Annotated in this window: 51 protein-coding genes (1 of these 51 cut by a window edge); 18 read left to right on the top strand and 33 right to left on the bottom strand. The window is 64.9% G+C overall.

Annotated features, from left to right (window positions below; translation table 11 throughout):
- The 5 genes from ribA to ppk2 form a co-directional block, all read right to left on the bottom strand.
- Positions 1-446, bottom strand: the start of a protein-coding gene (gene ribA / locus NSE01_RS16720) for a GTP cyclohydrolase II (RefSeq protein WP_147160786.1). It extends 622 nt beyond the left edge of the window; the window shows 446 of its 1,068 coding nt (coding positions 1-446); the start codon lies at positions 444-446; its stop codon lies off the left edge, out of view.
- Positions 443-1,246, bottom strand: a complete 804-nt coding sequence (locus tag NSE01_RS16715; protein WP_147160785.1) for an exodeoxyribonuclease III — start codon at positions 1,244-1,246, stop codon at positions 443-445. The genes ribA and NSE01_RS16715 overlap by 4 nt, the downstream gene beginning before the upstream one ends.
- A 360-nt stretch (positions 1,247-1,606) precedes the next feature.
- Positions 1,607-2,275 carry a LolA family protein gene (locus NSE01_RS16710; protein ID WP_503826175.1) on the bottom strand — a complete coding sequence of 223 codons (669 nt, stop codon included), beginning with the start codon at positions 2,273-2,275 and terminating at the stop codon, positions 1,607-1,609.
- Positions 2,276-2,345: 70 nt separating this feature from the next.
- Positions 2,346-2,513, bottom strand: coding sequence for a 50S ribosomal protein L33 (gene rpmG / locus NSE01_RS16705; RefSeq protein WP_054121888.1), 168 nt, complete (start codon positions 2,511-2,513; stop codon positions 2,346-2,348).
- Positions 2,514-2,613: 100 nt separating this feature from the next.
- On the bottom strand, positions 2,614-3,348 hold the full coding sequence (gene ppk2, locus NSE01_RS16700; RefSeq protein WP_246135259.1) for a polyphosphate kinase 2: 735 nt from the start codon (positions 3,346-3,348) through the stop codon (positions 2,614-2,616).
- 171 nt (positions 3,349-3,519) lie between these two features.
- On the opposite strand from ppk2, the gene phhA reads away from it, so the two are divergent.
- Entirely contained in the window at positions 3,520-4,458 is a 939-nt protein-coding gene (gene phhA, locus NSE01_RS16695; RefSeq protein WP_147160782.1) for a phenylalanine 4-monooxygenase, read from the top strand.
- 43 nt (positions 4,459-4,501) lie between these two features.
- Here phhA and NSE01_RS16690 read toward each other — a convergent pair whose 3' ends face one another.
- From NSE01_RS16690 to NSE01_RS16680, 3 genes are all read right to left on the bottom strand, one after another.
- Positions 4,502-5,314 carry an undecaprenyl-diphosphate phosphatase gene (locus NSE01_RS16690; protein ID WP_147160781.1) on the bottom strand — a complete coding sequence of 271 codons (813 nt, stop codon included), beginning with the start codon at positions 5,312-5,314 and terminating at the stop codon, positions 4,502-4,504.
- A gap of 180 nt (positions 5,315-5,494) precedes the next feature.
- The gene (locus tag NSE01_RS16685; protein ID WP_147160780.1) at positions 5,495-7,627 is read right to left on the bottom strand and encodes a M13 family metallopeptidase; all 2,133 of its coding nucleotides are present in this window, start codon (positions 7,625-7,627) and stop codon (positions 5,495-5,497) included.
- A gap of 102 nt (positions 7,628-7,729) precedes the next feature.
- Positions 7,730-9,544, bottom strand: coding sequence for an ABC transporter transmembrane domain-containing protein (locus tag NSE01_RS16680; RefSeq protein WP_371863225.1), 1,815 nt, complete (start codon positions 9,542-9,544; stop codon positions 7,730-7,732).
- Between the two features lie 159 nt (positions 9,545-9,703).
- Between NSE01_RS16680 and NSE01_RS16675 the strand changes: the two genes are divergently transcribed.
- Positions 9,704-10,951 (top strand): polyhydroxyalkanoate depolymerase, encoded by a 1,248-nt coding sequence (locus NSE01_RS16675; RefSeq protein WP_147160826.1) that lies wholly within the window; start codon positions 9,704-9,706, stop codon positions 10,949-10,951.
- A gap of 269 nt (positions 10,952-11,220) precedes the next feature.
- Positions 11,221-12,153: a glycosyltransferase family 2 protein gene (locus NSE01_RS16670; protein WP_170233879.1), complete on the top strand. Its 933-nt coding sequence runs from the start codon at positions 11,221-11,223 to the stop codon at positions 12,151-12,153.
- Here NSE01_RS16670 and NSE01_RS16665 read toward each other — a convergent pair.
- The 4 genes from NSE01_RS16665 to NSE01_RS21355 form a co-directional block, all read right to left on the bottom strand.
- Complete coding sequence (locus tag NSE01_RS16665) at positions 12,122-12,571, bottom strand: MaoC family dehydratase (protein ID WP_147160825.1); 450 nt, start codon at positions 12,569-12,571, stop codon at positions 12,122-12,124. The two genes, NSE01_RS16670 and NSE01_RS16665, sit on opposite strands and share 32 nt — an antisense overlap.
- 82 nt (positions 12,572-12,653) lie before the next feature.
- Positions 12,654-13,748, bottom strand: coding sequence for an acyltransferase family protein (locus NSE01_RS16660; RefSeq protein WP_147160778.1), 1,095 nt, complete (start codon positions 13,746-13,748; stop codon positions 12,654-12,656).
- Positions 13,745-15,151, bottom strand: a complete 1,407-nt coding sequence (locus tag NSE01_RS16655; protein ID WP_147160777.1) for a putative O-glycosylation ligase, exosortase A system-associated — start codon at positions 15,149-15,151, stop codon at positions 13,745-13,747. Before NSE01_RS16655 ends, NSE01_RS16660 begins: the two co-directional genes overlap by 4 nt.
- Positions 15,144-15,317 (bottom strand): hypothetical protein, encoded by a 174-nt coding sequence (locus tag NSE01_RS21355; protein WP_170233875.1) that lies wholly within the window; start codon positions 15,315-15,317, stop codon positions 15,144-15,146. The genes NSE01_RS16655 and NSE01_RS21355 overlap by 8 nt, the downstream gene beginning before the upstream one ends.
- A gap of 110 nt (positions 15,318-15,427) precedes the next feature.
- Between NSE01_RS21355 and NSE01_RS16650 the strand changes: the two genes are divergently transcribed.
- The 4 genes from NSE01_RS16650 (at position 15,428) to NSE01_RS16635 (ending at position 24,474) form a co-directional block, all read left to right on the top strand.
- Complete coding sequence (locus tag NSE01_RS16650) at positions 15,428-16,660, top strand: TIGR04063 family PEP-CTERM/XrtA system glycosyltransferase (protein ID WP_147160776.1); 1,233 nt, start codon at positions 15,428-15,430, stop codon at positions 16,658-16,660.
- A 52-nt stretch (positions 16,661-16,712) separates the two neighbouring features.
- On the top strand, positions 16,713-18,134 hold the full coding sequence (locus NSE01_RS16645; protein ID WP_147160775.1) for a hypothetical protein: 1,422 nt from the start codon (positions 16,713-16,715) through the stop codon (positions 18,132-18,134).
- A 248-nt stretch (positions 18,135-18,382) separates the two neighbouring features.
- Positions 18,383-23,023, top strand: a complete 4,641-nt coding sequence (gene gltB, locus NSE01_RS16640) for a glutamate synthase large subunit (protein ID WP_147160774.1) — start codon at positions 18,383-18,385, stop codon at positions 23,021-23,023.
- 17 nt (positions 23,024-23,040) lie between these two features.
- Positions 23,041-24,474: a glutamate synthase subunit beta gene (locus tag NSE01_RS16635; protein WP_147160773.1), complete on the top strand. Its 1,434-nt coding sequence runs from the start codon at positions 23,041-23,043 to the stop codon at positions 24,472-24,474.
- Positions 24,475-24,725: 251 nt separating this feature from the next.
- Here NSE01_RS16635 and NSE01_RS16630 read toward each other — a convergent pair whose 3' ends face one another.
- Together NSE01_RS16630 and rimO are read right to left on the bottom strand one after the other, a co-directional pair.
- Complete coding sequence (locus NSE01_RS16630) at positions 24,726-25,952, bottom strand: STAS-like domain-containing protein (RefSeq protein ID WP_147160772.1); 1,227 nt, start codon at positions 25,950-25,952, stop codon at positions 24,726-24,728.
- A gap of 421 nt (positions 25,953-26,373) precedes the next feature.
- Positions 26,374-27,765 carry a 30S ribosomal protein S12 methylthiotransferase RimO gene (rimO, locus tag NSE01_RS16625; RefSeq protein ID WP_147160771.1) on the bottom strand — a complete coding sequence of 464 codons (1,392 nt, stop codon included), beginning with the start codon at positions 27,763-27,765 and terminating at the stop codon, positions 26,374-26,376.
- A 164-nt stretch (positions 27,766-27,929) separates the two neighbouring features.
- Between rimO and NSE01_RS16620 the strand changes: the two genes are divergently transcribed.
- Positions 27,930-28,292 carry a DUF1761 domain-containing protein gene (locus NSE01_RS16620; protein WP_147160770.1) on the top strand — a complete coding sequence of 121 codons (363 nt, stop codon included), beginning with the start codon at positions 27,930-27,932 and terminating at the stop codon, positions 28,290-28,292.
- Here the strand turns inward: NSE01_RS16620 and NSE01_RS16615 are convergent.
- From NSE01_RS16615 to NSE01_RS16590, 6 genes are all read right to left on the bottom strand, one after another.
- Positions 28,282-28,830 (bottom strand): murein hydrolase activator EnvC family protein, encoded by a 549-nt coding sequence (locus NSE01_RS16615; protein WP_147160769.1) that lies wholly within the window; start codon positions 28,828-28,830, stop codon positions 28,282-28,284. The two genes, NSE01_RS16620 and NSE01_RS16615, sit on opposite strands and share 11 nt — an antisense overlap.
- Positions 28,830-30,110, bottom strand: coding sequence for a serine--tRNA ligase (gene serS, locus NSE01_RS16610; RefSeq protein WP_147160768.1), 1,281 nt, complete (start codon positions 30,108-30,110; stop codon positions 28,830-28,832). Before serS ends, NSE01_RS16615 begins: the two co-directional genes overlap by 1 nt.
- A gap of 49 nt (positions 30,111-30,159) precedes the next feature.
- Entirely contained in the window at positions 30,160-30,339 is a 180-nt protein-coding gene (locus NSE01_RS16605) for a YgaP family membrane protein (RefSeq protein WP_170233878.1), read from the bottom strand.
- A gap of 100 nt (positions 30,340-30,439) precedes the next feature.
- Positions 30,440-30,958, bottom strand: coding sequence for a nuclear transport factor 2 family protein (locus NSE01_RS16600; RefSeq protein WP_170233877.1), 519 nt, complete (start codon positions 30,956-30,958; stop codon positions 30,440-30,442).
- Positions 30,955-31,356 (bottom strand): putative quinol monooxygenase, encoded by a 402-nt coding sequence (locus NSE01_RS16595; protein WP_147160765.1) that lies wholly within the window; start codon positions 31,354-31,356, stop codon positions 30,955-30,957. Before NSE01_RS16595 ends, NSE01_RS16600 begins: the two co-directional genes overlap by 4 nt.
- Positions 31,353-32,675 (bottom strand): cytochrome P450, encoded by a 1,323-nt coding sequence (locus tag NSE01_RS16590; RefSeq protein WP_170233876.1) that lies wholly within the window; start codon positions 32,673-32,675, stop codon positions 31,353-31,355. The genes NSE01_RS16595 and NSE01_RS16590 overlap by 4 nt, the downstream gene beginning before the upstream one ends.
- A 131-nt stretch (positions 32,676-32,806) precedes the next feature.
- On the opposite strand from NSE01_RS16590, the gene NSE01_RS16585 reads away from it, so the two are divergent.
- Positions 32,807-33,394, top strand: coding sequence for a carboxymuconolactone decarboxylase family protein (locus NSE01_RS16585; protein WP_147160764.1), 588 nt, complete (start codon positions 32,807-32,809; stop codon positions 33,392-33,394).
- A complete protein-coding gene (locus NSE01_RS16580; protein WP_147160763.1) occupies positions 33,391-34,665 on the top strand; it encodes a cytochrome P450 in 1,275 nt (424 codons plus the stop codon). The genes NSE01_RS16585 and NSE01_RS16580 overlap by 4 nt, the downstream gene beginning before the upstream one ends.
- Before the next feature lie 150 nt (positions 34,666-34,815).
- On the opposite strand, the gene NSE01_RS16575 is transcribed toward NSE01_RS16580, so the two are convergent.
- Genes NSE01_RS16575 through NSE01_RS16560 form a run of 4 tightly spaced genes read right to left on the bottom strand, consistent with a single transcriptional unit; the run spans position 34,816 to position 37,889 of the window.
- Positions 34,816-36,702 (bottom strand): outer membrane protein assembly factor BamB family protein, encoded by a 1,887-nt coding sequence (locus NSE01_RS16575; protein WP_147160762.1) that lies wholly within the window; start codon positions 36,700-36,702, stop codon positions 34,816-34,818.
- 14 nt (positions 36,703-36,716) lie between these two features.
- Positions 36,717-37,013, bottom strand: a complete 297-nt coding sequence (locus NSE01_RS16570; protein WP_147160761.1) for a putative quinol monooxygenase — start codon at positions 37,011-37,013, stop codon at positions 36,717-36,719.
- A 4-nt stretch (positions 37,014-37,017) separates the two neighbouring features.
- On the bottom strand, positions 37,018-37,314 hold the full coding sequence (locus tag NSE01_RS16565) for a putative quinol monooxygenase (RefSeq protein WP_147160760.1): 297 nt from the start codon (positions 37,312-37,314) through the stop codon (positions 37,018-37,020).
- A gap of 17 nt (positions 37,315-37,331) precedes the next feature.
- Complete coding sequence (locus NSE01_RS16560) at positions 37,332-37,889, bottom strand: nuclear transport factor 2 family protein (protein ID WP_147160759.1); 558 nt, start codon at positions 37,887-37,889, stop codon at positions 37,332-37,334.
- A 337-nt stretch (positions 37,890-38,226) separates the two neighbouring features.
- On the opposite strand from NSE01_RS16560, the gene NSE01_RS16555 reads away from it, so the two are divergent.
- Together NSE01_RS16555 and NSE01_RS16550 are read left to right on the top strand one after the other, a co-directional pair.
- Complete coding sequence (locus NSE01_RS16555) at positions 38,227-40,728, top strand: TonB-dependent receptor (protein WP_147160758.1); 2,502 nt, start codon at positions 38,227-38,229, stop codon at positions 40,726-40,728.
- Positions 40,729-40,813: 85 nt separating this feature from the next.
- A complete protein-coding gene (locus NSE01_RS16550; RefSeq protein WP_147160757.1) occupies positions 40,814-42,157 on the top strand; it encodes an aromatic ring-hydroxylating oxygenase subunit alpha in 1,344 nt (447 codons plus the stop codon).
- Positions 42,158-42,220: 63 nt separating this feature from the next.
- Here the strand turns inward: NSE01_RS16550 and NSE01_RS16545 are convergent, their stop codons facing one another.
- From NSE01_RS16545 to NSE01_RS16535, 3 genes are all read right to left on the bottom strand, one after another.
- Entirely contained in the window at positions 42,221-42,979 is a 759-nt protein-coding gene (locus NSE01_RS16545; protein ID WP_147160756.1) for an SDR family oxidoreductase, read from the bottom strand.
- A 31-nt stretch (positions 42,980-43,010) separates the two neighbouring features.
- Positions 43,011-43,931, bottom strand: coding sequence for an SDR family oxidoreductase (locus tag NSE01_RS16540; RefSeq protein WP_246135257.1), 921 nt, complete (start codon positions 43,929-43,931; stop codon positions 43,011-43,013).
- 155 nt (positions 43,932-44,086) lie between these two features.
- Positions 44,087-44,746, bottom strand: coding sequence for a TetR/AcrR family transcriptional regulator (locus tag NSE01_RS16535; protein WP_147160754.1), 660 nt, complete (start codon positions 44,744-44,746; stop codon positions 44,087-44,089).
- A 305-nt stretch (positions 44,747-45,051) separates the two neighbouring features.
- Between NSE01_RS16535 and NSE01_RS16530 the strand changes: the two genes are divergently transcribed.
- Positions 45,052-46,704 (top strand): AMP-binding protein, encoded by a 1,653-nt coding sequence (locus NSE01_RS16530; RefSeq protein WP_246135256.1) that lies wholly within the window; start codon positions 45,052-45,054, stop codon positions 46,702-46,704.
- Positions 46,705-46,934: 230 nt separating this feature from the next.
- Here NSE01_RS16530 and NSE01_RS16525 read toward each other — a convergent pair whose 3' ends face one another.
- The 3 genes from NSE01_RS16525 to NSE01_RS16515 are packed head-to-tail and all read right to left on the bottom strand — an operon-like array spanning position 46,935 to position 49,646.
- Positions 46,935-48,086 carry an acetyl-CoA acetyltransferase gene (locus tag NSE01_RS16525; RefSeq protein ID WP_147160753.1) on the bottom strand — a complete coding sequence of 384 codons (1,152 nt, stop codon included), beginning with the start codon at positions 48,084-48,086 and terminating at the stop codon, positions 46,935-46,937.
- On the bottom strand, positions 48,079-48,447 hold the full coding sequence (locus NSE01_RS16520) for a Zn-ribbon domain-containing OB-fold protein (RefSeq protein ID WP_147160752.1): 369 nt from the start codon (positions 48,445-48,447) through the stop codon (positions 48,079-48,081). The genes NSE01_RS16525 and NSE01_RS16520 overlap by 8 nt, the downstream gene beginning before the upstream one ends.
- Positions 48,444-49,646 carry a CaiB/BaiF CoA transferase family protein gene (locus NSE01_RS16515; RefSeq protein ID WP_147160751.1) on the bottom strand — a complete coding sequence of 401 codons (1,203 nt, stop codon included), beginning with the start codon at positions 49,644-49,646 and terminating at the stop codon, positions 48,444-48,446. Before NSE01_RS16515 ends, NSE01_RS16520 begins: the two co-directional genes overlap by 4 nt.
- A gap of 234 nt (positions 49,647-49,880) precedes the next feature.
- On the opposite strand from NSE01_RS16515, the gene NSE01_RS16510 reads away from it, so the two are divergent.
- From NSE01_RS16510 to NSE01_RS16500, 3 genes are read left to right on the top strand one after another with little or no spacing between them, the layout of a single operon-like run.
- Positions 49,881-50,642 carry an SDR family NAD(P)-dependent oxidoreductase gene (locus tag NSE01_RS16510; protein ID WP_147160750.1) on the top strand — a complete coding sequence of 254 codons (762 nt, stop codon included), beginning with the start codon at positions 49,881-49,883 and terminating at the stop codon, positions 50,640-50,642.
- 1 nt (position 50,643) lies between these two features.
- Complete coding sequence (locus NSE01_RS16505; RefSeq protein ID WP_246135255.1) at positions 50,644-52,023, top strand: aromatic ring-hydroxylating oxygenase subunit alpha; 1,380 nt, start codon at positions 50,644-50,646, stop codon at positions 52,021-52,023.
- Entirely contained in the window at positions 52,020-52,667 is a 648-nt protein-coding gene (locus NSE01_RS16500; protein WP_147160749.1) for an FMN-dependent NADH-azoreductase, read from the top strand. Before NSE01_RS16505 ends, NSE01_RS16500 begins: the two co-directional genes overlap by 4 nt.
- Here the strand turns inward: NSE01_RS16500 and NSE01_RS16495 are convergent.
- Both NSE01_RS16495 and NSE01_RS16490 read right to left on the bottom strand, forming a co-directional pair.
- Positions 52,613-53,122, bottom strand: a complete 510-nt coding sequence (locus NSE01_RS16495) for a MaoC/PaaZ C-terminal domain-containing protein (RefSeq protein ID WP_147160748.1) — start codon at positions 53,120-53,122, stop codon at positions 52,613-52,615. The genes NSE01_RS16500 and NSE01_RS16495 overlap by 55 nt on opposite strands.
- Positions 53,119-54,348 carry an aromatic ring-hydroxylating oxygenase subunit alpha gene (locus NSE01_RS16490; protein ID WP_147160747.1) on the bottom strand — a complete coding sequence of 410 codons (1,230 nt, stop codon included), beginning with the start codon at positions 54,346-54,348 and terminating at the stop codon, positions 53,119-53,121. Before NSE01_RS16490 ends, NSE01_RS16495 begins: the two co-directional genes overlap by 4 nt.
- Positions 54,349-54,504: 156 nt before the next feature.
- Here NSE01_RS16490 and NSE01_RS16485 point away from each other — a divergent pair, with 156 nt between their 5' ends.
- Together NSE01_RS16485 and NSE01_RS16480 are read left to right on the top strand one after the other, a co-directional pair.
- Positions 54,505-54,969, top strand: coding sequence for a VOC family protein (locus NSE01_RS16485; RefSeq protein ID WP_147160746.1), 465 nt, complete (start codon positions 54,505-54,507; stop codon positions 54,967-54,969).
- On the top strand, positions 54,966-55,319 hold the full coding sequence (locus tag NSE01_RS16480) for a Rieske (2Fe-2S) protein (protein WP_147160745.1): 354 nt from the start codon (positions 54,966-54,968) through the stop codon (positions 55,317-55,319). The genes NSE01_RS16485 and NSE01_RS16480 overlap by 4 nt, the downstream gene beginning before the upstream one ends.
- Positions 55,320-55,404: 85 nt before the next feature.
- Here the strand turns inward: NSE01_RS16480 and NSE01_RS16475 are convergent.
- Positions 55,405-55,954: M10 family metallopeptidase C-terminal domain-containing protein (locus NSE01_RS16475; protein ID WP_218033291.1), on the bottom strand; the 550-nt coding region annotated here is incomplete at its 5' end.

Here is a 55,954-nt window from a genome sequence, read left to right as displayed (position 1 = left end):
AGGTCATCCACCGAGACCGTCGCCGCCGCTTCCACCCCAGTCGCCACCATGAACGCGGGCAGGATGCCGGCAAGCCGCGCCAGCTCCATTGCAGCGACAGCGGCGGCTTGTGCCGGGCAGGGATCGGCGCGGAATGGCCCGCGCATCGGTTCGGCCAGATCGAGCGCCGGATCGGCCAATGTGCGCGCGGCGTGGAGCGAGAAGGGCTCGGCGCCGTGGATCATCACCGGCATGTGCGGTTCGGCGGCATCGCGCTGGTTGGCCAGCTTGAGCGTTGCAGCGCGCGCGTGGGAGATCAGCAGGCGCGCGGCATAAAGCCCCGGCTGCACGAAGGCCGTCTCCGCCGGCAGCAGATCAAGCGCGCCGTCCGGTGCTTCGACCCGAATCGCCCAGCCATGGCGCAGCGCATCGAGCGCCAGCGCCGCCGCTCGCGGGCTTCCGCTCAAAGCGCGAACTCCGTGACCAGCGGCACGTGGTCCGAAGGCTGGTCCCACTTGCGGGTTTCCTCGACGATGCGGTGCGCAGAGGATTTGTCCGCCAGCGCGGGCGAGGCCCACATGTGGTCGAGCCGGCGGCCCTGGTCCTTGTCGCGCCAGTACGAGCGGTAGGACCACCACGAATAGTTCCGCTCGGGCGCCGGAATATGCTTGCGGCCTAGATCGACCCAGCCATGCGCCGCGCCGAATGCGCCGAGCGCGGCCACTTCCTGCGGGGTGTGGCTGACGACCTTGATCAGCGCCTTGTGGTCGTAGACGTCGCAGTCCAGCGGCGCGATGTTGAAGTCGCCCACGATCAGCGTAGGCCGCTCGACTGTTCCGGCCCACTGCGTCATGCGATCAAGGAACGCCAGCTTCTGGCCGAACTTCGGGTTCGCCTCCGGATCGGGAATGTCGCCGCCCGCCGGGATATAGACGTTCTCGAGGATCAGCCCGCCTTCCGGCGTCATCACTTCCACGCCGACATGCCGCGCCTCGCCATTAGCCTGCCAGTCGTGCCGGTTCATCTCGCGGATCGGCACGCGGCTGATCGTGGCAACGCCGTGGTAGCCCTTCTGCCCGTGCACCGCGCGGTGGGTATAGCCCAGCTGCTCGAACACCTCGTGCGGGAACAGCGCTTCCGCCGTCTTGATCTCCTGCAGGCAGAGCACATCGGGCTGTTGCTCGGTGAGGAAGCGCGCCACTTGTTCGATGCGCAGCCGCACCGAATTGATGTTCCAGGTGGCGACAGAGAGCGTTTGGGAGGCCATCCGCGCGCTTTAGGAGCCTCCGGCGAAGGCGGCAAGCGCATGGTCGTGCAACTGGTGGCTCCCCTCCCGCTTGCGGGAGGGGCTGGGGGTGGGCCTTCGCAGCATCTCAAGGCAAACAAAAACCCTCGGACCGGGGGCATGGTCCGAGGGTTCCTTGTGCGTTCGTCACGCTGTCAGACGGAAGGGGATTGTGGACCGGGTAACAGGGGGGGCGAACCCGGTCAGATCCGTCTTGACCCACCCTCTCTAGGGCCGCGCCGCTTGCTGGCGGATGAACGACCCTGTCAGGGTAGTCCCAAACTCGTCGCAAATTGTCGCAGGATCATGACGGTGGTTTGCCGCGTTGCGACGAGCCGGTGATTACTTGCGCCCAGTGCCGCGCGGATCGTTCCAGCGGAAAATGTTGGACGGCAGCGCCACACCGTAGCGCTGATTCGCGAGGCGCACGGTCGTCCGGCGGTTCTGCGAATCGAGCGCGACCCAGCTGTTGAGCTCCCACCCGCCCGGCGCGCTCGGCTTCTTGAGCATGATCATTGTGATCGAGCCGTATTCCGGATGGCGCGGATCGCGCACGTCGAGGCTGATCACTTCGGAATGGCCGGTGGGATTGAGCGTGGCGAAGCGCGCGACATCCTTGTTGGGATCGAGCAGCGCGCCGAGCGGGCTGTTGCGGATCGGCCAGCGCTGCACCTGGCGCACTTCGTAGTCGATCAGCGTCAGCGCCGCACCGTCGGAGACGATCAGCAGCGGAATGCCGGGCTGGTACTGGAAGCGGATCTTGCCCGGCCGCTGCATGCTGAGCACCCCGGTCAGGCGCTGGCCATTGCGATCGGTCTGGACGAAATCGGCCTGCAGCGTGGTGATCGCGCGCAGCGCCGCGACGGCCTGCTCGACCTGCGGATTGACCGCAGCGGCAGGGGAAGCTGGCGGCGATGCCGCAGCTGAAACGACAGGCGCTGCCAACGCAAGGAGCGCGGCGGCGACAAACGGACGGGAGGCGGTAAGCCGGCGGGCAAGGGAGAGCGTCATCGTCATCCCTATACCACTGCCGAAGGAGCATTGAACCCGGCGTGAACTGTCTCGCCGGGCCACCAGCCGCTTACTTGATCTTGGCTTCCTTGAACTCGACGTGCTTGCGCGCCACCGGGTCATACTTGCGGAACACCATCTTCTCGGTGGTGTTGCGCGGGTTCTTCTTCGTCACGTAGAAGAAGCCGGTGTCGGCGGTCGAGACCAGGCGGATCTTGACGGTAGTGGGCTTGGCCATGGCTTTATCCTGAAAACTTGGGCGCGCTGAAAACAAAATCGGCGGCGCGTTGCCACGCCGCCAGACAGGCGCCGGTCGTTGTGAGCGAATCGAGCAAAAGTCAAGGGGCGGCAAACTGCTTCAGCGGTTTGATGACCCCGAAGCGCTCCTTGGCCAGCGGTTCGTCGAGCGGTGGCAGGGGCGGGACCTTCTGCTCCACCGGCCCCACCGGCAGCCGGTCGAGCAGATCGCGCACCAGCGTCAGCCGGCCCCGGCGCTGGTCGTTGAAATCGACCAGCGTCCACGGCGCATGCTTGGTATGCGTCGCCTCCAGCATGGCCTCGCGCGCCTTGGTATAGTCGCGGTACTTGCCCCGCGCGGCCACATCGATCGGGGAAATCTTCCACTGCTTGCTGGGATCTTCGTGCCGTTCGGCAAGCCGTTCCTCCTGCTCTTCCTGATCGCAGGTGAGCCAGTATTTGAACAGCAGCAGCCCGTCATCGACCAGCATCCGCTCGAACTTGGGCGCTGCCTCCAGAAAGGCCTCGACCTGCTCGTCGGTCGCAAAGCCCATCACGCGTTCCACGCCCGCGCGGTTGTACCAGCTGCGGTCGAACAGCACGATTTCGCCCGCGGCGGGGAGGTGGGGTACATAGCGCTGGAAGTACCACTGTGTCTTCTCGCGGTCGGTCGGGGCGGGCAGGGCGACCGTGCGCACCTGCCGCGGATTGAGCTTCTGCGAGATGGCGTGGATCGCTCCCGTCTTGCCCGCCGTATCGCGCCCTTCAAGGATCACGAGGATCCGCGCGCCGCACTGGCTGGCCCAGCCGGCCATCGCGGTAAGCTCGCCCTGCATCGCATCGAGCGCATCCTCGTAGTCTTTCCGACCCAGCTCGTCCTTGCGCTCAGCCTTGCTCACGCGGCCTCCTCTCGTTCTGCCGGGGCAGACTGTCGCACGCATGCCGCTTTGGCAATCGCCGCCCGTTGCAAGCGGTCACAGCAATCGCTAGAAGTTGCAATTGAAACCATGTCAGGCCTCATCGACCTTGCTGCCGATTTCACGCGGCTCCCCGATCTGCCTTCCGGCGTCTTCACCGCGCCGCTGCAGCGCCCGCCCCATGTGGGCGAGGATTGGCTCGAGCCGCGCCAGACCGAATACACCGCGGATGACCACCGCGTGTGGGACGATTTGTTCGCGCGCCAGATGCAAGTGCTCCCCGGCCGCGCCGCCAGCGCCTTCCTCAAGGGGCTCGACCGGCTTGATCTTGGGCGCGGCGGTGTGCCCGATTTCGCGCGCCTCTCATCCGAACTCGGCGCGCTGACGGGGTGGAGCGTCGTGCCGGTGCCGATGCTGATCCCCGATCACGTATTCTTCTGGCACCTCGCCAACCGCCGCTTTCCCGCCGGCAATTTCATCCGCCCGCGCGAACGCTTCGATTATATCGAGGAGCCGGATGTCTTCCACGATGTGTTCGGCCACGTGCCCATGCTCACCGATCCGGTCTTCGCCGATTACATGCAGGAATATGGCCGCGCCGGGTGGAAGGCCATGCGCTACAACCGGCTCAAGGCCTTGGGCTCGCTCTACTGGTATACGGTGGAATTCGGCCTAATCATGGAAGCGGACGGCCTCCGGGCCTATGGCGCCGGCATCCTCTCCGGCCCGGCCGAGGCGGTGTTTGCTCTCGAAGCGCAATCGCCCAACCGGATCTTCCTCCACGTCGACCGCGTGATGCGCACCGACTACGCGATCGACGATCTACAGCCGACCTACTTCGTGATCGAGAGCTTTGCCGATCTCTACCGGCAGACCGTGGAGCGCGATTTCGACCGGCTCTATCGCGGCTTGGGGGCCGGCTTCACCTATGCCGGCAGCGCGGTGATCGATGTCGACGATGTGCTCCACCGCGGCACGCTGGAATACCACTTGCGCGGCGGCCGCGGTTCAGGCGCGGCTCCGGTCTAGTATTTGTTTCGGACTAGCCGCACTCCGCGTCAGCGGAGCAAATCTACGTCCCAAGCAGCCACGCTAGCCCCGCCGCGCCAAGCACGATGCGGTAGGCGGCAAAGGGCGTGAAGCCGCGCTTGCTGACGTAGCCGATGAAGAACTTCACCACGATCAGCGAAACCACGAACGAAACCACCGATCCGATCGCGATTTCCTTCATGCCCACGGGGCCGCTGCTCGCCGCCAGCTCATGCCGGTGGTCCCACAGTTGCTTGGCGGTGGCGCCAAACATGGTCGGCACCGCAAGGAAAAAGCTGAATTCCGCCGCCGTCTTGCGGTTTTCGCCCATCACCAGCGCGCCCATGATCGTGGCGCCCGAGCGCGAGACGCCGGGGATCACTGCGATGCACTGCATCATGCCGATCTTGATGGCCTGCCCCAGCGGCATCTGCCCCACCGGCCGGTAGGTCTGGTGCGAAACCAGCCGCTCCACCGCGATGATCGCAAACCCGCCAAGGACGAGCGCGATGCAGACGACGACCGGGTTTTCGAGCAGCAGATCGATCCGCGACTTGAACAGCACGCCGACGATGGCCGCCGGGATGAACGCCGCAAGCACGTTGCGCACGAAGGCAATCGATTCGCGCGATCCGCGCAGCGCGCCGACCGCAACGTCCATGAAGGTGCGCCAGTAGAGCACCACCACTGCCATCACCGCCGGCAGCTGGATCACGACGTTGAACACTTCCCATGTCTTCGCGTCATAGCCGAACAGCTCTGAGGCGAGGATCAGGTGGCCGGTCGAGGAGACCGGGATGAACTCGGTAAGCCCTTCGACGATGCCGAGGAGGATGGCGGTGATGGTCGTATCCATGGCGCGCAGGGGTCGCCGCAGCGCAGCATTCTGTCAAGCGCGGACGCGGCTTAAACTTTTGTCATGTCGGGAAAGCCCACCCCCAGCCCCTCCCGCAAGCGGGAGGGGAGCCCGTAGCGCCGTCTTCTCCCCTCCCGCATGCGGGAGGGGTCGGGGGTGGGCAAGCGCCCAAACGCCACCTCACCAGATCCGCACGCGATCCTTCGGCGCGAGGTACAGCTTATCGCCCGGCTTCACGCTGAACGCCGCGTACCAGGGATCGAAATTGCGCACGACCGCGTTGACCCGCGCCACTGCCAGCGAGTGCGGATCTGTCTTGAGCAATTGCCGCGCCAGCTGCTCGCGGATCTTCTCGCGCCACGATTGTGCGTAGGAGAGGAAGAAGCGCTGGTCGCCGGTCAGGCCGTCGATCACCGCCGCAGGCTTGCCCTTCAAGGAGAGCTTGTACGCGGAATAAGCCATCGAAAGACCGGCAAGGTCGCCGATGTTCTCGCCCAGCGTCAGCTTGCCGTTGTGGCAGGTCTTGCCTTCGTCATAAGGGCAGACCTTGTCGTACTGCGCGGCAAGCTTGGCGCCCAGCGCGTCGAAGGTCTTGCGGTCTGCCTTGGTCCACCAGTCCTTGAGCGCGCCGGTCCCGTCATAGCGTGAGCCTTCGTCGTCGAAGCCGTGGCCGATCTCGTGGCCGATGGTCGCACCCACCGCGCCATAGTTCACCGCCGGATCGGCACCCGCGTTGAAATAGGGCGGCTGGAGGAAGGCGGCCGGGAACACGATCTCGTTCGCGGTTGGCTGATAATAGGCGTTCACCGTCTGCGGGGTCATCAGCCACTTGGTCTTGTCGACCGGCTTGCCCAGCTCATCCAGCATGTCCTGCCAGGCCCAGCGCGACGCTTCGATGGCATTGGCGAGCGGCTGGCCCGGCTTGATGTCCATCCCGGCATAGCTCTTGAACTTGTCCGGGTAGCCGATCTTCACGGTGAAGGCGTCAAGCTTGGCCAGCGCAGCCTTGCGCGTCGCGGGGCTCATCCACGCCAGCGTCTTCAGCTTGCCCCCCAGCGCGGCGCGCAGATTGCTGACCAGCGTGACCATCGCCGCCTTGCTCGAAGGCGGGAAGTGCTGCTCGACATAGGCCTTGCCGATCGCCTCGCCCATCTGGCCCTGCACGCTGGAAAGCGCGCGTTGCCAGCGCTGGCGGTCGCGCTCGCGGCCCTGCAGCGTCTTGCCATAGAACGCGAAGCGCGCGTCATCGATGTCGCTCGGCAGCACGGCGGCGTGGTCCATCAGGAAGTGCGCCGTGGTCCATGCCTGCAAGGTCGCGATGTCTTCCTCGCCCAGCAGCTTGATCAGCGCGGGCATGCCGCCGCCCAGCTTGGCGAGGTCGTCCTTGGTCAGCCCCAGCTTGGCAACCTTGTCCGGGCTGGGCGGGATCTCGCCCACGAACACCGATTGGGCCTTGTCCAGCCCCGAGCCATCGAGCAGCGCCGCCACCGGGAATGCGCCGCCCATCGCAACGAGGTCTGCGCGGCTGATGCGGTTGGTGGTGAGCAGCGGGTTGCGCTGCAGGGCCTTGTCCCAATCGAGCACCGCGATCTTGTGCTCGAACTCGTAGACCTTGGCCGCCATGCCCGCCGCATCGGCATAGCCGGCCTTGCCCAGCATGAAGGCCACGAGATCGCGGTACTTGCCCTGCAGCTCGCGGTTGCGCTCGTTGTCGACGAGGTAATAATCGCGGTCGGGCAGGCCAAGGCCGCCAAGGTCGCTGTAGACCGCATTGTCGCCGGGTTTTTCGGCATCGATCTGCACCGAGAAGCCTACTGGCGAGGGGTATCCGGGCGCGGCGAACAGCGCGGCGAGGTCTGCACGGGTTTTGGCCGCCTTGATCCGGTCGAGCCAGGGCTGCGCCGGGGCCATGCCTGCTGCGTCGATGGCGGGGCGGTCCAGAAAGGCGCGGTAGCTGTCGGCGATCCGCTGGCCATCGGTGCCCGGGGCCTGCGGCGTCGCGGCGAGGCCCTGAACGATGTCCTTGACCGCCTGTTCCGCGCCAAGCGTCAGGGCCAGCGCAACCCCGCTATAGGAATACTGCGGCGGGATCGTTTCAATGCGGTCCCACTTGCCGTTCACATAGGCGAAGAAGTCGTCACCCGGCTTCACGCCCTTGTCGATATCCGCGGGGTTCATCCCCCAGCCGCCGAAGGTCTGGATGCGATAGCCGTCGATTTCGGCGGGCTTGGCGGAATCAGCGCGGGCTGCCGTGGCAAAGGCGAGCGAAATCAGCGAGGCAGCGGTGATCGCGCCCTTTACGTGCTTCAGCATGGCTCAGAACGGTCCAATCGGTTGCAAATGTACCTATCTGGGACACTAGCCATCGCTCTGCGCTTGTCCAGCGCCCAGCAGTATTACCTTTTGGGCAGCTTGCTATGCTTCCGCGGTATCAAACTGCAGGCGGGCGAGCCGGGCATAGAGCCCGTCCTGCGCCGAAAGCACGGTGTGCGTGCCCTGTTCGACGATGCGGCCCTTGTCCATCACCACGATGCGGTCTGCCGCGCGCACGGTGGCGAGGCGGTGGGCAATGACCAGCGTGGTGCGCGCCTTCATCAGCCGGTCGAGCGCGTCCTGCACCAGTCGCTCGCTCTCGGCATCGAGCGCGCTGGTGGCTTCGTCGAGCAGCAGGATCGGTGCATCGCGCAGCAGCGCGCGGGCGATGGCGATGCGCTGGCGCTGCCCGCCCGAAAGCCGCGCGCCGTCCTCGCCAAGGAACGTGTCGAGGCCCTGCGGCAGCTCCTTGAGGAAGGTGGCCGCGTTGGCCGCTTCGGCTGCTTCCCAGATCTGGGCGTCGCTCGCGCTCCAGTTGCCATAGCGCAGGTTGTCGCGCGCGGAGGCGGCAAACAGCACGCCTTCCTGCGGAACCAGCGCCATGCGCGCGCGTACTTCGGCGGGGTCTGCCTGCGGCAGCGGCACGCCGTCGATGCGGACCATGCCGGCATGCGGATCGTAGAAACGCTCGGCGAGGAGGAAGAGCGTGGACTTGCCCGCGCCCGAAGGCCCGACGATCGCGACCGTCTCGCCCGGCTCGACCGCCAGTGAGAAATCCTCAAGCGCGGCAACTTCGGGGCGGCTGGGATAGCGGAACGAGACGTTCTGGAACGCGATCTGCCCGCGCGGCGGCTGCGGCAGGTGGAGCGGACGAGCCGGCGCGGTGATTTCCGGCTGTTCGAGCAGGAGTTCGTTGAGCCGTCCGGCCGCGCCCGCGCCGCGCAGAAGGTCGCCGTAGACCTCCGTCAGCGCACCGACGGCGCCCGCGACGATCCCGCCCGTCAGCACGAACGCGGCGATGGTGCCGCCGCTGATCGAGCCGTTGGAGACGGCCGTCGCGCCTTGCCACATCAGCACGGCAATTCCGCCGAACACCAGGAAGATCACGATCGCGGTCATCACGGAGCGGATAAAGATGCGGCGCTTGGCCGCGCCAAACGTGCGCTCGACAGCTTCGGAGAAGCGGCCTGCCTCGCGCTTTTCCTGTCCGAAGGCCTGCACGACCTTCATCGCGCCGAGCACTTCGCTGATCTGCACGCCGATATCGGCAACCCGGTCCTGACTTGAGCGCGATGCCGTGCGCAGCCGCGATCCGAAATAGACGATCGGCCCGACGACCACCGGAATGCCGACGAGCAGCCCGGCCGTCAGCGCCGGGGCCAGCGTGAACAGATAGATCAGCCCGCCCAGCGCGGTGATCGAATTGCGCAGCGCGATCGAACAGGTGGTGCCGACGACCTGCTCGATGATCGCGGTGTCCGACGTCATGCGCGAAGAGATTTCCTTCGGGCTGTTCGTCTCGAAAAAGCTCGGCGGCATGCGCAGCAGGTTGGCCTGCACCTTGAGCCGGATATCGGCGACGACTCGCTCGCCCAGCCATGACACGAAGTAGAACCGCACCGCCGTGCCGATGCCCAGGATCACCACCACGACCAGCAGCCAGCGGAACGAACTGTTGATCGTATCGGCATTGGCGCCCTTGCCGAACGCCTTGTCGATGATCGACTTGAAGCTGGCCGGAACCGCGATGGTCGCGCCGGAGGTGATGAGCAGCGCGGTGACCGCGATGGCAACCTCGCCGGGGTAGGACGCGGCTTGGCGCAGCAACATGCGCAGCGGGCTCAGCGTGCGTGCGGGGCGGGGGGCAGCTTCGGCAGCCGGTGCTACGGGTCCGGAGTTTTCAGGTGTGGCGTCCATCGCCTCCGCCCTAGCCCATGCGCGCAGGGGCCGAAAGGGGGCAGCGGGGCAATCGCTTTCGCCCGGGGGCAATGGTGCGTTGCACAAGGCGCGGATGTGCGGCACACTGGGGCTAATCGGAGCGGTCTACGGCTCCGCAACAATACAAAGGTGTTCGCAGTGCTCTACAAGGCTTACGAGATTCAGCGCTCCATGCTGAACGCAGGCAGCGCTATGGCGTCGATGACCGCCGATATGTTGGCCGATCCGCGCAACCCGTGGGCTTCGTTCGGCGGGACGCAGATGATGGCTTCCGCGCTCGAAGTGTTCGCCCACGCCGCCGCCCCGCGCGGCAAGCCCGCCTTCGGCATCAAGATCATCCACGTTGATGGCACGCCGCATGCGGTGAACGAGACGGTGGAGATCCAGCAGGCGTTCGGCAACCTCCGGAAGTTCACCCACGAAGGCCTCCCCGCCGATGCGCCGCGCCTCCTCATCGTCGCGCCGATGAGCGGCCACTACGCCACGCTGCTGCGCGGCACGGTGGAACGCATGCTCGAACGCTGCGTTGTCTACATCACCGATTGGGCGGACGCGAAGTACGTTCCGCTGCATGAAGGCCGCTTCGATCTCGATGAATATATCGACTATATCATCGGCTACCTCGAGCACATCGGCCCCGGCGCGCACATGATGGCGGTGTGCCAGCCTTCCGTCCCGGCGCTCGCCGCTACCGGCGTGATGGCGGTGCGCGAGCATCCCTGCCGCCCGGTCACGCTCACCATGATGGGCGGCCCGATCGACACGCGCGAAAGCCCGACTGCGGTGAACGACCATGCGATCACCAAGCCTTTCGTGTGGTTCAAGCACAATGTGATCACCACCGTGCCCGCCAACTATCCGGGCGCCGGCCGGCAGGTCTATCCCGGCTTCGTCCAGCTCGCGAGCTTCATGTCGATGAACCTCGGCAGCCACATGAATGCCCACTACGGCCTGTTCAAGCACCTCGTGCAGGGCGACGGCGAAAGCGCGGACGCAACCAAGACGTTCTACGACGAGTACCGCGCGGTGTGCGACATGACCGCCGAGTTCTACCTCCAGACCGTCGACGTCGTGTTCCAGCAGCACCTCCTGCCCAAGGGCGAACTGGTCCACCGCGGCATCCTCGTCGATCTCGCCGCGATCAAGGACACCGCGATCCTGTGCATCGAGGGCGAGCGCGATGACATCTCGGGCATCGGCCAGACCAAGGCCGCGCTCAAGGTCACGCCGAACCTGCCGGAGAAGCTCAAGAAGTACCACCTCGCGCCAGAAGTCGGCCACTACGGCATCTTCAACGGCTCGCGCTGGCGCACCACCATCGCGCCCGTGGTGGAAGGCTGGATCCGCAGCAACAGCGCCGCGCGCAAGCTGAGCGTGGTGGCGTAGGGCGCTCACCACACCGCAAAGGTCTTCATTGCGAGCATAGCCAAGCAATCCGGAGCGCCGCGCACTGGTGCTCCGGGTTGCCTTGCGTCACACGCGATGACTGCGAGAGTCCTGTGCTGAATTGGCACGAACGGCCCTGAAAACGGTCTCAGCCGCGTCCTCCCCACCCCCGCGAAACAAAATGTCGCGCGCCGGCAAACCCTTCGCCGCGTCGCTGCGTCATGCACTGCTCGATGGAAATGTTACCTTGTAACATCGAGTGGGGTCTCATGCCCAAGACGGATGGCCGCCATGATGAGGACGGCGCATCGCACGCGCCGCAGCGGGCACCGCGCGTTAGCGTGGTGCTCCCGGTCCACAACGGTGCGGCCTATCTGGACGCCGCGATTGCATCGATCCTCGCGCAGACCTTCCGTGATTTCGAACTGATCTGCGTCGATGATGGCTCGACCGACGAAACGCCGCAGATCCTGCAGCGCCGTGCGCGCAGCGATCCGCGCATCCGCGTGATTACCAATTGCCCGAACAAGGGCCTGCCCGGCGCGCTAAACACCGGTTTTGCCGTTGCCCGCGGCGCGTTCCACACGTGGACGTCGGACGATAACATCGCGCGGCCTGAAATGCTTGCGCGGCTGGTCGCGGCGCTCGATGCCGATCCCGGAGTGGCGATTGCCTATGCCGATTTCAGCGTGATCGATGCCAGCGGTGCGGTGATCGGCTGCCAGAAGATGGGGCCGGCCTCCGACCTGCTGCTCGGCAACCGCATCGGGGCTGCCTTCCTCTACCGGGCCGCAGTGACCCGGGCGCTCTCCGGCTATGACGAGGCGTTGTTCGGCGTCGAGGACTACGACTTCTGGCTGCGGGCGGTGCGCCGCTTCTACTTTGTGAAGGTCGACGAGGATCTCTACCTCTACCGCCGCCACGAGGCGAGCCTGACCGACCGCCGCGCGCTGCGCATCCACCGGTTGGGTTCGCAGATCATACGCCGCGAACTTTCGCGCGTTCCCAGCCGAACGCTGCGCGCGCGGGCGCTTGTCGAACATGGCCTCGCAAGCCGCCTCGATCCGCGCCTCGATATGCTGGCGCGCGGGTTGCTTCTGTCACCGGGGCTGGCAAGGGGCCGGATCGTCCCGATCCTGCGCCACCTTGCCCATCACCTCGTGCGGGCGATCACACGAAGAACTGCGAAATCCACTCGGTAATCAGCGCGGGCTTGTCCTCGCCCTCGATCTCGACGGTGGTTTCCATCGTCTGCTGCCACTGGCCGGGGCGCTTTTCCTCCAGTTCCAGCAGCTTGAACACGCCGCGCACGCGCTTGCCGGATCGGACGGGGGCGAGGAAGCGCGTCTTGTTGCCGCCGTAGTTGACGCCCATCTTCACGCCTTCAGGGCGCGGGCAATCGCTTTCCGCCGTCAGCAGCGGGACGAGCGAGAGCGTCAGGAAGCCGTGCGCGATCGTCCCGCCGAAGGGGGTCAGCTTGGCCTTTTCCTCGTCGATATGGATGAACTGGAAATCGCCGGTCGCCTCGGCAAACTTGTTGATCCGCTCCTGCGTCACCTCGACCCATTCCGAGGTGCCGACCACTTGCCCGACCAGTTCCTTGATTGCGCTCGGCGCCATCGTCTTCATGCATCGACTCCCGCTGTAAATTTCTTGTCGCCTATCCATGACGACAAGTGGCGCGGCGTTCAACGGTCTCGTTTCAGCGCGAAAGGGCGGTGTTCGGGCTGCGGCGCGGCTGCATGGCATTGAGCGCGCGCTGGGCGGGCAGTTCCACCAGCGCATGCGAGAGGCCCGAGACGATGACGAGCAGCCCGAGGAACACCGCGAGCTTCCACAGGCCAAGCTGCAAGTCGGCGCCAACAAGGAACAGCTTGAACACGATGAACAGACCGAAGTGGCACAAGTACGTCGAATAGCTGACTTCGCCCAGCCAGTGCAGCGGGCCACTGGCGAGCCACCCAGCGATGCGGCCTTGCGCCAGCGCCATCGCCAGCAGGACCAGCAGCAGCATGAGCGGCACCCAGGCGGTTTCCGCCAGCGCCAGCCCAAGGCCGGCCGCACCCGTCATCACCGCGCCAGTGCCGCAGGCAAGGCCGATGCGCGGGGCCGAGGGCAGGGCTTGCCAATGCAGCCAGAGCCGGGCCGCGAATGTCCCGGCGGTGAATTCGATCAGGCAGCGCGGCAGCCCAAGCGAGGTGATCGCATCGCCAAGGCTGGCATGGCCTTGCGCGGCAAACAGCGCAAAGAGCCCGGCGAGGAGCAGGCCAAGGCCGGCGATCAGCGCTGCCGGGCCCATGGCGCGACGGCCTGCCACGGCGAGCAGCGGAAACAGCAGATAGGCCGCCATCTCGGTGCTGATCGACCAGGCCGGATGGTTCCACGCCAGCGCGCCGGTAAAGCCCCAGTTCTGCATCAGCACGACATGGAGCGGCAATTCGGCGAAGGGGTAGCCGGAATGATCGCGGCCAGTAACCGTGAGGAGCATGGCCAGCAGGATGAAGGCCATCAGCACCACCGCGTGAAGCGGCCAGATGCGTGCGATCCGGCGCCACCAGAAGTTCCCGATCACGCCCGGCTCGAAGCGGGCAAGGCGCGGGCCATACGTCAGCCAGAGCACGAAGCCCGAGAGCATGAAGAACAGATCGACCGCGAGGTAGCCCTTGGCGAGGAACGCGATCACCGGCGCGGGCAGCAGCGAAGTGAGCGACAGGCGGATATGGTAGAACACCACCAGCCACGCAGCGAGGCCGCGCAGTCCGGTCAGCGCTTCGAGCCGCAGGGGCTGTGCCGTCATCGGGCAAGGCTCCCTGGCAGGTTCGGGGCTTCGCCCGGCTCAGGCGTCTGCGCCGGTGCGGGGCGGGCCTTGCGGCGTTGCCATTCGGAGGGCGGCGCAAGGCGGCGGCTCACTTGCATGGCGAGTGCGATCTGGAGCCCGATCAGCATGAAGATGAACGGCTGGAACGCGATGCCGACGAACAGCGCGCCGAACAGGTAGACGCAGTGCCCCGATTGCAGCGCCAGCGCGAGCGAGCGGTCCGACCGGCTGTAGAGGTCGGTCCGGCGGCGCAGACGGCGCTGGATCAGTTCCAGCTGCAACAGGCCCGACAGGTGCAGGATCAGCCACAGGGCAAGGCCCGGATAGCCCTGTTCGCCCAGCATCTCGAAGTAGCCCGAGTGGTAGGCGCGCGCCTTTTCCTCGATCCGCTCGGTTTCGATCGCGGTGTTGTTGTCGCCCGCGTTCTCGGCCTTGATCGTGTCGTAGCTCACGCTGTTCTGGCGGTAGGCCTCGAAGCCGCCGCCGAAGGGATGCGTCTTGGCAAAGTCGATCGTCCACTTCCACACCGCCATGCGGGTCGAGGCGGATTGGTCGGACTTGTGGTTCTCGATCGTGTTCATCCGCTCGAGATAGCTTTGCGGCAACAAGGGCACGGCGGCCGTGCCGAACGCAGCGATGATCCCCATATACAGCAGCGGCCGCTTCACCGCGCGCATGGACAGCGCGATGAGGATGACAAGGCAGATCAGGCCGGTGCGGGTCTGGGTGCCGACCGGGATGAGGCTGCACGAAAATGCCAGCGCCAGCGCGAAGAGCGTGACGAGCTTGCCGGGACGGAAAATCGTGCCGTAGCGCGCCAGCCAGGCAATCAGCGGGATCGTGCCGACCGCCACCGTCGAGAGCGTGCTGCCTTCGTAGATGCCGGTATTGTCGTTCACCAGCAGCTTGAGCTGGCCATATCCGCCGCCGCCGAACACCGTCTTGATCCCGCCGCCGATCACGATCGTGCCGAGCGAGAGCACCATGACCAGCGCGAGCGCTTCGATGCGCAGGCGGGTGCGCACCGTCAGCGGCAGGAACAGCGCGAAGATCAGCGCCTTCCACACCCAGCCCCACTTTTCGAGCGCATCATCCGGGAAATCGGCGCTGCGCGTGGTCAGCCCGCAATAGATCAGCAGCAGCAGCAACACGAACTGGCGCGGCGAGAAGCGGATGCCGTTCTTGTCTTCCGCCACTGCCCACGCCGTCACCGCGCCGAGAAAGGCGATGAGGCTGATGGGGATCGATTGCAGGAAGCCCCAGCTCACCTTCTGCGGCGCAACGATGTCGATATAGGCGTAGGCCAGCACGAACACGAACGGCCGGCGGATTCCGGCCGCCAGAAATGCGGCGACAAAGGCGGTGAGGAAGAGGTTAAGCACGCGGCTTTCTCGCGAAGCCCGCCGGCTTCCAGGTCTCGGGCGGGGGCAGCGCCTCGCCAGTGTCGGTAATCACCGGATCCGTGTCGAGATCGTCGCGATGCAGCAGGCGCCAGACGGCTATTGCCATCAGCACATGTGGCAGCACCACGGTGAAGATATCGATCATGCGGTCATGCTCAGGCTGAAACTGCGGCCCACGATCGAACCGTCTCTGCCCCTGCTTTAGGCAAACTCGGTTGACGCGGCGTTAAGTCCTGCCGTGCCATGGCAAACGGCATGACCCGGGTCCTCCACATCCTCGATCATTCGTTGCCGCTGCAGAGCGGTTACACTTTCCGCACCCGCGCCATCCTCAAGGCGCAGGACGGGCTGGGCCATGCGGTGCGCGGCCTGACCGGATTGCGCCACACTGCTCCGCTGACCGGTGTCGAGCCTGAAATCCACGATGACCTCCCGTTCTACCGCACCCCGGGCAAGCCGTCCGGCCCGCCGGGGCTGTCCGAATGGCAGGAAATCGGCGCGATTGCCCGCCGGATCGAAGCTGCGGCGCGCGAATGGCGCCCGGAAGTCCTCCACGCCCACTCGCCTGCGCTTGGCGGGCTTGCCGCCGTGCGCGCCGGTCGCCGTCTCGGCCTGCCGGTGGTCTACGAGATCCGCGCGTTCTGGGAAGATGCGGCGGTCGGCAACGGCACCGGCAACGAAGGCTCGCTGCGCTACCGCCTGACCCGTGCGCTCGAGAACGAGGTGGTCCGCGGCGCGGAAGCAGTTGTCACCATCTGCGATGGGCTGCGCGGCGATCTCGTCGCGCGCGGGTTCCCGGCGGAAAAGATCACCGTCATGCCCAACGGCGTCGATCTCGCGCTGTTCGGCCAGCCGCTCGCGCGTGATGCGGATTTCGCCCGCAGCCTCGGCCTCGGCGATGGGCCGGTGATCGGGTTCCTCGGCAGCTTCTATCCCTACGAAGGGCTGGACGATCTCATCGCCGCGATGCCGATGATCCTTGCGCGCCAGCCCGATGCCCGCCTGCTGCTGGTTGGCGGCGGCCCGGCAGAGGCTGAGCTGCGCGCGGCTGCGGCGGCCTCCTCGGCGGCGCACGCGATCCATTTCATCGGCCGCGTTCCGCATCACGAGGTCGATCGCTACTACGCGCTGGTCGATGTCGTCTGCTACCCGCGCAAGGCGATGCGACTCACCGATCTCGTTACCCCGCTGAAGCCGCTGGAAGCGATGGCGCAGGGCAAGCTCGTCGCGGCAAGTTCGGTCGGCGGTCACCGTGAATTGATCGCGGACGGGATGACCGGCACGCTGTTTCCGCCCGATGATCCCGCCGGTCTGGCCGCCGCCATGGCGGATTTGCTGGAAGATCGCGAAATGTGGCCCGCCCGCCGCACTGTCGCTCGCGCCTTCGTCGAACGCGCTCATGACTGGTCACGTAACGCTGTCCGTTATGATTCCGTTTACCAAACACTGTTAACCCGAAAGCAAGCAATCTCCGGCTCCGCAGCCTGATTCAGGGCGCGGCCTTCCGGGGACACTATTCGACCGGGGTCCGACACGCGCCATGAGTACGTTTCGCCAGAAAATTCAGGCCAGTACGAACTGGGTGAAACCCCATCCGGATGATCTGGAGGCGGCGCCGTCCAAGCCGCGCCGCGCGGCTGCAGGTGCCCGCAAACGGCCCAACGCGCCGGTAACCGCGCATCGTCTGTTCCCGGCCCTTGCGGCTGTATGGTTCGCGGCGCTATTCGGCCTTGGCAGCCTTGCCATTCCCGGTGCCTTGCTCGGCGCCATCGTCCTCAAGACCGGGCTTCCGGCGGTTGTCCCTGCCGCCGCGCCGCCGCTTGGTTTTACCGCGCATCTGCTGGTCGCCTTCGCGCTCGCCCTGTTCGGCGCGGCCCTTGGCCTTGCTCTGGCGCTGCGTCTGCGTCCGCGTACTGCCGCCGAAAGTTCACCGGTTGTCGTCCCCGTTGTCGTCCCGACTGTCGTGGTTACCCCGGTCGCTGAACCGGAAGCTGAAGACGCTTTCAAGGTGCGTGCGCGCGATGCCCACCCGGATGCGCCGCCGCGCCGTCCGCTGGTGCTGGCCGAAGCGTTCGCCGATCCGTTCCTCGAAGAACCAGCCGAACCCGCCGCGCCGCTGCTGCGCCGCAAGCGCAATCAGGCGGTGAGCGAGCCGGCTTCCGACAACGGCCCGTGGATTCCCGAATACGTGCCCGGCGGCACCGGCGTGATCCGCCCGCTCGATCTTTCCGCGCTCGATCTCGATGACCCGTTCCAGCAACCCGCCGCCGCACCGATCCTCCCCGCCGTGGAAGAGATGGTCGAGGCTCCGGCCCAACCTGAACCCGCGCCCGCGCCTGAGGTCGAATCCGAGCCCGAGCCCGTCGCCGCAGCCATCCCGGCTGCCCCCGCGCTGATTGCCGCAACGCCGCAATTGCCCGCCGGTTTCGCCGCCTCGCTGCCCGATGCGCCCGATGGCAAGTGGTCGCCGGTTGCCGGTGCGCCGCTCGAAAATCTCGGCCTCGTCCAGTTGATCGAGCGTCTCGCGCTCGCCATCGCCGAGCAGAAGGCTGCCAACGAGGCGGTTATCAAGGCCGATGAAGCTGCCGAAGCAGCGGCCAAGGCGGCTGCCACCTCAGCCGAAGCTGATGCCGTGTCCGGTCCCTTCTCCCGCCCGCAGATCGCCAGCGTCACCGAAGCGCCCGCAGTCGGCTCCTCGCGCGAAGCGATCCTGCGCCGCCTCAGCGCGCTTGTAGCCGGCGACATGTCCGGCAGCATGACGGAAGCCGCCACCGCGCCGCGCACGTTCACGCGCCCCATGCCCGTCCCCGCGCCTCTTGAAGCGGTCGTTCCGCTCCGGCCGGCCGAACCCGCTGTGCCCTCGCTGTCGCTCGCAGCCGCGGCTTCGGCACCGGGGCCCGAAACGGACGAGGCGCTGCGCTCAGCTCTGGCCACGCTCCAGCGGATGACGGCGCGCGCCTGAACGCACCCGCATGACGCTACGGCAAGGCCGCTGCCAATGCCCGGTAGAAGCCGGGCCTGACCATGCATCCGTATTTCCGACCGGATCGTCGCCGGACCCTTCGGGCAATTCGCGCAGCGGCATTGCAAAATAACTTTCCTGCAGTCATGGGGGGATTCCGCGCAACTTTCGTTGTCCTCTGGGCAGCGTGATTCGCGCTGGGCGTATCAACCGACGTCATCAGACTGAGTGCAGGGCGAAAAATTGTGATGGGTTTTCCGCAGGTTCAGGGCCTTTACGATCCGCGTAACGAACACGACGCATGTGGCGTCGGCTTCGTCGCGCATATCAAAGGCATCAAAAGCCACGGAATTATCGAGCAGGCGCTCGAAATCCTGCGCAATCTCGATCATCGCGGCGCGGTGGGTGCAGATCCGCTGCTGGGTGACGGCGCCGGTATCCTGATCCAGATCCCCGATGCGCTGCTGCGCCGCTGGGCCGAGGCTGAGGGCAAGGATCTGCCTGCGCCCGGCGATTATGCCGTCGCGATGTGCTTCCTCCCGCAGGATGAACCCGCGCGCGATTTCGTGACCGCCTTCTTCGAGAAGTTCATCGCCAAGGAAGGCCAGCACCTCGTTGGCTGGCGCGATGTGCCCACCACGCTCGACGGTCTCGGCAAGACGGTGATCGAACAGATGCCGGTCGTGCGCCAGTGCATCATCCGCCGCGGCGAAAACTGCCCCGATCAGGACGCGTTCGAGCGCAAGTTGCTCGCGATCCGCAAGCAGACGCAGAACCCGCTCGCCGCCATGGCCGAAAAGCACGGGCTGCCGGGCGTTACCCAGCTCTACATGCCCAGCTTCTCGTCGCGCACCGTGGTCTACAAGGGCCTGCTGCTCGCCGATCAGGTCGGCTCGTTCTACGATGACCTGCGCGATCCGCTCTGCGTCTCGGCGCTCGGCCTCGTCCACCAGCGCTTCTCGACCAACACTTTCCCCAGCTGGAAGCTCGCGCACCCCTACCGGTTCATCGCCCACAACGGTGAGATCAACACCGTGCGCGGCAACGTCAACTGGATGAACGCGCGCCGCCGCACCATGGAATCGGAGCTGCTCGGCCCCGATCTCGACAAGATGTGGCCGCTCATCCCGCACGGCCAGTCGGATACCGCCAGCCTCGACAATGCGCTCGAACTGCTGCTCGCGGGCGGCTACAGCCTTGCCCACGCGGTGATGATGCTCATTCCGGAAGCCTGGGCCGGCAATCCGCTGATGGATGCCAAGCGCCGCGCGTTCTATGAATACCACGCCGCGCTGATGGAGCCGTGGGACGGCCCCGCCGCCGTCGCCTTCACCGATGGCCGCCAGATCGGCGCCACGCTGGACCGCAACGGGTTGCGCCCCGCACGCTTCTCGATCACGCGCGATGATCTCGTCTGCATGGCATCGGAAAGCGGCGTGCTGCCCTTCCGCGAGGAAGACATCGTGCGCAAGTGGCGCCTCCAACCGGGCCGCATGCTGCTGATCGACCTCGAGCAGGGCCGCATCATCGAAGACGAGGAAATCAAGGCGCAGCTCGCGGGCGAAGAGCCCTATGAGGAGTGGCTGGCTTCCGCGCAGTACAAGCTCAAGGAACTCGCCGAAGTCGAGCCCGAGGAAGCCGCGCTTCCCGAGCCGACCTCCTCGCTTTTGGACCGCCAGCAGGCCTTTGGCTACACGCAGGAAGACATCTCGCGGTTCCTCGAACCGATGGCGATCAATGGCGATGATCCGCTGGGATCGATGGGCACCGATACGCCCATCGCCGTCCTCTCGGATCGTTCGCGCCTGCTCTACGATTACTTCAAGCAGAACTTCGCGCAGGTGACGAACCCGCCGATCGACCCGATCCGCGAGGAGCTCGTGATGAGCCTTGTCTCGATGATCGGTCCGCGCCCGAACCTGCTCGGCCACGATGCCGGCACGCACAAGCGCCTCGAAGTCGATCAGCCGATCCTGACCAACGCCGATATCGCCAAGATCCGCTCGGTCGAAGCCGCGCTCGACGGCGCCTTCCGAACCGAGACGATCGACACGACCTGGGACGCCAGCACGGGCGCTGCGGGCCTCGAAATGGCGATCAAGGAAATGTGCTGGGCGGCGACCGAAGCCGTGCTGGCGGACAAGAACATCCTGATCCTGTCCGACCGTGCGCAGGACGCGAACCGCATTGCCATGCCGGCGCTGCTCGCCACCGCCGCCGTCCACCACCACCTCGTCCGGCAGGGCCTGCGCATGCAGACCGGCCTCGTCGTGGAAACCGGCGAAGCGCGTGAAGTGCACCACTTCTGCGTCCTCGCAGGCTACGGCGCAGAGGCGATCAACCCCTACCTTGCGTTCGAGACGCTGGAATCGATCCGCGTCAACCGCGAGCTGCCGCTTTCGGCCTATGAGGTCGAGAAGAACTACATCAAGGCGGTGGGCAAGGGCATTCTCAAGGTCATGTCCAAGATGGGCATCTCGACCTACCAGTCCTATTGCGGCGCGCAGATCTTCGATGCGGTCGGCCTGTCGTCGGCCTTCATCGACAAGTACTTCACCGGCACCGCCACCACCATCGAAGGCGTCGGCCTGCAGGAAATCGCGGAAGAAACCGTGCGCCGCCACGCGGTCGCCTATGGGGACAGCCCGGTCTACCGCAAGATGCTCGACGTTGGCGGCATGTACCAGCTGCGCCTGCGCGGCGAGGAACATGCGTGGACTGCGGAGAACGTCGCCGCCCTGCAACACGCGGTGCGCGGCAACATCCCGGACAAGTACCGCGAGTTTGCGCAGACCATCAACGATCAGTCGGCCCGCATGCTGACGATCCGCGGCCTGCTTGAATTCAAGCCCGCAAACGCGCCCGTGCCGCTCGATGAAGTCGAATCCGCGAGCGATATCGTCAAGCGCTTCGCCACCGGCGCGATGTCGTTCGGCTCGATCAGCCGCGAGGCGCACACCACACTGGCTGTCGCGATGAACCGCATCGGCGGCAAGTCGAACACGGGTGAGGGCGGCGAGGAGCCGGACCGCTTCGTGCCGCTGCCCAACGGCGATTCCATGCGCTCGGCGATCAAGCAGGTCGCCTCGGGTCGCTTCGGCGTCACCACCGAATACCTCGTCAATGCCGACGACATCCAGATCAAGATGGCCCAGGGCGCCAAGCCCGGCGAAGGCGGCCAGCTGCCGGGTGACAAGGTCGACAAGGTGATCGGCAAGACCCGCCACTCGACCCCGGGTGTCGGCCTGATCTCGCCGCCGCCGCACCACGATATCTACTCGATCGAGGATCTCGCCCAGCTGATCCACGATCTCAAGAACGTGAACACCAAGGCGCGCATTTCGGTCAAGCTCGTCTCCGAAGTCGGCGTCGGCACCGTGGCTGCGGGCGTTTCCAAGGCGCGCGCAGATCATGTCACGATCTCCGGCTACGAAGGCGGCACCGGCGCTTCGCCGCTCACCTCGCTGACCCACGCTGGTTCGCCCTGGGAAATCGGCCTCGCCGAAACCCAGCAGACGCTGCTCCTCAACAACCTGCGCAGCCGCATTGCGGTGCAGGCGGATGGCGGCCTGCGCACCGGGCGCGATGTTGCAGTCGCTGCGCTTCTCGGCGCGGACGAGTTCGGCTTTGCCACCGCTCCGCTCATCGCGGCAGGCTGCATCATGATGCGCAAGTGCCACCTCAACACCTGCCCGGTCGGCGTCGCCACGCAAGACCCGGTGCTGCGCGCGCGCTTCACCGGCCAGCCCGAGCACGTCATCAACTACTTCTTCTTCGTGGCGGAAGAACTGCGCGCGATCATGGCCGAACTCGGCTTCCGCACCGTCGGTGAGATGGTCGGCCGCGTCGATTGCCTCGATACCCGCAGCGCGATCACGCACTGGAAGGCGCGCGGCATCGATCTCTCGCGCCTGCTCCACAAGGTCGAACCCGCGCCGGGCACCACGCTCGGCTGGAGCGGCACGCAGGATCACGGCCTCGATGCAGCGCTCGATAACACGCTGATCGCCGCCGCCGAACCTGCGCTGGAACGCGGCGAAGTCGTCCGCATCGAAAGCAAGGTGCGCAACGTCAACCGCACCGTCGGCGCGATGCTCTCGGGCGAAGTCGCCAAGCGCCATGGCCACCGCGGCCTGCCTTCGGGCACGATCCACGTCACGCTCACCGGCGTCGCGGGCCAGTCGTTCGGCGCGTTCCTCGCTCACGGCGTCACGCTCGATCTGACGGGCGATGGCAACGACTACGTCGGCAAGGGCCTCTCCGGCGGCCGCGTCATCGTCCGCCCGCCGGCCCATGTCGAACGCGCTGCCGAGGAAAACATCATCGTCGGCAACACCGTGCTCTACGGCGCCATCGCGGGCGAAGCCTACTTCAACGGCGTCGCGGGCGAACGCTTCGCGGTGCGCAATTCGGGCGCCGTCGCGGTGGTCGAAGGCACCGGCGATCACGGCTGCGAATACATGACCGGCGGCGTCGTCGTCGTGCTCGGCAAGACCGGGCGCAACTTCGCCGCGGGCATGTCGGGCGGCGTAGCCTACGTCTACGATCCCGAAGGCCGCTTCCCCGCCCTCTGCAACGCCGCGATGGTCGATATCCTCCCCGTCTCGGCCGAGCGTGACGAGGAAGACGGCACCGGAAGGCCGCAGCAGCGCGGCGTGGACGTGACGGACTTCGGCATGGGCGACATGCTGCGCCACGATGCTGAACGCCTGCGCATCCTCGTCGAGCGCCACCACCTCCACACCGGCAGCAAGCACGCCCGCGCGCTTCTCGACAATTGGGCCGAGGCGCTCCCCCGCTTCGTCAAGGTCATGCCGCGCGATTACGCCCGCGCCCTGCGTCAGCTCGAAGCCGAGCGCACCGCAGCCGCCAGCGTCGCCGCAGAATAATTCAGGGTAGCAAGAACATGGGCAAGGCAACCGGTTTCCTCGAAATCGATCGCAAGGATCGCAGCTACGACGCACCGCAGGAGCGTCTGAAGCACTACCGCGAGTTCGTGATCCCGCATGATGACACCACGCTGAAGGGCCAGGCGGCGCGCTGCATGAACTGCGGCATTCCGTACTGTCACAACGGCTGCCCGGTGAACAACCAGATCCCGGACTGGAACCACCTCGTCTACGAGAACGACTGGCGCACCGCGCTCGACAATCTCCACTCGACGAACAACTTCCCGGAATTCACCGGCCGCATCTGCCCCGCCCCGTGCGAGGCGGCGTGCACGCTCAACCTCGTCGACCAGCCCGTCACCATCAAGTCGATCGAATGCGCGATCGTCGACAAGGGCTGGAAGGAAGGCTGGATCGAACCGCAGGCCCCCGCGCAGAAGACGGGCAAGTCCGTCGCCGTCGTCGGCTCCGGCCCCGCCGGCCTCGCCTGCGCGCAGCAGCTCGCCCGCGCCGGCCACTCGGTCACCGTGTTCGAGAAGTCGGACCGCGTCGGAGGCCTACTCCGCTACGGCATCCCCGATTTCAAGCTCGAGAAGCACCTCATCAACCGCCGCCTCGTCCAGATGATGGCCGAAGGCGTCGAGTTCCGCACTTCGGTCGAAGTCGGCGTCACCGTCTCGGTCGCCAGCTTGCTTGAAAACTTCGACAAGGTCGTCCTCGCCGGCGGCGCGGAAGATCCGCGCCCCATCGGCATCCCCGGCTTCGAACTCCCCGGCGTGCGCTACGCCATGGAATTCCTCACCCAGCAGAACAAGCGCGTCGCCGGAGACGATGAAATCCGCGCCGCCCCGCGCGGCTCGCTCCTCGCCACCGGCAAGCACGTCGTCGTCATCGGCGGCGGCGATACCGGGTCAGACTGCGTCGGCACCTCCAACCGCCAGGGCGCCCTCTCGGTCACCCAGCTCGAAATCATGCCGCGCCCGCCCGAAAAGGAAGACAAGGCGCTGACCTGGCCCAACTGGCCGCTCAAGCTGCGCACCTCGTCCAGCCACGAAGAAGGCGTCGAGCGCGAATTCGCCGTGCTCACCAAGCGCGTCCTCGGCGAAAACGACGTCACCGGCCTCGAATGCGTCCGCGTCGAATGGAAGAACGGTAAGATGGAGGAAGTGCCCGATAGCACCTTCGTCATCCCCGCAGACCTGATCTTCCTCGCCATGGGCTTCGTCGGCCCGCGCAAGGCCGGCCTCCTCGAACAGGCCGGCGTCGAACTCGACGCGCGCGGCAACGTCAAGGCCAACACCACCGACTACCACACCAGCCACGAACGCATCTTCAGCTGCGGCGACATGCGCCGCGGCCAGAGCCTCGTCGTCTGGGCCATCCGCGAAGGCCGCCAATGCGCCCGCGCCGTGGACGAAGCCCTGATGGGCGTGACAGAACTCCCGCGCTAGTTCCTCTCCGGAACGGGGAGGGGGACCACCGAAGGTGGTGGAGGGGCACCCACGAACCCACCCCACCCGATCCTCTCCATTTTTCCCGCAGGGACAAATGGGGAGGTGGCAGCCCGAAGGGCTGACGGAGGGGTAAATCCTTCCCTGCAAGGGGAGGGGGACCACCCGCAGGGTGGTGGAGGGGTAGCAGCACAAGACTGCCTCCTGCGGGCAAGGGCCATCGCCCTTGCATCCCTCGGACTTACTATGATTTAAATCGAAACCCGCATCCTTTGAGAAATCGCTCTATCAATTAGGGCTCTGATTGTAGGATCAACATTCTTAAAGTGGCAAAGTTGAGTGAAGCGTATAGGTCCTAGTTTTACAAATAAGCGCCCAAAAACTTCATCCGCAAAGCTACTGGTGATCAATGGAATATCCTTGAAGTCAAATTCAATTGGTGTTGAGCCTTTGTTCATCAGGTTTTCAATTTTTGTAAATGCAATTTTTCCTGCGTCGCGACTTCCAAATGCGGCTATCTCTGACCTTACGACAAATTCAATACGGTCTTTGTCATTCTCATAATGGCGCTCGATATAGTCGAATCCGGGCTCGTGTTGTTTTCCACCAAAAACTAGCGCTCGTTCTAATAGATGGTCAAATTCGTAACCGATTGCGGCTCTGACAAATGTTCCAGCAAATGGGATAGTGTTTCTTGACGCATGAAGATGTCCAGGTGTGTGGCGCAATGATGTTAAACCAGAAATTACGGTAAACTCGCCGCCACTTACCTCGCAACATTTAAACGTACCATACAGGCCATTTCCTTGGTTGGTTTGTTTATTGCGAGTGACTCCCTCTTCAATCGCGGCACGTATTGCAGAAATATCATCTTTAATGTCGGGTCTTCCTGAGCGAAGGCTTCTCGGAATAGTAATTCCTGCATCGCATACAAAAAACTCGACCCTTCCTCGTTTTGGAAATGTGACTACCTGCATAACTCCGCCGATTTGAGATTGTGCGTGATTTAGGACATTGTCAGTTATTTCGTTAAGAGCCCACTCAAGCGCTTTAATTCGTTTTCTGTCAATTCCTGGAACTGTACCTAAAATTAGGGACAGACTGTCGTCTACAGCCTGAAAATGCTCCTGTGCGGTCAGGAATTGCCGAGCCGCCATATGCTTTGGATTTCGATCGTCCTTGCATTCAAATTTTTCCGGCGAAACTATATGTGCCCAATTTGTATTGACAAATAGACCAGCCATCTTCCGGTCATCAGGAAGCAATATCTCAAAATCGACTTTTTCAGAGCGATATGACCGGCATATTGTGACAAGCGCAATCATGTACGCGGGCCAAAGCCGCTGTGCTTGTCTAAAGTCTAGGACAATATCTTGATAGCCTGACCGATGGATGAGGTTATGCAGCGCTGCCAGTGCAGGCAGAGGGTCGCCGCCTACATCTCCATCAAAGAAGAGATGATTTCCATCCGAACGCATTGCGAAAATAGATATCGCAACAGTTTAGAATCAGAAAGCGGTGATTGAGTTATTATGCGGTTGCAAAGTGGCCTCGTCGGTCCAAACTCAGTGATGCAAGGGCAATGGCCCTTGCCCGCCGGAGGCATCCTTCCTCAGCAACCGCCCAAACCCCTCCGCCACCGGCTCCGCCCATGCCACCTCCCCATTCGTGCTGCGCAAGAATGGAGAGGGCGAAGACCACAATAAATAACAGACGCGTCTGTTATTTATAAAGCGCTGTCCTACAGGCCGTCACCTGCGGCATGGTCCGGTGATGGTCCTCAGCCAGCCCCGCATTTCTGCTGCTTCCCATACCCCTCGGCGTGGTGAAAAAACGGCACCATTCGGGCCCCTGACATTTCCGCTCAGGACTGTGTCAACCGTGTCAACTTGCCCCGCTTCAGGACTCTGCCTGAATTACCCCGTAGAGATCATGCGCGTCCGCGTCCTCGACCAGCACATCCACGAAGTCGCCGGCCTTCAGATCGGCAGGCACGTTGCGCAGGTAGACGGCGCCGTCGATTTCCGGGGCGTCGGCCTGGCTGCGGGCGGTCGCGCCCACGTCGCCGTCCTCGTCGGGTTCGCCCACTTCGTCGATGATCACCGGGATCGTGCGGCCCACCTTGGCGGCGAGCTTGGCGGCGCTGATGGCCTCGGTCTTGGCCATGATGCGGGCGTAGCGCTCTTCCTTGACCTCTTCCGGCACAGGATCGGGCAGGTCGTTGGCGGCGGCGCCCGCCACGGGTTCGAAGCGGAACGCGCCGACGCGGTCGAGCTGGGCTTCGTCGAGCCAGTCGAGGAGATACTGGAAGTCCGCCTCGGTCTCGCCGGGGAAGCCGACGACGAAGCTGGAGCGGACGGCGATGTCCGGGCAGATCGCGCGCCAGGCTTTCAGGCGTTCGAGCACCTTGGCCTCGTTGGCGGGGCGCTTCATGGCGCGCAGCACATTGGGGCTGGCGTGCTGGAACGGGATGTCGAGGTAGGGCGTGAGCAGCCCTTCGGCCATCAGCGGGATCACGGCATCGACGTGGGGATAGGGGTAGACGTAGTGGAGGCGCACCCACGGCGTATGCCCGTCCGGCGTGCGCAGCTGGCCAAGCTCGCGGGCAAGGTCGGTCATGTGGGTGCGGACCTCGCGGCCCTTCCACTGCCGCGTTTCGTGGCGCACATCGACACCGTAGGCCGAGGTGTCCTGACTGATCACCAGCAGTTCGCGGGTACCGGCGGCGACCAGCTTTTCGGCTTCGCGCAGCACGGCATCGATGCGGCGGCTGGCGAGTTTGCCGCGCAGACTCGGGATGATGCAGAAGGCGCAGGCGTGGTTGCAGCCTTCGGAAATCTTGAGGTAGCTGTAGTGCCGCGGCGTCAGCTTCACGTCGCCCGGATCGGCCTGCGGGATCAGGTCGACATAGGGGCTGATCGAGGGCGGCGCGGCTTCGTGGACGGCCTCGACCACCGCTTCGTACTGATGCGCGCCCGTCACGGCGAGGACGCTGGGGAACTTGGCGCGGATCGCGTCCGCTTCGTTGCCCATGCACCCGGTCACGATCACGCGGCCGTTCTCGGCGATGGCTTCGCCGATCGCGGCGAGGCTTTCTTCCTTGGCGCTATCAAGGAACCCGCAGGTGTTGACGAGCACGACGTCGGCGCCAGCATAGTCCGCGCTCATGGCATAGCCATCGGCGCGCAGGCGAGTGAGGATGCGTTCGCTGTCAACGAGCGCCTTGGGGCAGCCGAGGCTGACCATGCCGACTTTGGGGGCGTCCGGAAGGGTGATGGGTGTGGTGGCCATGGCGGGGGCGCTTACACGCAATTGGCCGGGCCGTCACGGGTCCGCGCACTTTCCCCATTTCCCGCTCACCCTGAGCTTGTCGATGGGTGTATGGCACGGCGGCTGCGCATGATGCTTCGACAGGCCCAGCATGAGCGGTTCAGGGAGTCTGCGAGGAGAATGGCATGGGGCCGGTGAACTGGTTTGCAGTGGCGGCGGCGGCACTGGCGGCGCTTGCGTTTGGCGCTGGTGCGCAGGGTCCGGCGGCGCGGCGGCCCGGGCAGGTGTTGCTGGCAGGCGCGCTCTTGCTGCTGACGGCTGCGATGATGGGCCACATGTTCGCGCGGGTCGGCGCGGCAACTTTGGCCGTAAAGCCGTGGCTCTATTTCATGATGTCGGGCGGGCTGGCGCTGGCGTTCGTGGCGCCGGCGCTGGCAATCGGCGAGGCGCGGGCCGGGGCTTCGGCGGGTAAGGTGCTGCGCGGTGCGGCGTTCTGGATTGCCAGCTACCTGCTGATGGGCGTGGTGTTCTGGCTCTTCAAAGCCTGATCGGCAAGTACAGCGCCGGGTTGCGCGGGGCGGTGCCTTTGCGCAGCTCGAAATGGAGGCCGGGGCGTTTGGCTTCGCCGCTCTTGCCGATACGCGCGACGACCTGCCGCGCCTTCACCGTCTGCCCTTCCTTGACGAGGACCTTGCCGAGGTAGGCGTAGGCGGTGACCCAGCTGTTGCCGTGGTCGATCACGATAAGCTGGCCGAAGCGTTCGGGTTCCTTGCCGGCGAAGACCACCTTGCCGGCGGCGGCGGCGTGGACGGTCATCCCGGCGAAGGCGGCAAGGTCGATGCCGTTGTTGGGGAGGCCCTTCACCGGCGCACCGAACCGCGCGATGACGGCGCCCGAGGTGGGCCATGCCAGCCGGGGAGCGCCGGCTTCGCGCTTTGCCGGGGGTTTCGCGGGAAGCTTGGCCGGAGCCTTTGTTACCGGCACTGCCGCCCGGTGCTTGGGCGGGAGCAGGTTCTCCGGCTGCGCGTGCGCCGCCAGCCCTGCCGACACGAGCAGCGCCGCGAAAGCCAGCCCGAGCCCCCGCATCAGCCGAGCGGGGTCAGGTGGGTGAGGCCGCCCATATATGGCTTGAGCACTTCGGGCACGTCCACCGTGCCATCGCCCTGCTGGTAGTTTTCCAGCACCGCGACGAGGGTGCGGCCTACGGCGAGGCCCGAGCCGTTGAGCGTGTGGACGAATTCCGTGCCCTTCGCGCCTTCGGGGCGATAGCGCGCGTTCATGCGGCGGGCCTGGAAGTCCCCGCAGTTGGAGCAGGAGCTGATCTCGCGGAAGGCGTTCTGGCCGGGCAGCCAGACTTCGAGATCGTAGGTCTTGCGCGCGGTGAAGCCCATGTCGCCCGAGCAGAGCAGCATCTTGCGATAGGGCAGGCCGAGCGCCTGAAGGATCGATTCCGCCGCCGTGGTCATGCGCTCGTGCTCGGCGTCCGAATCCTCGGGCCGGGTGATCGAGACGAGCTCGACCTTTTCGAACTGGTGCTGGCGGATGAACCCGCGCGTATCGCGCCCCGCCGCGCCCGCCTCGGAGCGGAAGCAGGGGGTGAGTGCGGTCATGCGCAGGGGAAGTGCAGCGTCTGGCAGGATCTGGCCGAGGACCGAATTGGTGAGGCTCACTTCGGCGGTGGGGATCAGCCAGCGGCCATCGGTCGTCTTGAACAGATCCTCGGCGAACTTGGGCAGCTGGCCGGTGCCGAAGGCGGCTTCGTCCTTCACCATCAGCGGCGGCATGCATTCGGTATAGCCGTTCTCGCCGGTCTGCTTGTCGAGCATGAACTGGGCAAGCGCGCGGTGGAGGCGGGCCATCTGGCCGCGCAGGAACGTGAAACGCGCGCCGGCGATGAGCGCGCCGGTCTCGAAATCGAGGCCGAGCGGGGGGCCGAGATCGGCGTGTTCCTTGGGCTGGAAATCGAAGCTGCGCGGGGTGCCCCAGCGGCTGACTTCGGCATTGCCAGCTTCGTCTTCACCCTCGGGCACGTCGTCTGCGGGCAGGTTGGGATGCGCCGCAAGCACGGCGTTGAGCTCTGCAGTGAGGCGCCGCTCGTCTTCCTCGAGCGCGGGGAGCGTGTTCTTGAGTTCGGCGACTTCGGCCTTGAGCGCTTCGGCGGCGTCCTTGTCGCCCTTGCCCATGGCAGCGCCGATAGCCTTGGAGGCCTCGTTGCGGCGGGCTTGCGCTTCCTGCATCCGTGTGGCGACATCGCGCCGCGCGGCATCTAGCGCGAGGATCGCCGCCGATTGCGGGGCGACGCCGCGGCGGGCGAGGGCGGTGTCGAACCCGGCGGGGTTCTCGCGGATCAGGCGGATGTCATGCATAGCCCCGGCGCTATGCCGTCTGGCGCGCGCCGGAGCAAGTGCGCGGCGATCAGGTGTGCAGGCCAAGCACGCTGTAGAGCGGGCAGGTACCGGCGAAGGCGGTCACGATCGGCACGATGGCGATCAGCGCGAGCGCGGGATGGCCGACGATCAGGCTGAACACGATCAGAATGGCGGCGATGGCAAGGCGGATGACGCGGTCGGCATCGCCGATGTTGTTCTTGAACATGATTGGACCCCTCCAGGTGCGATTAACGAGAGGGGTTATGCGCTGGGCCGCGCGGGCGGACATTGATGCGGATCAAGTGCGGTGCGGGTCGGTCCGGGGCTTAAAGAGGGCGATACTTAGCGTGTCCGCCTTGCAGGATTTCGAGGATCGGCAGCGGGAAGGCTGCGTCGGGATCGAACACCGGCTGGTTGGGGATCGGGTGCGACCAGTCCAGTACGTAGTCACGGCGGGATATGCGCCATTCGCCGCCGCGCTTCTCGAAGCCATCGAGATAGCGACCGCCGTACATCGTACCGGCATAGCTACCGTCATCTCCTTGGCGCGCGCCTGCAGTAAGGCCGTAGGTTTCGACTTCGGCGTGAGAGGCATTGACAAGGCGGATGGCGGGTGGACCGCTGAGGTGCCAGCGGCGGGCGCTGCGGCGCTCGATGGCCATGACGACGGGCACGAAATCGGCTGCCGAGCCCTTGAAGAAGCCGTAGTCGATGGCAGCGTCGGACCAGAAGCAGCTCGCCTGCCCTTCCTCGTCGAGCCAGTCTAGCGTGCGCGAATAGCGAGCGAGGACGTCGGTGATGGCGTCCTTAGCCAGCAGGTCTTCGAGGCTTGTGGCAGCGCTCATGCGCGGCCGGTCCACCATGCGGGGATGGTGAGCGGGAAGCGCTCCTGCGCGCTCCTGAGATCGGCGTCGGCATCGGCGGGGAGCGGGGTATCGACCGTGGGGGGAAGTCCGCCGCCGGCGCCCTTCACCGGATCGACGTATTCAAGGCGGATGTCTTCGAGCACGGCGGCGAAATCGTGGCCTTCGTGGTGCGGCGACATCTGGTGGCGGTAGAAGGCCTCTTTGTCATCGAACGAGAGCAGGCAATAGTAGAGGTTCGGCGCTTCGCCCTTCCAGTATTCGTAACGCTTCACGCCGGTTTCGGTGCTCCAGGTCTGGTGGATCATGTCTGCCATGATCTCCTCCCATTGCGCCTCGGTGCCGGGCTTGATGCGGATATGCGCGAGAAGCGTGGTCATGCGGTGGTCTCCGGTTCGAAGGTGCAATGGAGCGCGAGCGTGCCGAGCATGATGCCCGGCTGGTGGAGGAAGGTGTTGCCGGGGGCGTAGTCGAGGCTGGCGAGCCGGTCGCAAAGGCGGTTCCACGCGATGGTCTGTTCGAGCCGCGAGAGGCCCGAGCCGGGGCAGACGCGCGGGCCAGCCGAAAAGGCGAGGTGGCGGGTGACGGCCGATCGATCGAGCTTGAGGTCGAGCGGGTCGTCGAACTCGTCCGGGTCGATATTGGCGGCGCCCCAGCGCAAATGCAGCGTGGAGCCGGCGGGGACGTGGACGCCATGGAAGATCTCGTCCTGCGAGGTGATGCGGGTGGAGAGGCCCTGCGTGGGTGAACGCAGGCGCATGCCTTCCTCGGTGAACGGGCGGATCAGCGCGCGGTCGGCCTTCAGCTTGGCGAAGAGGCCGGTGCGCTCGATGAGGAGTTGGGCCTGCTCGACAAGCGCGTACTGCGTCGTCTCCAGTCCGCCGATGACCATGGCGTAGACGATGCCGTCGATCTCGTCGTCGGTCAGCTTGCGGTCCAGCGCCTCGTAATGGACTTGGGTGAGGAAGGAGATCATGTCCTCACCCGGATTGGCGCGGCGGGCGCGGACGTGGGTCCGCACATAGTCCGAGAAGCCTGCGAGCAGGCGGAACTTCTCGGCGCTTTGCTCGGGCGTGAGCACATTGTTGTGCCCGCAGCCGTGGACGTAGGACATGACCTGCGCGTTGCCCCAGATCTCAAGGTCCTTCACATCCTCGAGCGGGAAGCCGAGCACATCGGCCATCGTGCGCTGGGGCAGGGGGCGGGCGAAATCGGCGACGAAATCGAAGGTCTCGCCCGCGATCCACCTGTCGATCAGGGCATCGACATGGCCGGTAATCATCGCCTCGTGGCGCTTGGCGCCGGGGCCGACCCATGGATCGGTAAGCTGCTGGCGGTGGGCGCGCCACAGTTCGGGATTGGGGCGCAAGGTGGCGATCGATTTCACCATCGCGTCGATATCGGGCATCGCGCGGACCGAGGCGGGATCGGCCTTGCGCGCCTCCAGCAGAAGCGAGAGCGTGGGCGGATAGCGGTCCCAATCGCGCACGACGCGGGCGATGTCCTCGTACTTGGAGAGGATGAAGGCGTCGCGCTCTGGTGTCAGGCCCTCGCCGGGTAGGCGCAGCACCGGGGCTTCGGCGTGGAGGATCGCGTAGGCTTCGTACCAGTGTTCGGCGGCGCCGGGTGCGAACAGATCGACGTCGGCCAGAGCATGCGGGCACGCCATCGGGCTCAGCTCGTGATTGACGTGCTGCATTGTCCCTCTCCCCCGGCTCTATTCAAATCGCCAGTTGTTGTGGGGCCGATGGTGCATGACCAATGCGGAGGCTGCCATGCTCACTTTTGCCAAGACCATAATCTGGCAGCGCATGACGGGAGAGAGACACCATGACCCGCGTCGCCAAGATTGCGCCCGAGGACTGGGACCCGCGCCTGCGCGCGGCGCTGAAGCCGGAAGACCGCACCGAGATCGAGCAGGGGATGATCCGCTTCCTCGCGCATTGCCCCGATCATGTGCTGGGGATGATGCAGTTCGCCGGCGCGCTGAAGGTGCATCGGCAGCTGCCTGAAAAGCTGGTGGAGCTGGTCCGGCTGCGCATCGCGTTCTTCAACCAGTGCCGCAGCTGCATGGCGATCCGCTATACCGACGCGATGGAGGACGGCGTGACCGAAGACCTCGTCTGTTCGCTGGAGAGGCCGCAGGAAGCCGAGAACCTGACGCCTGCCGAGAAGGCGGCGATCAAGTTTGGCGAAGCGTTTGCGACCGACCACCTGCGCATCGACGAGAAAATGTATGCGGGTCTGCGCGAGCATTTCAGCGAGTCCGAGATTGTCGAACTGGGCATGACCTGCGCGTTCTTCGTCGGCTTCGGGCGGCTGGCGGCGACCTTGCACATGGTCGAGGAACTGCCTGACGCCTTCAAGCGCGAGGGCGTTGTTGCGCCGTGGGGTGAAGAACGGGTGGTGGTGCGATGAGCGACGGGGCAGACGATCTTGGAATCAACCTGTTCGATCCGGCGGTCCAGCAGTGCCCCTATGACGCCTACCGCACGCTGCGGGATCAGGCGCCGGCCTACCGCCAGCCGGGTACGAACATCTATGTCGTGACGCGCTACGATGACGTGCGGCGCGTGCTGCTCGATTCCGAGACCTTCCCGAGCAGCCCGCGCTCGATCGGGTTGCAGACGCTTTCCGCCAACGTCGAGCGGCAGCGCAAGGTGGTGGAGCGCTTCAAGGAACGCGGCTGGCTGCCCGAACCGACGCTGAGCGGGCGCGACGATCCGAACCACAAGCAGATGCGCGCCATGTTCAACGAGGCGTTCAAGCCGAGCCGGATCAAGGAAATCGATCCGCTGGTGGAGAACCTGGCTTACGAGCTGATCGACGGCTTTGTGGCGGATGGGCGCTGCGAATGGGTCAGCCAGTTCTGCGTGCCGCTGCCGCTCTACATCATCGGCGAGCAGATGGGCGCCAAGCGCGAGGACATGTGGAAGATCAAGCGCTGGACCGACGCCTTCTTCAAGCGCATCTCGATGATGCTGCCCGAGGAAGACGAGATCGAGATGGTCGACCGCGAGATCGAGGCGCAGCACTATTTCCAGCCGATCTTCGAGCGACTGCGGGCCAATCCTGATGATTCCCTCATCAGCGTGCTGGTGAACACCGTGATCGAGGGCTGGGGTCGGCCGCTCAATGATAACGAACTTCACGCCGAGATGATGGCGGACACCTTCGTCGGCGGCAGCGAGACGACGACCAATGCGCTGGCGGCGGGGATGAAGCTGCTGATCGAGAACAAGGACGTCTGGCACAAGCTGAAGTCCGATCCCGAGCGCTACATGAAGACCTTCGTGGAGGAAGTGGTGCGGCTGGAATCCCCGGTGCAGAGCCTGATGCGCTTCTGCGCCAAGGATACCGAGATTGATGGTGCGGTGATCCCCAAGGGCGCGCTGGTGAATGTGCGCTTTGCTGCTGCCAACCGCGACGAGCGGGCGTTCGAATGCCCGGAGAAGCTGGATCTCGATCGGCCCAAGGCGGGGTCGCACATGGGCTTCGGTTCGGGCACGCACCACTGCCTCGGCGCGCCGCTAGCCCGGCGCGAACTGACCTGGGGTTTTCAGGCGGTGGTCGATCGGTTCGAGGATATGCACTTCGCGGACGGGGCGAACGACTTTTCCGTCCATCCGCACTTCTTGCTGCGCAGCCTGAAGGCGCTGCATATCGAATTTGAGGCGAAGCGGGGGTAGCCCCCTTTCATCGTCTAAGCTTCGTCATTGCGAGGAGCGTAGCGACGAAGCAATCCAGAGCGCTTGTGCGGGACGCTCTGGATTGCTTCGCTTCGCTCGCAATGACGAGGGGTGTGTAATGTGGGCGCGTCGGTGCTCTTTCGCCGCCCCCTACTTCGCCACCTCGAACACCATCAGCGCATTGCCGGGGGCGTGGCTGTACATGCCGTAGCCCGAGTTCACGAAGACCTTGCCCTTCCACACCGCCGCGCCGGGGCCGCTCATCGAGCCGCCCTTGGCCGTCTGGCCGCCAATGGCGGGCATGGGCTGGGTGGTGTCATACTGCCACAGGATGGCGCCGGTATCGGCATCATAGGCGCGCAGCATGCCATCGAGATGGCCGCCGAAGACGACGCCGGGGATACTGGTGACGGCGGCGGAAATGCCCGGATCGCAGAACTTGCGGCCCTCGCAGTTGTCCTTGGCCTTGGCCTGCCAGATCACGTTGCCGGTGGCGGCATCCAGCGCATGGAGCCCGGCGCCGCGGATCGCGGGATCATAGAGGCGGGCATCGCCGGTATCGGCCATATCGTTGATCGGCACGAAGACGCGGTTTCCTTCAGCCGACATGCCGAAGTGAACGCCGCCCTGCGTGCCGCCGTGGCCGAGGCGGGTCATCCACTTGACTTTGCCTGTATCGGGATCGAGGCCCCAAGCCTGACCCGACTTCTGGCCGATGACGAGCATCTTCGCGCCGTTTCCGGTGTCGATCAGGAGCGGCGAGGCAGCGACGTCATAGTCCGGCCCGCCTTCCTTGGGGCACGAGCCGAGGCCCATCATGCAGCCGACGTTCCACGCATCGCCAAGCGTGAGCTGGGTGCTCCAGATGCGTTTGCCGGTGGTGGCATCGACCGCGAAGACCGCATCCGAGCCGTCGTCGGCGGGGGTTGAGTAGTTCTCGCCCGAGCCGAAATAGACGCGGTTCGTGGCCGCGTCATAGGTCGGGCTGTTCCACACCGGCGCACCTGACGGACCGAGGATCTGGGTGCCGTCTGCCGTCTTGCCCTGCGGCACGGGCTGGCCTGCGGTGTAGGCGCGCCACTTTTCCGCGCCGGTGGCGGGATCGACCGCGACGACCGAGCCGCGGAACGTGCAGCAGGGATAAGCGGGATTGCCGGCCTGCACGACCTCCAGCGAGGAGACGGGCACGAAGAGCAGGCCGCCGCCGAGCGTCGGCGTGCCGGTGATCGTGGCATCGGCGTGATCGCTCATGCGCTGCGCCCAGATCTCCTTGCCGGTCAAGGCGTCGAGCACGTGGACCTTGCCGAGGAGATCACCGAAAGTGAGCCGCTTGGTGGCCGCATCAGCCACGATCGCGGTGCGCACTTCGGCGCTGAGGCGGGTGGTCCACTTGGTGCAGCCGGTGTCCGGATCCATCGCGTAGATGGTCCCGTCCTGGCTACCGACGAACAGCGTACCCCACGCAATGGTGGGCTGCGAGCGGATGTGGGTGGCGGCCGGGTAGGCGAAGGCCCACTTCAGTTTGAGCTTGGGTACGTCTGCCTTGGCAAGGCCTGCGATGGTGGCAGGAATGAAGCGGCGGTTGTCATGCCCCCAGCCGATGTCGGCCGGAACGTCGGTCATGTCGAACTTCGCCGCAGCACCCTTGCAGCGCGGCGGCGGGGCCGGGCGCTGGTACGAGGCATAGGGCGTGCGGGTCAGGTATTCGGCGACCTGAACCTTCTCGGCCGGGGTCAGGCTCGCGGCCTGCTGGCGCATCACCCCGTTGGTCAGCGCAGAAACGATGGCATCGGGCGCCAGCATCGCAAGGAAGTTGGGCGAGGGTGCCTTGGGCACGCCGCCGAGGTGGCACATCGCGCAGTGCTGTTCGAACAGCGGACGGCCCGGCGCGGTTTCCGGATTGATCGTGGGGCCGGCGCGTGAATTCATGTCCTCGGTAGACTTGATCCGCGTCGGCGTGGCGGCGTTCAGGCCAGCGGCCAACGCCACCGCAGCGAAGCCGGAAAGGACCGCGAGACGTCCTGTCTTGAACAGCATGCGTAAGAGCCCCTTCAATCGAGCGAGCGGTAGAATGTGAGCTTCATGTCCTCGGCAAGGCACGCGAGGACCGGAGGCACCAGCCGGTCATGGAAATCGATGTGCATGTGCGTTTCGAACGCGGCATCGTCCTTGAAGGTGGCGACGCACTGGAACAGGTCCGGGTCTTCCTCAGACTGGAACAGTTCGTAGACAACGGCACCGGGCTCGTTCGCGAAGACCAGCCGCTTGAGTTCGGTCTGCAGCGCGATCAGTTCGGCGCGCTTTTCGGGCTTGGTGCGCAGCTGCGCGATGAAGCTTTTTCCGCTCATGGTTTCAGGCCCCGGCTTCGAGGTCGTAGAGCAGCTCGCGCGTGTAGGAGCCGTCCATGCAGGCGATCATCCGCTCGATCAGCGGCTGGTTGTGCGGGTAGGCCATATGCGCCTTGTCGGCTTCCTCATCCTTGAACCGTTCGTAGACCGCGAACATGCCGGGTTCGGCAAGCCGGTAGAACTGATAGGCGAGGGTGCCCGGCTCTGAGGGGGCGAGTGCCTCCATTTCTCTGGCGAGGGCGATGAATTCGGCTTCCTTGTCGGCACGGATGCGGAAGCGGGAAAGGAAGGAGAAGGCCATTCGCGGGGTCTTTCGGGTTAGCGCTTGTGCGCCGCTTCATATGCGGTCCAGCTGGGCAGCTGCTCGGGGTAGTCGGCGAGCTTGGGCTCGGCATAGGCGTGGTTGCGGTCTGGCCGGGCGAGAATGTTCGGATAGGCCTCGACCGGGACGTAGTAGAGGAAGCCGATGACGCGTTCGGCGAACTTCCAGCCGTTGGCGGTCTTGCGGTAGCGATCATCGTAGCGGATCGCGGCGACCATCATCTTGCCATGGCGCATCAGTTCGGCGTGTCCGGCAACACGGCCGGTAGCGTTTTCCTCGTCCACGAAATCGATCTGGATATCGTGCATGACATGGTGGCCCGGGCCAAGCACCGAGAAGCGGCCATCGAATTGCGCCATGATCGCATCGGGCCCTGCGGCGTGCATCACCCTGTCGTGCGAGCGCAGCACGGCATCATCGGCAAACAGCGCGCGCACGGCTTCGATGCGGCGGTCGTCGATGTCGAAGCTGTAGTGCGCGACAAGCTGACGGATCTGTGATTCGGCTTCCAGCCGCGCGATGCGCGCTTCCAGATCGGCCCCCGGATTGGCCATTAGGTTTTGCTTTCTCTCCCGCAGGCTGCTTTGCGCGGCCCTTCTTGGCGAGCATGATAGCCGGGCGCCATCTGAAAACAATCATGAATGTTTGGATGCTATCTGCAGTATCGCCTTCGGCCGGGTGCCGGGACCGGAAGTGTCGTCGGATCACGCAGGTGGGCCGAATACGTGAGGATACGCGGGGGCGCGGGCCAAGTACGGCAGGGCGCGGCGGGCTCGTCACATGTACCCTGCCACCTCTCTAAAAAAACATACATGTCTGCTTGCAAAATGCGTCCCGGAGTTTATCCTTGGCGCCACACCGCACCTAAATGCGGGGCATGAGGAGATGGGGATGGCACTGAGGGACCTTCGCTGGTCGGCGGCATTTGGCGCAATGGCTGCAGCGATGATGGCAACGCCGACATACGCAGCAGCGGGCGGCGCAAACGACGAACCGCAGGCAGCACAGACGACGCAGGCGCAGTCCAGCGCGGACGAGATGTCGAGCGATCGGCTGAACGAAATCGTCGTGACGGCAACCCGCCGCGATTCCAACCTGCAGCGCACGCCGGTTGCGGTTTCCGCGGTCGATGCTTCGCTGATCCGTCAGTCGAGCCCGCGCGACATCGGCGATCTCGCCGCGTTCGTGCCGAACTTCTCGGCCAACACGATCACCAACTTCAACGCCGCATCGTTCGCGATGCGCGGCGTCGGCCAGACCTCGATCATCGTCTACTTCGAGCCGCCCGTTGCGGTGCTCGTCGACGATTTCGTCGTGCCTTCGGTACAGACCCAGCTGCTCGACACCTTCGACGTGGCGCAGGTCGAAGTTCTGCGCGGTCCGCAGGGCACGCTGTTCGGCAAGAACACCACCGGCGGCGCTGTGACGGTGAAGACCAAGCGCCCCGAACTCGGCGTGATCGGCGTTGATGTCCGCGCGGAAGTCGGCTCGTTCGGCACCTATAAGGGGCAGATGGCCGCCAACATCCCGATCTTCAGCAACATGGCGCTGCGCGTCGTTGCCGGTGCCGAGAAATCGGATGGCTTCTATCGCAACGGCGCCTGCTACGGCCCGGTCGTCAGCTTTGTTCCGGGCAACTTCTCGGGCGTTTCGGGCTGCCTTGATGGCAAGCGGGCCGGCGGCAAGGACGTGGTCAACCTGCGCGGCAAGCTGCTGTGGGAGCCGACCAGCCGCCTCAAGATCCTTGCTCAGTACGAATGGCTCCGCGATCGTTCGGATACGGTGCCCTCGGTCAACGAGAACTACACCTACACCGGCTCCACGCCGTTCCTGACCGATATCCTCAATACGGTCCGCCAGAACCCGGCGAGCAGCGATCCGCTTGACAATGCTGCGGTGACCTATCGCCAGGACGGCCTCATCAAGATGCGCAATGGCCAGCGCATTTCGGTCGATGGGTTCTACCTGAACGCCGACTACGATCTCGGCTTCGGCAAGCTCACCTCGGTGACCGGCTGGCGCCGTCAGATCTCGCGCATTCCGAACTCCTACGCGGGCGCGGCGCCGATCGGGCTCGATGGCACGCCGCTGTCGTTCTTCGACGCGACGCGTGACGACAACCGCAAGACCTTCCAGCAAGAACTGCGCCTCGCCACCAACACCGGCACGGCGTTCGATGCGGTGATCGGCGGCTTCTACCAGCGCGAGACGGTCGACTTCTGCGTTGCGCAGATCCTCGGCTTCCTCGATCTGGTTCAGGGTCCGCTGCCCTTCGGCAACTGGAACGATACGCCGTTCATTCTCTGCAACGCGCAGCGGTCCAACTCGAAGGCGGTCTTCGCTGAAGGCACCTACAAACTCACCGACAAGCTCTCGCTGACCGGTGGTGTGCGCTACACCTGGGAAAACAAGACCTGGTATGGCCGCAACCAGGTGTTCGTGCCGCAGCTCAACGGCGGGTTCGATCCCTCGATCCAGATCAGCGAAGCGCTGGGCGCGAGCGTGTTCAAGTATCCCGCCGGCGTGGTCACGGTGAACGACAAGTCGAACAAGCCGACCTGGCGCATGACGCTGGGCTATCAGGCGACGCCGGATATCTACGCCTATGCGAACTATTCGCGTGGCTTCAAGAGCGGCGGCTTCAACGACCAGATTGGCGGCTTCGCGGCCTTCGCGACCGACCTCAACGCGTTCCGTGAAGCGGCGCGCGCGACCCGCCCGGAAACGGCGGACTCGTTCGAGGCGGGTATCAAGACCGAGCTTTTCGATCACCGTCTGCGCTTCAACCTCACTGGCTTCTACGTGAAGTACAAGGATCTGCAGAAGCAGCTCAACGTGCCGATCGTTGTGAACGGTGCGCCAAACCAGGTCACGCTGTTCGTCAACGCGGCGAGCGCCACGGTGAAGGGCATCGAGGCTGAAGCGACTGCGCGCCTGTTCAAGGGCTTCACCCTGCGCGGCGTGCTTGGCTTCCAGGACGGCAAGTACAACCAGTACACCGCCCCCGGCGCGGGCTACAACCTTGCCGACGCACCGCTGGACCGCGCGCCCAAGTGGCAGTGGACGATCGACGGTGCCTATGAAGTGCCGCTCGGTTCGAACCTCAAGGTCATCGCGAATGCTTCGGCGGCCTATACCGCGAAGAACCTCAATACGCAGTCGATCACCGATATCGATGGCAACACGTTCCTCAACGCCCGCACGCTGGTGAACGCGTCGCTCACGCTCTCGCAGATCGACGACAAGTACTACATCAAGGCGATCGGCCGGAACCTGACCGACGAGCGCTACCGGATCGCTTCGCAGAACGTGGCGGGCCTGTGGCTCAACTCGAACTTCGGTGCTCCGCGCTACTTCGGCCTCGAAGTGGGTGTGAAGTTCCGCGGCCCCTGATGCGGGCTTCGGGTACGTGATGAAGTCTGCGGGTCGCCATGCGGGAGACTGCATGGCGGCCCGCAATCATGATCGGGAAACGAAAATGAACGCCTTGGACCTTTGGGACATTCACACCGGCAAGCGCTTCCCGTTCGATGCGCGCGCACCGCGGATCGACAACGGCACCGGGCGGCCTTCGCCCGACCGATACGTGAGCGCCGCGTTTGCCGCCAAGGAATGGGAGAAGGTCTTCGCGAAAAGCTGGCTGCTGGCTGGCCCGCTGTCAGACATTCCCGAGCCGGGCGACTTCATGAAGTTCGACATCGGCCCGGAAAGCTTCATCGTCGTGCGCGATGAGGATGGTTCCGTGAAGGCGCACTACAACGTGTGCCCGCACCGCGGCAGCCAGTTGGTGACGGCCGATCTGGGTTCGGTGGGCCAGTTCACCTGCCCGTTTCATTCCTGGCAGTTCGCGCTTGATGGCACGTGCACTTCGGTGACCGACAAGGAAACCTTCCGGCCCGAAGTGCTGTGCCATGGCACCGACCTTTCATCGGTGCGCTGCGAAGTGGCCGCGGGGCTGGTGTTCCTCTCGATGGACCCGGACATCCAACCGCTGGAAGAGTTTCTCGCACCCATTCTCGGCCAGCTTGAGCTCTACGAGATCGACCAGATGTACGTGGTCCAGCACCGCCGGTCGGACTGGGGTTCGAACTGGAAGGGCGGCGTGGATGCCTTCGCCGAGATTTATCACCTCCATGCCGTCCACCCGCAGACGCAGTGCCTGATGGATGATCGCACGCAGATCGACCTCTGGCCGGGCGGGCTCAGTCGCCAATTCGTGCCGTTCGCGCAGCCAAGCCCGCGCTTCCCTGATCAGGAGAGCGTAAACCCCGGCATCCAGATGATGCTGCGCGACGCCGGGATCGATCCCGAAACCTATCAGGGTTCTGCGCGGGAAACGCGCACCGCCGTGCAGCAGGCCAAGCGCAAGCGTTCGGACGAGCTGGGACTGCGCTACGAGCGGTTCAGCGACAGCCAGCTTTCGGATTCGGTGGTCTATTCGGTGTTTCCGAACGTGCAGATCGGTTGCCACCCGGAAGCGGTGTTCCTCCACCGCTTCATCCCGCACGCGACTGATCCCAATCAGTTCACCTACGACACCTGCATCCTCTATCGGCATGTCGATGCGCCGGGCTATTCGGCCCCGGCTTGGATGGGGATGGGCGAGGAAGTCGATCTTTCGGGGCGCACACGGCCTGACGTGATCCACACCAAGCTCGGCGAACCGCCGTGCCTCGGCGAAGTGCTCGATCAGGATAGCGATCTGCTGCCGGTGGTGCAGAAGGGCGCGCGCTCGCGGGGCTTCAAGGGGCCGCTGTGGAGCGAGCAGGAAGGGCGGCTGCGCCACTTCCATGCTGAGCTTGATCGGATGATGGGGGCCTGAGGAAACGAAAAGGGGCGCGGAAGCTGACTTCCGCGCCCCTTTTTTGCGCCTGTTTGCCCGACCTTAGAACGGCCGGATCGTCAGCCCGTTGTCGATCACCAACTCGGCGCCCGTGATGTAGCGGCTTTCATCGCTCGCCAGGAACACGACCAGCGCGGCGACGTCCTTCGGGTGGCCCGCCGAACCATGCGGCAGGACGCCGTCGGGAATGGCGTTTTCCTGCCCGAGGCGGCCTTCGGCCTGCTGGACCATCGGCGTTTCGATCGCGCCGGGGTGCACCGAATTGCAGCGGATCTTGTAGCCTTTGACCTGCGCCATCACGGCGACCGATTTGGTCATCGAGCGCACTGCACCCTTGGCTGCGGAATAGGCGAAGAAGATCGGATAGCCGAGCAGCGCGCCGACCGAGGACATGTTGATGATCGAGCCGCCGCCGCTTTTGTTCATCAGCGGGATCGCGTGCTTCATGCCGAGGAATACGCCGTCGATCATGATCGAATTGACCCAGCGGAACTTGTCGAGGCTGGTGTCTTCGACATCGGCATTGAGCACGACGCCGGCGTTGTTCACCAGCACATGCAGGCCGCCGAACTTCGCTTCGGTCGCGGCATAGGCGGCAATCCACTGCGCTTCGTCGGCTACGTCGAGCGCGAGGGCCATGGCATTGGCGCCGATCCTGTCTGCCACGGCCTGCGCGGCCGTAAGGTTCACGTCGGTGACGACGACTTTGGCGCCTTCAGCGGCAAGCGCCTCGCAGTCCGCCGCGCCGAGACCCGATCCGCCGCCGGTGACCAGTGCCACCTTGCCTTCTAGCCGGCCCATATTCGCTCTCCTGTCTTTTCGTGCGGGCGGTTCAGGCCGCGCCGTCTTCCGAGAAATAGTCCGGCATTCCCGCAGGCCAGATCACGCCCCACTGGGCCTGCCCACCATCGATTATCATGAGGTCGCCGTTGATGAAGCGGCCGGCAGGGCTGGCGAGATAGGCGATCGCTTCGGCCACATCCCACGCGTTGCCGCGCATCTTGAGCGGGTTGGCCTTGTGGAAGCGGGCGAGCGCTTCTTCCGGATACATGCGGAAGCCCTCGGTCTCGATCACGCCGGGGCCGATGCAATTGACGCGGATATTGTGCGGCGCCCATTCGGTGGCGACCGTCTTCGAAAGGTAGATCACCCCCGCCCGCGCGGCGCAGGTGTGCGCGGCCTGCGGCATTCCGCGCTCGACATTGGCGACGATGTTGATGACATGGCCGGGCTTGCCGTCAGCACGCCAGCGCTTGGCGGCTTCCTGCATCATCCACCAGGTGCCGTTGAGGTTGGTGTCGATCACTGCGAGCCAGCCCTTGCGGCTGAAATCGATCGCGTCCTGCGGGAACTGGCCGCCCGCGTTGTTCACCAGCGTATCGAGCCCGCCAAAGTGATCGTGGACCGCGCCGATCATCGCCTCGACCGCTTCGGGATCGCGGATATTGGCCTCGACGCAGAGGATTTCGCGCCCCGTCTCTTCGCGGATCAAGTCTGCCGTGGCATCGAGCTTCTCGCGCGTGCGGCCGCAGATGGCGACGTTTGCGCCGAGCTTGGCGGCGAGGAATGCTGCCGCCTTGCCCATGCCGCTGCCCGCGCCCGTAATCAGGATGGTGTGCCCGGCGAGCAGGTCTTCGCGAAAAATCGTCGTTTGCGTGCGCAGCGCTTCTTCATCGAGCCCGCGCTTGGGCCGCCCGGGATCGCCGGGTTCGGGACGGAAGATGCGCGGGGCGTGCAGATCAGGCGCGTTCAACGGTTCATCCCCCATTCGTTTCTTCCCGCCTTGCTAGAACACCCGCGCAGAAAAAACAAACAGGTTTGATTTTGATTTGCATCCTTGGAGTGCGATTTGAGCAAGGCGTGCGGGGGCTTGGCGAGGCTTGGCACCCTTCGCAAAAAGGCTTGAGATCAGCCCTTCGCAGCCGGTGCCAGTGTGCGGATCTGCTGTTCGAGATGGCGCAGCATTGGTTCGACCTGCGCCTGATCCATGCCGCCCGTCTGCAGCGAGATCGCCATGCCTTCGAGGATCGTTTGCGAGAGGGTCATCGCGAGGGCGAAGTTGGGAGACCCAAGCCATTCCGGAAACAGCGCTTCGGCCTGCGCGTTGAACTTCTCGCGGAATTCGTCCTGCAGCGGCGAGAGGATCGAGGCAAGATCGGCATCGGTGCGTGCGGCGACGGCGAGTTCGTGGAATGCGATGAACGCGGGCTTCTGCAGCTGGCGCCAATAGGTCTCGACAAGGTCGGTCACTTCGTGTTCGGGCCGGTCTGCCGCACGGCGGAACGCGCGCAAGCGCTTTTCGTGGAGTTCGGTGATCGCCGCCTTGATCAGCGCCGAACCGTTTTCGAAGTGGTGCACCATCGCCCCGCGCGAGAGGCCGGCTTCCTCGGCAACCTTCGGCGTCGTCGTCTGGGCATAGCCATATTTGACAAGGCAGCGGACGGTTGCATCGATCAGTCGCGCCCGCGTCTGAGCCGCTTTCGCCGCCTGGAGGGTGCGCGTGCGATCAGCCGCCGGGCGTGCGGGCCGAGGGGCGGGGCGTGCTGCCCGCGTGCGTGATAGAGCCATGCGCTTTTACTTGCCTGAACCGCTGCGCGCCGGTCCCGGCACGCCTTGAAAACCATCCTTAATGCGTTTTCATGCCGCGTAAAACCGCTGCCTTGACCGGTTCGGGGACAAGTCCCCGGACGCACATTCTGGCCGCCGTTTTCGCCCCGCACGAAGCGCGTCGAATCAATCGCTCGGCACTCGCATGCCGCGCGTGTACAAGGGGTAACGCATCGCACAGAAAAAGACAGATATGATTGTCTTTTTCAGCGTGCTGTGTATCTCCGCATCAAGACCAATAAGAGGCCCTTGGGGCCGGGGGATGCATGACCGACCAGCCGTCACACGCCGCTTCACCTGTCCTCACCATGGGCGGGATGATCCGCGCTTCCGCTGGCGCCTTCGGGCCGCGCGAGGCGGTGGTATTTCCGGACCGGCGCATCACCTATACCGCGCTCGATTCCGCCGCGCGCCGATGGGCCGCTGCGATGATTGCGCTCGGCGTGCAGCCCGGCCAGCATGTCGGCCTGTTCATGCCGACCTGCCCCGAGTTCATCGAGGCGTTCTACGGGATCGCGATGGCAGGCGCGGTCGCGGTGCCGATCAATGCGCGCTACCAGTCGCATGAACTCGCCTACCTGACCCGCGATGCCGATCTCGTCGTGCTGGTAACGGCCGGCAAGGTTGCAGAGGGACTGGATTATCGCGACCGCGTGCGTGCGGCGCTGCCATCGCTGGCTGGGGCTGACCCGGCGCGAGGCCTGAGCCTAGATGAAGCGCCAATGCTGCACACGATCATCTCGCTCGATGCCGATGGTGCGGAGGGCATGCTGCCGGTGGGAGAAGCGCTGGCGCTGGGCGATGGGACGGAAGGCGAACTGATCGACCGGCGGATCGACGACGTCGACGCCGAAGACATTGCGATGATCCTCTACACCAGCGGCACCACAGCAAACCCCAAGGGTGCGCTGATTTCGCACCGCGCGCAGGTGGGTAACAGCCGGAATCTAGGGAAGCGCTACCTCTGCACGGCGGACGACAAGGTATGGTCGCCGCTGCCGATTTTCCACATCGCGGGCATCCTGCCGATGACGATGATCCTTGATCTTGGCGGCGTCTACATGACCGTGCCGCACTTCGAGGCCGGGCAGGCGCTGGCCATGCTTGGCGCGGAAGGCGCGACGATCGCGTACCCGAGCTTCGTCACGATCATGCAGGACCTGATCAATCATCCGACCTTCAAGACCACCGATCTCTCGAAGCTGCGTGTGATGAATTCGAACTTTGCGGTGCAGCCGGCATGGATCAAGGACGCGGTTGTCGCCGCCATGCCGCACACGATTCAGGTGGGGACCTATGGCCTGACCGAAGCGGCCGGCACGGTTTCGACGAGCCGGCTCGACGACAGTTTCGAGGTGCGCACCGGGCGCTGCGGCTTCCCGCTCGAGGACTGGGAAATGCGCATCGTCGATCCCGAAACCGGGCGCGATTGCGGTGCGGGCGAGCGCGGTGAGATCGTGCTGAGGGGCCCGCATATGCTGAAGGGCTACTACAACGCGCCGGAAAAGACCGCCGAGGCGATCCGCGAAGGCTGGTTCTACACGGGCGACGTCGGCTCGGTTGATGCGGGTGGGAACGTGATGTTCCATGGCCGCACCAAGGACATGCTCAAGGTGGGCGGCGAGAATGTCGCGGCGGCCGAGATTGAATCGATGCTGCAAACGCATCCGGCGGTGAAGCTGGCGCAAGTCGTCGGCATTCCGGATGACCGCTATGTCGAAGTGGCGGCGGCGTTTGTGGAACTGGCGGAAGGCGCATCGACTGACGAGGCGGAACTGATCGCGCACTGCAAGGGCAAGCTCGCGGGCTTCAAGATCCCGCGCCATGTGCGCATGGTCAGCGAATGGCCGATGTCGACCTCGAAGATCCAGAAGTTCAAGCTGCGCGCGGGGCTGATTGAGGAACTGGGGCTGGGGTGAGCCTCGCGCTGCTCCGCCCTGGATCCCCGCCTGCGCGGGGATGACGATGGTGGAGGCTTCCCCATACCCCGCTCACCCTGAGCTTGTCGAAGGGTGTTGGCGCGGCGATCGCGTTTGATGCTTCGACAAGCTCAGCATGAGCGGGTTTTGGTTGGTCGTGTGCCATCCTTGGCCTCGTCATTGCTTCGCTACGCTCCTCGCAATGACGAAGGGGTGGTGAATGAGACGGATCAGACCGTCTCGGCGTTCCCGAAGATCACTGTCGCCTGCGCTGAGAGCGTGCCGCCGTTGCCATGCGCCAGTGCGGTTTTTGCCCCGGCAATCTGGTTGGCTGCTTGCCCACGCATCTGGCGGACGGCTTCGACCATCGCGAACATGCCGTACATGCCCGGGTGGCAGCACGAGAGACCGCCGCCGTTGGTGTTCACCGGCAGCGAGCCGCCTGGCGAAATCGCGCCGCTCGCGACGAACTTGCCGCCATCGCCCTTGGCGCAGAAGCCGAGGTCTTCGAGGAACAGGATCGTGTTGATGGTGAAGGCGTCGTAGAGTTGGACCGTGTCGATCTGGCCCGGCGTGAGCCCGGCCATAGCCATCGCGCGCGCGCCGGATTCGGCGGCGGCGGTGATGGTGATGTCGTCAGCCTGCGTGACCGAGTTGTACCACGTGGCGGCAGCGGCGCCGAGGATCGGGACGAGGGGCTTGGGGCCGTCCTTGGCGCGGTCGGTGCGGGTGAGCACCATGGCGGCGGCGCCGTCGGTCACGAGGCAGCAATCGCGCGCGCGGATCGGGCTGCTGATGAGGCGCGAATTCACCACATCCTCGATGGTGAGTGGCCCCTTGGCGAAGGCTTCGGGATTGGTGTTGGCCCATTCGCGCGCGGCGACGGCGACGCTGGCCAATTCCTCGCGCGTCGTGCCGTACTGGTGCATGTGGCGCGCGGCGGCGAGCGCGTAGAACGAGAGCGGGTACATCGGGTTGTAGGGCGCGTCCCACCGGTCCGGGCGGGCCGGGGTGGAGAGCTTGCCGCCGCTGGAGCGCTGGTTGGCGCCATAAGCGATCACCGCGCAATCTAGATACCCGGCATCGAGCATCATGCACGCCGTCACGAGGTGGCTCATGAACGAGGCCCCGCCGGCCCGGTTGTTGTCGGTGAAGCGCGGGTGGAGGCCGAGGTACTGCGCGAGGCTGAGGCCGGCGAAGAGATCGTCCGGCAGCGCGATGAACAGGCCGTCGACTTCGGAGAGGCCAATCGCGGCATCGGCGAGCGCGAGCTGGACGGCCTTGCCCGCCATCTCGATGGTCGAGTGACCGGGCATTTCGCCGACGCCGAAAGTGGAAGCACCAGCGACCGAAACGCGGCCGCGCGGGAAGATATCACCCATTGGTCTGCTCCACGGGATCGAAAACTAGGACTGGGGTTTCACCCGCGATGATCCGCGCCTTGACGGCCATGCCGATCTGCAACGTCTCCGGCGTCACGCCTTCGACGCGGCCCATCATCCGCGCGCCTTCCGCCAGATCGACGAGCACGACGTTGTAAGGTGGCTCGGGTGGTTTGCGCTGGATCCACGTGGCGGAATAGACGGTGCCGAGGCTGCTCGCTTCGACCCATTCCAGCTCCGCGCCCGTGCCGGGGGCGAAGGCGCGTGGCGGGAATACGGATGCTCCGCCGCCCACCGGTTGCTGGATCAGGAAGCGCCCTTCGGCAAGCGCTGCATCCCATTCGGCTGAGGGACCACTCATGACACGACTGCTCCTGAAGCGACCATCGCCGCGATTTCGTCTTCGCCGAACCCGGCTTCGGAAAGAACTATGCTGCTGTCAGCGCCGAGGCGCGGGCCGGGATCACCGATGGCGCCGGGGGTGCCCGAAAAATTCGTCGGGATGCCGGGATAGCGCAAGGTGCCAAGCTCCGTTTCGGCGCTGTGCCAGAAGCCCGTCTCCTCAAGATGCGGATCGTGGAGCAGGTCTTCGAGCGAGGCGATAGGGGTTGCAGGGATTTCGGCGCGGCGGAACAGGTCCATCCATTCGTCAGTGGTGCGGGTTACCATGACCTTCTCGACATTCGCCAGCACTGCCGAGATATTCTCGCTGCGGCTACGCATCGAGGCGAACATTGGATCGTTCGACCATTCCGGATTGCCGAGTTCGCGGAAGAAGGCCTGCCACTGCTTGTCGTTGTAGATCATCACGCCGACATGGCCGTCCGCCGTCTTGTAGGGGCGGCGCGAGGGCGAAGTGGCGCGGGGGTAGACCGGCGGCCCCTGCGGCGGATCGAACAGCGAGCCGCAGATGTGTTCGGTCGCGGCGAAGGAGACCAGCGTTTCGAACATCGGGACTTCGATTTCCTGCCCCTCGCCCGTTTTCTCGCGCGCATAGAGTGCGGCGATCACGGCGTAGGCGCCGGTGAGGCCGGCCACCTTGTCGGCGATGACGGTGGCGCTGTAAGTCGGCTCGCCGCCGGAGAGCTTGGCTTGCAGATCGACAATACCCGAGGCGGCCTGCACGATGTCGTCGTAGGCCGGGTAGTCGCGGTAGGGCCCGCTGCGGCCATAGCCATAGAGATTGGCGTAGATGATCTTCGGGTTCGCCGCCTTTAGCGCGGCATAATCGAGCCCGAGCCGCGCGATCGCCTGCGCGCGCATCGAGTGGATGAAGACATCGGCATCCTTGGCGAGCCGCAGCACGGCATCGCGCGCGGCCCGCTGCTTCAGGTCGAGCGCGAGGCTGCGCTTGCCGCGGTTGACGTTGAGGAACATCGCGCCGCGCGTCGGGTCCGGACCCGGCGGGATGAAGCGCGTGGTATCGCCGGCGGGGCCTTCGATCTTGATCACGTCTGCGCCTAGATCGGCGAAGATCTGCGTGGCGTAAGGACCCATCAGCACGGCGGTCAGATCGAGCACGCGCACGCCGGCGAGAGGGCCTTTTCCGCGCCCGCTCATGGCTTGCTTCTCGTGCTGGTGATGAGCCTTGAATGCCCCATGATTCTCCCATTTCGTCTGGCCGTTTCGCAGGCGTTGGGTCCGCTATGACGGACGATAAAAAAGCATTCAAGCATGTTTTTTTCTTGGCGGCTTGGCCGCACCTCCATAGAGTGCGCGGCGACAAGAGGAGCGGGCATTTGGGGCCATGCGCCATGAGCGCGAAGGTAGCCCCGCTGCAGGAAAGGACAAGAGATGGATCTGGGACTTCAGGGCAAGAAGGCGATTGTCGTCGGCGGTGCGCGCGGCATTGGCTATGCGGTGGCCGAGATCCTGGCGCGCGAAGGCGCCGACGTGGCGATCAGCGCGCGCGGCGAGGATAGCGTGAAGGACGCGGTGGCCGCGCTTTCGCGCTATGGCACGCGCGTGGTGGGCAAGCCCTGCAACGTGAAGAAGGCGGACGATTACAAGGCGTTGCTGGAGTGGGCGATCGAGGCGCTGGAAGGCGTCGATGTGCTGATCCCGCTGAGCTCGGCTGGCGGCGGCATGGGCAGCGAAAAGTACTGGCACAACGCCTTCGAGACCGACGTTATGGGCCCGGTTCGCGCGATCGAGGCGGTGATCCCGGTGATGACGCAGCGCAAGTCCGGCTCCATCGTCCTCGTCGCCACCACCAGCGCGCTCGAAGCCATGGGCGGCCCGCAGGCCTACAACGCTATGAAGGCCTCGCTGATCACCTATGGCAAGCAGCTCGCGCTGGCGCACGGCAAGGACGGTATTCGCGTCAACGTCGTCTCGCCCGGCCCGATCGAGTTCGAGGGCGGCAACTGGGACATGATCAAGGGCACGATGGAAAAGTTCTACCAGTCGCAGCTGCGCCAGCAGCCGATGGGCCGGCTGGGCCGGCCCGAGGAAGTGGCGCGCGCGATCGTGTTCCTCGCCAGCGAGGCTGCCAGCTGGTGCAGCGGATCGCACCTCGTCGTCGATGGCGCCTTCACCAACCGGACGCACTTCTGAAATGGACCAGCCTGTGACCCACAAGCCCGTCACGTGGGACACGTCGAAGATGGACGTGAAGCGCGTCGTCGACGTGATCCGCGTGACGCCGGAGACCAACACCAGCCGCACGCCGGTGGACAAGGCGCCCGATCCCGAGCTGGGCCACGATGTGATCCCGGCGGAGCGGTACTACTCCGAAGCGTTCATGAAGCTCGAATGGGAGCATATCTGGACCAAGGTCTGGCTGCTCGGCGGGCGGGCGGACGACATCCCGAACCCCGGCGACTACATTTGCACCGAGATCGGCAAGGAAAGCGTGCTGATCGTGCGTCAGCATGATGGCTCACTGCGCTGCTTCCCGAATGTGTGCCTCCACCGCGGCAACCGGTTGCGGCCGGAAGGCATCGGCAATGCGCAGATGTTCCGCTGCATGTACCACCACTGGACCTACGGGCTCGACGGCAAGATCGACCGACTGCCGGATCTGTGCACCTTCCCGCAGGGCGGCCCTCCGGGGATGACCCTGCCGAGCCTGCCAGTGACGGAGTGGAATGCTTTCGTCTGGTTCTCGCTCAACCCGGATGTCGAGCCGTTCGATGACTACATCGCGCCGCTGAAAGATCACCTCGAGCCCTATCACCCCGAGCGGATGGCGTGGAAACGCGACGTGACGGTGGAGTGGGATTGCAACTGGAAGGCCTCGGTCGACGCCTTCAACGAGACCTATCACGTGCAGGGCATCCACCCGCAGCTGCAGTGGTATCTCGACGACGTGAACGTGCAGATCGACTGCTACGAGCGGCACAACCGCTATCTGATCCCCTTCGCGGCGATCTCCCCGCGCGTTGCCATGCCGAGCACGATCCCGCCGGCGATCGACGAGATCATGCGCCATGCGGGGATGGACCCGGCGGACTACGAGGGCCGCGTGAGCGACATTCGCCGTGATGTGCAGCTGTTCAAGCGCAAGCACGGGAAGGCGCAGGGCAAGGACTATTCGGCGCTGAACGACGATCAGCTGACCGATGACTACCACTACATGATCTTCCCCAACGTCGCGCTCAACGTGCACGCGGACGACATCATGATGTTCCGCCAGCGTCCGCACGCGAGCGATCCTAACAAGATGCTCTACGATGTGTGGGTGTTCGAGCTGGTGCCCGAAGGCGAGCCCTGGCCCGAGCGCGTGAAGCACCGCCGCTTCAAGCACGGCGAGCGCAGCATCGGGCAGGTGCTCGATCAGGATGCCTACAACCTGCCGACCGTGCAGGCGGGGATGAAGAGCGAGAGCTTCCCGGGCCTTTGGATCGGTGAGCAGGAACTGCGCATCCGCCATTTCCACAAGGTGCTCGACGATTATATCTATGGTCCGGGCCAGAAGCAGCCGGGGGATATGTGAGCGAGCGTCTTCTGCATGTGATCGGCTCACCTCGCGGCGAGCGCTCGCGGTCGGTGAAGGTGGCCGAGCGCCTGATCGAGGGGTTGGTGGCGGCAAGCCCCGGCGCGTCGGTCGAGACGCTGAACGTGTGCAGCGCCCAACTTCCCGCGCTGACCGGCCCGGTGATCGAGGGGCGTTATGCGCTGATCGAGGGCCGCGAGGTCGCCGACGAGGTTCGTGCGGCATGGGCGCAGATCGGCGAGGCGGTGGCGCACTTCCTGTCGTTCGACACAATCGTGTTCAGCGTGCCGATGTGGAATTTCGGCATTCCCTGGCAGCTCAAGCAGTACATCGACACGATCACCCAGCCGGGCATGGCATTCCGCGTTTCCGAAACGGGCGTCGAAGGGCTTGGTGCGGGCAAGCGTGCGATCCTCGTCGCGTCGGGCGCGCTGGATATCCGGGCGGGCACGCCGGGCGGCGAACTCGACCATCAGGTGCGTTTCATGCAGGCGTGGCTGGGGTTCATCGGGATTACCGACGTGCATGTGGTGCACTTGCGCCCGACGTATGGCCCGCCCGAAGCAGTCGAGGCGGCGATGGCCGAAGCTTATGCCTCGGCCGAGGCGCTCGTGTCCGATCTGTCGCGCGCATCGCGCGTGTAGACGAGGTTGGTGCTCTCGAAGGTCACGCATTCGGTGCCGTCTTCGAGGGCCACGACATAGCGCGTGACAGCGGTGCCGCGCGGCTTTCCGCTGCGTGATGGCTCAAGGCTCAGGATTTCGCTGGAGACGCGCAGCGTGTCTCCGGCGCGGACTGCGCGCTTCAAGCGCAGGCGGTCCCAGCCCACGCCGCAGACGAAGTCGATGTCGCCGTTGATCGCATGGTCCATCTGCCTCCAGATCGCGAGCACATGGATGCCGCTCGCGACGACCTGCCCGAACACCGACTGGCGCGCGGCTTCCGGATCGGTGTGGAACCATTGCGGATCGTACGCGCGGGCGAACTCGACGATTTCCGCCTCGGTCACCGTGCGCGGGGGCGAGATCTTGGTCTCGCCCACCACGAGGTCCTCGAAGGTCCGCCAGGGCGTGCCCAGCGGCGAGAGCGTATCGGTCATTCGCGGACGATGAACGGCGCGAGCACCGGTTTCACGCGCAGGTGTTCCGGCACGTTCTCGACGCCGATGCGGCGATCGAGCTCTTCGTGCCAGTTGTAGATGCGGCGCTCCTGATAGTTGAGCGACATGCCCTTGAAGCCCGGGCCTTCGACCGATTCCTGGATCTGCGGCGCGAACTGCAGGTCCTCGTACAGAATGCGCTCCCAGTTCTTGATGCGCGTTTCCCACAGCGGATGCGGGTTTTCGGGATCATGCTCGGGCGCAAGCCAGGTCGAGACGACGCGGGTCTTGTTCGGCCCCATCGGCCAGAATTGCAGGAGGGGGATGCCGGTGGGTGCGGGCGGCATCACGAAGTTGGGGTAGATCGAATAGGAGACGTTGTTCTTCGCGACGAACTCCGAGATCGTCGGGATTTCGGGCATCCCGACAGTGCCGGGATCGATCCAGCCCTCGCGGCGGTTGGGCGTTGCCATGCGGCTGTGGCCGTTGGGCCAGAGCGTCACGATCATCGCGCGGTGATCGAGGAAACGGTCCACCGTGTTCTCGTGGATCGACTTCAGGTGATAGACCTCGAGGAACGCATCGAGCAGGACCTTGACGTTGCAGTCAGTCTCGTAGCTCCGGCTGTCGACGAGGCGCAGCGTTTCGAGCTGAAGCTGTTCGAGCTCCTTCGCCATCGGGCCGATGTGCCGGATCAGCGGCTCGGCGTTCGGATCGGCGTTGAGGAAGATCAGGCTGCCGAGCAGCTCGCAGCGCACCTGGCTGAGCGCGTGGCAGGAAAAGTCGAAGTCTTCGGCAAAGTCGCGCCGATCCCGCACGGCGGTGAGCTTGCCTTCCAGCGTGTAGGACCAGCCGTGGTAGCCGCAGACAAACCCGCGCGAAGTCCCGCTCTCCTCCTTTACGAGAGGTGCGCCGCGGTGTTGGCACGTGTTGTAGTATGCCCGGATGTCGCCCGCGAGTGTGCGGGTGACGATGACGGGGGAGCCGGTGTTGCGGCAGAGGAACCACGAGCCGGGTTCGGGAAGCTGGTCGACATGGCCAGCATAGAGCCATGCCTTCTTCCACATGCCCGCGTCCTCAAGCTCGAGGAATGCGGGATCGACATAGCGCCCGCCAGGAATCGAAGGCAGCGCGGGGAAATCGACCGGCGGGCCGTTGCGCTCGCGTTCCCACGCCATGCGTGCAAGATCGTCGGCAGGGGGATCTGCGGTGAGGGCTTCGGACATCGGACTCTCTCTCCCGGAACGACGGGGTTCCGATTGCAGTTTAAAAACATTCATGTATGCTTGTAAAGTGATCGTTTTCAGTGTGTTTTAAGCCAAATTTTAGATTTTAAAACATAGGCTTGCTGGTGATATGCAGGCCGTTCGGGAGTGCTGCGAATGGAGATTTTGGCGGGTATCTTTCACCACGGCGTGATTGTCGACAATCTGGAAGAGGCAATGGCGCAGTTCAGCGCGACCATGGGTTGCACCTGGACGCCGGTGCGCACCTTCGATCCGATGCCGGTATGGAACGCCGCTGGCGAGCAACTCGCGGCCAAGCTGCGCGTGGTCTATTCGCACCAGGGGCCGCTGCGGATGGAGCTGATTGAGAGCGTGCCGGGCTCTGCCTATGATGCGATGCTGGTGCACGGCCGTTCGCACCTTGGCGTCTGGGTCGATTCGGTGGCGGATAGCGCCGCGGCGATGCTCGCGGACGGCTGGGAACTCGTGCTCGGCGGTGCGCCTGCTGATCAGGGCCACGGCGCGATTGCCTATCTCGCCCGTGCCGATGCCCCGGTCATTGAACTGGTCGCACGCGCGATTGCCCCGATGATGGAAGACTGGTGGGCAGCAACAGAATGAGCGCGAACTGGCATGAAGTGACGCTCGAGGCCGATTTTCCGGCCGATGGCAAGTTGGCGGCGCGGCTGGCGGGCTGGCACGTGCTGGTGCTGCGCGCAGACGATGGCTCCTACCGCGCCGTCAACGACCGCTGCACGCACCAGGCCGCGCTGCTTTCGCCCGGCCGCGTGCGGCGCGGCGCGGTGATGTGCCCGCTCCACGGTGCGCGTTTTGACGTGCTGACGGGCAAATGCCTCGGCGCGGCCTATCCGGACCTGCGCACATTCCCGGTGCGCGTGGAAGCAGGCCGCATCGAAGTGGAGGTGCCCGATGCGCCGCCGGGGCCGGGTGAGATGCCGGTGGTGATGTAGGTAATCGGGCGGCTTGCCCGCCAGAAAAGGGGCTCCCGCCTCTTCCTGCGACCGCGCCAACGCCTCGACCTCTACAGGACGGGCCCTAAATCACGAATACATCGGTCGCGGCCAGATGGGTGCCCGGCGTGAGCGTTGCAATCAGGTTCTGTGCAGCGCTGCCGGTTCCATCAGCATCGTACCACAGGTGCCCTGAGCTTGAATCATAGATCAGATGATCGTTGGCTGTTGCGGCTGCCGTGCCCAGATGGAACATCGCCAAACTGAGCGCTCCGACTGGCAAAGCGTGAAAGGCGCCAGAAGCGAGCGCAATGTGGTCGATGCCGGCGGCGAAATCGGTGATCGTGTCGGCGTTTGATGCGCTTGCCGGGAACGAGAACAAAAATGTATCAGACCCTGCGCCGCCGGTAAGCGTGTCGTTCCCCGCGCCGCCATCTAGTATGTTGTTGGCGCTGTTGCCGGTCAGCACGTTGTTGAGTCCGTTGCCGGTGCCATTGATGGCTGATGTGCCAGTAAGCTGCAGCGTTTCGACGAATGTTCCCGAAAGATACATTGGACCGCTAAGCGCATAGCTGACCGAACTCTTGACCGTATCGTTGCCCTCACCGAACAGTTCGATCACCTTGTCGCCAGCG

The organism is Novosphingobium sediminis, from assembly GCF_007991615.1.
Taxonomy (GTDB): domain Bacteria; phylum Pseudomonadota; class Alphaproteobacteria; order Sphingomonadales; family Sphingomonadaceae; genus Novosphingobium; species Novosphingobium sediminis.
This window is presented reverse-complemented; position numbering and strand designations above follow the sequence as displayed.

What these genes read in the sequence shown, in the direction of transcription:
- NSE01_RS16715 (WP_147160785.1), bottom strand. Translation starts at nt 1,246, where the DNA reads ATGGCCTCCCAAACGCTCTCTGTCGCCACCTGGAACATCAATTCGGTG.
- NSE01_RS16710 (WP_503826175.1), bottom strand. Translation starts at nt 2,275, where the DNA reads ATGACGCTCTCCCTTGCCCGCCGGCTTACCGCCTCCCGTCCGTTTGTC.
- rpmG (WP_054121888.1), bottom strand. Translation starts at nt 2,513, where the DNA reads ATGGCCAAGCCCACTACCGTCAAGATCCGCCTGGTCTCGACCGCCGAC.
- ppk2 (WP_246135259.1), bottom strand. Translation starts at nt 3,348, where the DNA reads ATGCAGGGCGAGCTTACCGCGATGGCCGGCTGGGCCAGCCAGTGCGGC.
- phhA (WP_147160782.1), top strand. Translation starts at nt 3,520, where the DNA reads ATGTCAGGCCTCATCGACCTTGCTGCCGATTTCACGCGGCTCCCCGAT.
- NSE01_RS16690 (WP_147160781.1), bottom strand. Translation starts at nt 5,314, where the DNA reads ATGGATACGACCATCACCGCCATCCTCCTCGGCATCGTCGAAGGGCTT.
- NSE01_RS16685 (WP_147160780.1), bottom strand. Translation starts at nt 7,627, where the DNA reads ATGCTGAAGCACGTAAAGGGCGCGATCACCGCTGCCTCGCTGATTTCG.
- NSE01_RS16680 (WP_371863225.1), bottom strand. Translation starts at nt 9,544, where the DNA reads ATGGACGCCACACCTGAAAACTCCGGACCCGTAGCACCGGCTGCCGAA.
- NSE01_RS16670 (WP_170233879.1), top strand. Translation starts at nt 11,221, where the DNA reads ATGCCCAAGACGGATGGCCGCCATGATGAGGACGGCGCATCGCACGCG.
- NSE01_RS16665 (WP_147160825.1), bottom strand. Translation starts at nt 12,571, where the DNA reads ATGGCGCCGAGCGCAATCAAGGAACTGGTCGGGCAAGTGGTCGGCACC.
- NSE01_RS16660 (WP_147160778.1), bottom strand. Translation starts at nt 13,748, where the DNA reads ATGACGGCACAGCCCCTGCGGCTCGAAGCGCTGACCGGACTGCGCGGC.
- NSE01_RS21355 (WP_170233875.1), bottom strand. Translation starts at nt 15,317, where the DNA reads ATGATCGATATCTTCACCGTGGTGCTGCCACATGTGCTGATGGCAATA.
- NSE01_RS16650 (WP_147160776.1), top strand. Translation starts at nt 15,428, where the DNA reads ATGACCCGGGTCCTCCACATCCTCGATCATTCGTTGCCGCTGCAGAGC.
- NSE01_RS16645 (WP_147160775.1), top strand. Translation starts at nt 16,713, where the DNA reads ATGAGTACGTTTCGCCAGAAAATTCAGGCCAGTACGAACTGGGTGAAA.
- gltB (WP_147160774.1), top strand. Translation starts at nt 18,383, where the DNA reads ATGGGTTTTCCGCAGGTTCAGGGCCTTTACGATCCGCGTAACGAACAC.
- NSE01_RS16635 (WP_147160773.1), top strand. Translation starts at nt 23,041, where the DNA reads ATGGGCAAGGCAACCGGTTTCCTCGAAATCGATCGCAAGGATCGCAGC.
- NSE01_RS16630 (WP_147160772.1), bottom strand. Translation starts at nt 25,952, where the DNA reads ATGCGTTCGGATGGAAATCATCTCTTCTTTGATGGAGATGTAGGCGGC.
- rimO (WP_147160771.1), bottom strand. Translation starts at nt 27,765, where the DNA reads ATGGCCACCACACCCATCACCCTTCCGGACGCCCCCAAAGTCGGCATG.
- NSE01_RS16620 (WP_147160770.1), top strand. Translation starts at nt 27,930, where the DNA reads ATGGGGCCGGTGAACTGGTTTGCAGTGGCGGCGGCGGCACTGGCGGCG.
- NSE01_RS16615 (WP_147160769.1), bottom strand. Translation starts at nt 28,830, where the DNA reads ATGCGGGGGCTCGGGCTGGCTTTCGCGGCGCTGCTCGTGTCGGCAGGG.
- serS (WP_147160768.1), bottom strand. Translation starts at nt 30,110, where the DNA reads ATGCATGACATCCGCCTGATCCGCGAGAACCCCGCCGGGTTCGACACC.
- NSE01_RS16605 (WP_170233878.1), bottom strand. Translation starts at nt 30,339, where the DNA reads ATGTTCAAGAACAACATCGGCGATGCCGACCGCGTCATCCGCCTTGCC.
- NSE01_RS16600 (WP_170233877.1), bottom strand. Translation starts at nt 30,958, where the DNA reads ATGAGCGCTGCCACAAGCCTCGAAGACCTGCTGGCTAAGGACGCCATC.
- NSE01_RS16595 (WP_147160765.1), bottom strand. Translation starts at nt 31,356, where the DNA reads ATGACCACGCTTCTCGCGCATATCCGCATCAAGCCCGGCACCGAGGCG.
- NSE01_RS16590 (WP_170233876.1), bottom strand. Translation starts at nt 32,675, where the DNA reads ATGCAGCACGTCAATCACGAGCTGAGCCCGATGGCGTGCCCGCATGCT.
- NSE01_RS16585 (WP_147160764.1), top strand. Translation starts at nt 32,807, where the DNA reads ATGACCCGCGTCGCCAAGATTGCGCCCGAGGACTGGGACCCGCGCCTG.
- NSE01_RS16580 (WP_147160763.1), top strand. Translation starts at nt 33,391, where the DNA reads ATGAGCGACGGGGCAGACGATCTTGGAATCAACCTGTTCGATCCGGCG.
- NSE01_RS16575 (WP_147160762.1), bottom strand. Translation starts at nt 36,702, where the DNA reads ATGCTGTTCAAGACAGGACGTCTCGCGGTCCTTTCCGGCTTCGCTGCG.
- NSE01_RS16570 (WP_147160761.1), bottom strand. Translation starts at nt 37,013, where the DNA reads ATGAGCGGAAAAAGCTTCATCGCGCAGCTGCGCACCAAGCCCGAAAAG.
- NSE01_RS16565 (WP_147160760.1), bottom strand. Translation starts at nt 37,314, where the DNA reads ATGGCCTTCTCCTTCCTTTCCCGCTTCCGCATCCGTGCCGACAAGGAA.
- NSE01_RS16560 (WP_147160759.1), bottom strand. Translation starts at nt 37,889, where the DNA reads ATGGCCAATCCGGGGGCCGATCTGGAAGCGCGCATCGCGCGGCTGGAA.
- NSE01_RS16555 (WP_147160758.1), top strand. Translation starts at nt 38,227, where the DNA reads ATGGCACTGAGGGACCTTCGCTGGTCGGCGGCATTTGGCGCAATGGCT.
- NSE01_RS16550 (WP_147160757.1), top strand. Translation starts at nt 40,814, where the DNA reads ATGAACGCCTTGGACCTTTGGGACATTCACACCGGCAAGCGCTTCCCG.
- NSE01_RS16545 (WP_147160756.1), bottom strand. Translation starts at nt 42,979, where the DNA reads ATGGGCCGGCTAGAAGGCAAGGTGGCACTGGTCACCGGCGGCGGATCG.
- NSE01_RS16535 (WP_147160754.1), bottom strand. Translation starts at nt 44,746, where the DNA reads ATGGCTCTATCACGCACGCGGGCAGCACGCCCCGCCCCTCGGCCCGCA.
- NSE01_RS16530 (WP_246135256.1), top strand. Translation starts at nt 45,052, where the DNA reads ATGACCGACCAGCCGTCACACGCCGCTTCACCTGTCCTCACCATGGGC.
- NSE01_RS16525 (WP_147160753.1), bottom strand. Translation starts at nt 48,086, where the DNA reads ATGGGTGATATCTTCCCGCGCGGCCGCGTTTCGGTCGCTGGTGCTTCC.
- NSE01_RS16520 (WP_147160752.1), bottom strand. Translation starts at nt 48,447, where the DNA reads ATGAGTGGTCCCTCAGCCGAATGGGATGCAGCGCTTGCCGAAGGGCGC.
- NSE01_RS16515 (WP_147160751.1), bottom strand. Translation starts at nt 49,646, where the DNA reads ATGAGCGGGCGCGGAAAAGGCCCTCTCGCCGGCGTGCGCGTGCTCGAT.
- NSE01_RS16510 (WP_147160750.1), top strand. Translation starts at nt 49,881, where the DNA reads ATGGATCTGGGACTTCAGGGCAAGAAGGCGATTGTCGTCGGCGGTGCG.
- NSE01_RS16505 (WP_246135255.1), top strand. Translation starts at nt 50,644, where the DNA reads ATGGACCAGCCTGTGACCCACAAGCCCGTCACGTGGGACACGTCGAAG.
- NSE01_RS16495 (WP_147160748.1), bottom strand. Translation starts at nt 53,122, where the DNA reads ATGACCGATACGCTCTCGCCGCTGGGCACGCCCTGGCGGACCTTCGAG.
- NSE01_RS16490 (WP_147160747.1), bottom strand. Translation starts at nt 54,348, where the DNA reads ATGTCCGAAGCCCTCACCGCAGATCCCCCTGCCGACGATCTTGCACGC.
- NSE01_RS16485 (WP_147160746.1), top strand. Translation starts at nt 54,505, where the DNA reads ATGGAGATTTTGGCGGGTATCTTTCACCACGGCGTGATTGTCGACAAT.
- NSE01_RS16480 (WP_147160745.1), top strand. Translation starts at nt 54,966, where the DNA reads ATGAGCGCGAACTGGCATGAAGTGACGCTCGAGGCCGATTTTCCGGCC.